The organism is Citrobacter sp. wls619 (assembly GCF_005281345.1).
Taxonomy (GTDB): domain Bacteria; phylum Pseudomonadota; class Gammaproteobacteria; order Enterobacterales; family Enterobacteriaceae; genus Citrobacter.
Genome location: NZ_SZXJ01000103.1, coordinates 57,474 through 115,144 on the forward strand (window position 1 = coordinate 57,474; position 57,671 = coordinate 115,144).

General features: G+C 52.6%; 49 protein-coding genes (1 of these 49 only partly in view). 16 read left to right on the forward strand and 33 right to left on the reverse strand.

All coding sequences use genetic code 11. The features are described 5' to 3' along the window. Window positions 1-30: 30 nt before the first annotated feature. The 3 genes from FDX19_RS24555 to aegA form a co-directional block, all read right to left on the reverse strand. A complete protein-coding gene (locus tag FDX19_RS24555; RefSeq protein ID WP_137384757.1) occupies window positions 31-1,074 on the reverse strand; it encodes a DUF1176 domain-containing protein in 1,044 nt (347 codons plus the stop codon). Window positions 1,075-1,198: 124 nt separating this feature from the next. Continuing rightward, a complete protein-coding gene (gene nudK / locus FDX19_RS24560; protein ID WP_137384758.1) occupies window positions 1,199-1,774 on the reverse strand; it encodes a GDP-mannose pyrophosphatase NudK in 576 nt (191 codons plus the stop codon). A gap of 67 nt (window positions 1,775-1,841) precedes the next feature. After that, window positions 1,842-3,821 carry a formate-dependent uric acid utilization protein AegA gene (aegA, locus tag FDX19_RS24565; RefSeq protein WP_137384759.1) on the reverse strand — a complete coding sequence of 660 codons (1,980 nt, stop codon included), beginning with the start codon at window positions 3,819-3,821 and terminating at the stop codon, window positions 1,842-1,844. A 264-nt stretch (window positions 3,822-4,085) separates the two neighbouring features. On the opposite strand from aegA, the gene narQ reads away from it, so the two are divergent. Next, entirely contained in the window at window positions 4,086-5,783 is a 1,698-nt protein-coding gene (gene narQ / locus FDX19_RS24570) for a nitrate/nitrite two-component system sensor histidine kinase NarQ (protein ID WP_137384760.1), read from the forward strand. 183 nt (window positions 5,784-5,966) lie between these two features. After that, window positions 5,967-9,080, forward strand: coding sequence for a multidrug efflux RND transporter permease AcrD (gene acrD / locus FDX19_RS24575; RefSeq protein WP_137384761.1), 3,114 nt, complete (start codon window positions 5,967-5,969; stop codon window positions 9,078-9,080). Window positions 9,081-9,154: 74 nt separating this feature from the next. Here the strand turns inward: acrD and ypfM are convergent, their stop codons facing one another. Then, window positions 9,155-9,214: a protein YpfM gene (ypfM, locus tag FDX19_RS24580; protein ID WP_001386977.1), complete on the reverse strand. Its 60-nt coding sequence runs from the start codon at window positions 9,212-9,214 to the stop codon at window positions 9,155-9,157. A gap of 388 nt (window positions 9,215-9,602) precedes the next feature. Here ypfM and FDX19_RS24585 point away from each other — a divergent pair, with 388 nt between their 5' ends. The 3 genes from FDX19_RS24585 to FDX19_RS24595 all read left to right on the forward strand — a co-directional run bounded on the left by FDX19_RS24585 (window position 9,603) and on the right by FDX19_RS24595 (window position 11,440). After that, on the forward strand, window positions 9,603-9,977 hold the full coding sequence (locus tag FDX19_RS24585; RefSeq protein WP_137384762.1) for an ArsC family reductase: 375 nt from the start codon (window positions 9,603-9,605) through the stop codon (window positions 9,975-9,977). A 107-nt stretch (window positions 9,978-10,084) separates the two neighbouring features. After that, window positions 10,085-11,212: a succinyl-diaminopimelate desuccinylase gene (gene dapE, locus FDX19_RS24590; protein ID WP_137384763.1), complete on the forward strand. Its 1,128-nt coding sequence runs from the start codon at window positions 10,085-10,087 to the stop codon at window positions 11,210-11,212. A 27-nt stretch (window positions 11,213-11,239) separates the two neighbouring features. Next, entirely contained in the window at window positions 11,240-11,440 is a 201-nt protein-coding gene (locus FDX19_RS24595) for a YpfN family protein (RefSeq protein WP_003835080.1), read from the forward strand. Between the two features lie 92 nt (window positions 11,441-11,532). Here the strand turns inward: FDX19_RS24595 and ypfH are convergent, their stop codons facing one another. From ypfH to dapA, 6 genes are all read right to left on the reverse strand, one after another. After that, window positions 11,533-12,231, reverse strand: a complete 699-nt coding sequence (gene ypfH / locus FDX19_RS24600) for an esterase (protein WP_137384764.1) — start codon at window positions 12,229-12,231, stop codon at window positions 11,533-11,535. Window positions 12,232-12,304: 73 nt separating this feature from the next. Beyond that, window positions 12,305-14,320 (reverse strand): tRNA(Met) cytidine acetyltransferase TmcA, encoded by a 2,016-nt coding sequence (locus tag FDX19_RS24605; protein ID WP_137384765.1) that lies wholly within the window; start codon window positions 14,318-14,320, stop codon window positions 12,305-12,307. A gap of 15 nt (window positions 14,321-14,335) precedes the next feature. After that, window positions 14,336-15,202, reverse strand: a complete 867-nt coding sequence (locus FDX19_RS24610; protein ID WP_137384766.1) for a neutral zinc metallopeptidase — start codon at window positions 15,200-15,202, stop codon at window positions 14,336-14,338. Window positions 15,203-15,332: 130 nt separating this feature from the next. Further along, a complete protein-coding gene (gene purC / locus FDX19_RS24615) occupies window positions 15,333-16,046 on the reverse strand; it encodes a phosphoribosylaminoimidazolesuccinocarboxamide synthase (RefSeq protein WP_003835086.1) in 714 nt (237 codons plus the stop codon). 111 nt (window positions 16,047-16,157) lie between these two features. Further along, entirely contained in the window at window positions 16,158-17,192 is a 1,035-nt protein-coding gene (bamC, locus tag FDX19_RS24620) for an outer membrane protein assembly factor BamC (RefSeq protein WP_048210947.1), read from the reverse strand. Between the two features lie 16 nt (window positions 17,193-17,208). Continuing rightward, window positions 17,209-18,087, reverse strand: a complete 879-nt coding sequence (dapA, locus tag FDX19_RS24625) for a 4-hydroxy-tetrahydrodipicolinate synthase (RefSeq protein ID WP_137384767.1) — start codon at window positions 18,085-18,087, stop codon at window positions 17,209-17,211. 145 nt (window positions 18,088-18,232) lie between these two features. Between dapA and FDX19_RS24630 the strand changes: the two genes are divergently transcribed. Further along, complete coding sequence (locus tag FDX19_RS24630; protein ID WP_005121884.1) at window positions 18,233-18,805, forward strand: glycine cleavage system transcriptional repressor; 573 nt, start codon at window positions 18,233-18,235, stop codon at window positions 18,803-18,805. Then, complete coding sequence (bcp, locus tag FDX19_RS24635; protein ID WP_137384768.1) at window positions 18,805-19,275, forward strand: thioredoxin-dependent thiol peroxidase; 471 nt, start codon at window positions 18,805-18,807, stop codon at window positions 19,273-19,275. The genes FDX19_RS24630 and bcp overlap by 1 nt, the downstream gene beginning before the upstream one ends. Before the next feature lie 107 nt (window positions 19,276-19,382). Here the strand turns inward: bcp and iadA are convergent, their stop codons facing one another. The 4 genes from iadA to FDX19_RS24655 form a co-directional block, all read right to left on the reverse strand. Further along, complete coding sequence (gene iadA / locus FDX19_RS24640) at window positions 19,383-20,546, reverse strand: beta-aspartyl-peptidase (protein ID WP_137384769.1); 1,164 nt, start codon at window positions 20,544-20,546, stop codon at window positions 19,383-19,385. Window positions 20,547-20,557: 11 nt separating this feature from the next. After that, window positions 20,558-21,019: a YjiG family protein gene (locus FDX19_RS24645; protein WP_137384770.1), complete on the reverse strand. Its 462-nt coding sequence runs from the start codon at window positions 21,017-21,019 to the stop codon at window positions 20,558-20,560. Window position 21,020: 1 nt separating this feature from the next. Beyond that, window positions 21,021-21,680: a nucleoside recognition domain-containing protein gene (locus tag FDX19_RS24650; protein ID WP_137384771.1), complete on the reverse strand. Its 660-nt coding sequence runs from the start codon at window positions 21,678-21,680 to the stop codon at window positions 21,021-21,023. A 167-nt stretch (window positions 21,681-21,847) separates the two neighbouring features. Next, window positions 21,848-22,912 carry an AI-2E family transporter gene (locus tag FDX19_RS24655; RefSeq protein ID WP_005121878.1) on the reverse strand — a complete coding sequence of 355 codons (1,065 nt, stop codon included), beginning with the start codon at window positions 22,910-22,912 and terminating at the stop codon, window positions 21,848-21,850. Between the two features lie 226 nt (window positions 22,913-23,138). On the opposite strand from FDX19_RS24655, the gene bepA reads away from it, so the two are divergent. Together bepA and arsC are read left to right on the forward strand one after the other, a co-directional pair. Beyond that, window positions 23,139-24,602: a beta-barrel assembly-enhancing protease gene (bepA, locus tag FDX19_RS24660; RefSeq protein WP_137384772.1), complete on the forward strand. Its 1,464-nt coding sequence runs from the start codon at window positions 23,139-23,141 to the stop codon at window positions 24,600-24,602. Between the two features lie 11 nt (window positions 24,603-24,613). Next, the gene (arsC, locus tag FDX19_RS24665) at window positions 24,614-24,973 is read left to right on the forward strand and encodes an arsenate reductase (glutaredoxin) (RefSeq protein ID WP_137384773.1); all 360 of its coding nucleotides are present in this window, start codon (window positions 24,614-24,616) and stop codon (window positions 24,971-24,973) included. Window positions 24,974-25,007: 34 nt separating this feature from the next. Here arsC and FDX19_RS24670 read toward each other — a convergent pair whose 3' ends face one another. The 4 genes from FDX19_RS24670 to FDX19_RS24685 all read right to left on the reverse strand — a co-directional run bounded on the left by FDX19_RS24670 (window position 25,008) and on the right by FDX19_RS24685 (window position 29,431). Beyond that, window positions 25,008-25,709, reverse strand: coding sequence for a DnaA inactivator Hda (locus FDX19_RS24670; RefSeq protein WP_211924219.1), 702 nt, complete (start codon window positions 25,707-25,709; stop codon window positions 25,008-25,010). A 95-nt stretch (window positions 25,710-25,804) separates the two neighbouring features. Further along, a complete protein-coding gene (uraA, locus tag FDX19_RS24675; RefSeq protein WP_016157119.1) occupies window positions 25,805-27,094 on the reverse strand; it encodes a uracil permease in 1,290 nt (429 codons plus the stop codon). A gap of 96 nt (window positions 27,095-27,190) precedes the next feature. Further along, a complete protein-coding gene (gene upp, locus FDX19_RS24680) occupies window positions 27,191-27,817 on the reverse strand; it encodes a uracil phosphoribosyltransferase (RefSeq protein WP_137384774.1) in 627 nt (208 codons plus the stop codon). Window positions 27,818-28,000: 183 nt separating this feature from the next. Continuing rightward, the gene (locus FDX19_RS24685; protein WP_137384775.1) at window positions 28,001-29,431 is read right to left on the reverse strand and encodes a 6-phospho-beta-glucosidase; all 1,431 of its coding nucleotides are present in this window, start codon (window positions 29,429-29,431) and stop codon (window positions 28,001-28,003) included. A gap of 294 nt (window positions 29,432-29,725) precedes the next feature. Between FDX19_RS24685 and purM the strand changes: the two genes are divergently transcribed. The 4 genes from purM (at window position 29,726) to ppx (ending at window position 35,229) form a co-directional block, all read left to right on the forward strand. Next, window positions 29,726-30,763: a phosphoribosylformylglycinamidine cyclo-ligase gene (gene purM / locus FDX19_RS24690; protein ID WP_137384776.1), complete on the forward strand. Its 1,038-nt coding sequence runs from the start codon at window positions 29,726-29,728 to the stop codon at window positions 30,761-30,763. Continuing rightward, complete coding sequence (purN, locus tag FDX19_RS24695) at window positions 30,760-31,401, forward strand: phosphoribosylglycinamide formyltransferase (protein ID WP_137384777.1); 642 nt, start codon at window positions 30,760-30,762, stop codon at window positions 31,399-31,401. The genes purM and purN overlap by 4 nt, the downstream gene beginning before the upstream one ends. A 215-nt stretch (window positions 31,402-31,616) precedes the next feature. Continuing rightward, window positions 31,617-33,683 carry a polyphosphate kinase 1 gene (gene ppk1 / locus FDX19_RS24700; RefSeq protein ID WP_137384778.1) on the forward strand — a complete coding sequence of 689 codons (2,067 nt, stop codon included), beginning with the start codon at window positions 31,617-31,619 and terminating at the stop codon, window positions 33,681-33,683. A gap of 4 nt (window positions 33,684-33,687) precedes the next feature. Further along, window positions 33,688-35,229 carry an exopolyphosphatase gene (ppx, locus tag FDX19_RS24705; protein WP_137384779.1) on the forward strand — a complete coding sequence of 514 codons (1,542 nt, stop codon included), beginning with the start codon at window positions 33,688-33,690 and terminating at the stop codon, window positions 35,227-35,229. On the opposite strand, the gene FDX19_RS24710 is transcribed toward ppx, so the two are convergent. Next, complete coding sequence (locus FDX19_RS24710) at window positions 35,209-37,479, reverse strand: sensor domain-containing phosphodiesterase (RefSeq protein ID WP_137384780.1); 2,271 nt, start codon at window positions 37,477-37,479, stop codon at window positions 35,209-35,211. The two genes, ppx and FDX19_RS24710, sit on opposite strands and share 21 nt — an antisense overlap. Window positions 37,480-37,829: 350 nt before the next feature. Here FDX19_RS24710 and FDX19_RS24715 point away from each other — a divergent pair, with 350 nt between their 5' ends. Next, window positions 37,830-38,033, forward strand: coding sequence for a YfgG family protein (locus tag FDX19_RS24715; protein ID WP_137384781.1), 204 nt, complete (start codon window positions 37,830-37,832; stop codon window positions 38,031-38,033). 366 nt (window positions 38,034-38,399) lie between these two features. Further along, complete coding sequence (mscS, locus tag FDX19_RS24720; protein WP_137384782.1) at window positions 38,400-39,278, forward strand: small-conductance mechanosensitive channel MscS; 879 nt, start codon at window positions 38,400-38,402, stop codon at window positions 39,276-39,278. Between the two features lie 116 nt (window positions 39,279-39,394). Here mscS and guaA read toward each other — a convergent pair whose 3' ends face one another. Then, complete coding sequence (guaA, locus tag FDX19_RS24725; RefSeq protein ID WP_137384783.1) at window positions 39,395-40,972, reverse strand: glutamine-hydrolyzing GMP synthase; 1,578 nt, start codon at window positions 40,970-40,972, stop codon at window positions 39,395-39,397. A gap of 63 nt (window positions 40,973-41,035) precedes the next feature. Continuing rightward, the gene (guaB, locus tag FDX19_RS24730) at window positions 41,036-42,502 is read right to left on the reverse strand and encodes an IMP dehydrogenase (RefSeq protein WP_137384784.1); all 1,467 of its coding nucleotides are present in this window, start codon (window positions 42,500-42,502) and stop codon (window positions 41,036-41,038) included. A gap of 160 nt (window positions 42,503-42,662) precedes the next feature. Between guaB and xseA the strand changes: the two genes are divergently transcribed. Then, window positions 42,663-44,036, forward strand: coding sequence for an exodeoxyribonuclease VII large subunit (gene xseA, locus FDX19_RS24735; protein WP_137384785.1), 1,374 nt, complete (start codon window positions 42,663-42,665; stop codon window positions 44,034-44,036). Here the strand turns inward: xseA and FDX19_RS24740 are convergent. The 12 genes from FDX19_RS24740 to pbpC form a co-directional block, all read right to left on the reverse strand. Continuing rightward, window positions 44,033-44,248: a zinc ribbon domain-containing protein gene (locus FDX19_RS24740; protein ID WP_137384786.1), complete on the reverse strand. Its 216-nt coding sequence runs from the start codon at window positions 44,246-44,248 to the stop codon at window positions 44,033-44,035. The two genes, xseA and FDX19_RS24740, sit on opposite strands and share 4 nt — an antisense overlap. Before the next feature lie 52 nt (window positions 44,249-44,300). After that, the gene (locus FDX19_RS24745) at window positions 44,301-45,383 is read right to left on the reverse strand and encodes a Gfo/Idh/MocA family oxidoreductase (protein WP_137384787.1); all 1,083 of its coding nucleotides are present in this window, start codon (window positions 45,381-45,383) and stop codon (window positions 44,301-44,303) included. Between the two features lie 63 nt (window positions 45,384-45,446). Beyond that, on the reverse strand, window positions 45,447-46,988 hold the full coding sequence (locus FDX19_RS24750; RefSeq protein ID WP_137384788.1) for a peptide MFS transporter: 1,542 nt from the start codon (window positions 46,986-46,988) through the stop codon (window positions 45,447-45,449). 300 nt (window positions 46,989-47,288) lie between these two features. Continuing rightward, on the reverse strand, window positions 47,289-48,761 hold the full coding sequence (gene der / locus FDX19_RS24755; protein WP_137384789.1) for a ribosome biogenesis GTPase Der: 1,473 nt from the start codon (window positions 48,759-48,761) through the stop codon (window positions 47,289-47,291). Window positions 48,762-48,878: 117 nt separating this feature from the next. Further along, window positions 48,879-50,057, reverse strand: a complete 1,179-nt coding sequence (gene bamB / locus FDX19_RS24760) for an outer membrane protein assembly factor BamB (protein WP_137384790.1) — start codon at window positions 50,055-50,057, stop codon at window positions 48,879-48,881. 10 nt (window positions 50,058-50,067) lie between these two features. Next, a complete protein-coding gene (locus FDX19_RS24765) occupies window positions 50,068-50,688 on the reverse strand; it encodes a YfgM family protein (protein ID WP_137384791.1) in 621 nt (206 codons plus the stop codon). A gap of 13 nt (window positions 50,689-50,701) precedes the next feature. Next, entirely contained in the window at window positions 50,702-51,976 is a 1,275-nt protein-coding gene (hisS, locus tag FDX19_RS24770; protein ID WP_137384792.1) for a histidine--tRNA ligase, read from the reverse strand. Window positions 51,977-52,086: 110 nt separating this feature from the next. Beyond that, the gene (gene ispG / locus FDX19_RS24775) at window positions 52,087-53,205 is read right to left on the reverse strand and encodes a flavodoxin-dependent (E)-4-hydroxy-3-methylbut-2-enyl-diphosphate synthase (protein ID WP_137384793.1); all 1,119 of its coding nucleotides are present in this window, start codon (window positions 53,203-53,205) and stop codon (window positions 52,087-52,089) included. A gap of 26 nt (window positions 53,206-53,231) precedes the next feature. Then, on the reverse strand, window positions 53,232-54,224 hold the full coding sequence (rodZ, locus tag FDX19_RS24780; protein ID WP_137384794.1) for a cytoskeleton protein RodZ: 993 nt from the start codon (window positions 54,222-54,224) through the stop codon (window positions 53,232-53,234). Between the two features lie 284 nt (window positions 54,225-54,508). Beyond that, window positions 54,509-55,675 (reverse strand): bifunctional tRNA (adenosine(37)-C2)-methyltransferase TrmG/ribosomal RNA large subunit methyltransferase RlmN, encoded by a 1,167-nt coding sequence (locus FDX19_RS24785; protein WP_137384795.1) that lies wholly within the window; start codon window positions 55,673-55,675, stop codon window positions 54,509-54,511. A gap of 290 nt (window positions 55,676-55,965) precedes the next feature. Then, window positions 55,966-56,397: a nucleoside-diphosphate kinase gene (gene ndk / locus FDX19_RS24790; protein WP_003037710.1), complete on the reverse strand. Its 432-nt coding sequence runs from the start codon at window positions 56,395-56,397 to the stop codon at window positions 55,966-55,968. 138 nt (window positions 56,398-56,535) lie between these two features. Then, window positions 56,536-57,671, reverse strand: partial view of a peptidoglycan glycosyltransferase PbpC gene (gene pbpC, locus FDX19_RS24795; protein ID WP_137384796.1) — the end only. 1,177 nt of this gene lie beyond the right edge of the window; only the last 1,136 of its 2,313 coding nucleotides appear in the window; the start codon falls outside the window, past its right edge; the stop codon is at window positions 56,536-56,538.

Consider the following 57,671-nt stretch of genomic DNA (forward strand, 5'->3'; position numbering starts at 1 on the left):
GTATAAGGCGCTGTCGCATCCGGCATTAAATTAACGCGTGATCCACAGCGTGGGCCAGGCATCTGGTCCATGCCAGTTATCACAGCTTGGCTCTTGTGCGTAACGCACCAAACGAAAGCGCTGGCCGTCAAACCGCCAGCGTGTCTGGATCCCGCAGTCCGATAAACCTCGCCCTTTGGCGAGAGTGACCAACTCACGAGATTTCTCGTCAAACGTGGCATTGGTCAGCTCCATGTCGGTACTGTCTGCATCGGTTTTAAATGGCAGGCTCAGACGTACAGCGCGAGAGGTAAACGGCGTGGTTCGAGAAACGGTCCATGCCAGATCGATGGTGTTGTATGCCCCTGCTTCGCAGCCGATCATCAGCAGAGCTTTGTCGTCCGTTAAGGCGAAAACCCGCATCTCACGACGCATAGGATCGAGTGAACAGCGGATGCCATTGATCCGCCAGTTGCCATAATCCAACAGCTCGCTACGCTCCTGTTGAGTGAGTGGCGTTGGCGTGGAATTAACCACCGCCACACCTTTCAGCGCAGGAGCCGGTGGAACGCTGAGCGGCGGCTCGTCTCCTTTCTCAATCCAGGCGGTTTCGCTACCGACGCGCTTTTGTTGCGCATCAATAAACAACAATGCTGCTTTCAGCCCAGACAGAGACAGCGTTTGCGTACCTTTCTGCAGGGTAATGGCTTTCGCATCCTGCACAGTTTGTAAAAATGTCCCGATGGTAGCCGGATCATCCGTCATCAAATGCCAGGGCGTAACACGCCAGTGTTCACCGGCCAATAGGAGTGGCGCGCCGTCCAGCAGCAAGCGCGGCGCAATATCGGCCTCTTTGACATCAGGAGAATCCATACCGCCCAGTTCAATACGCAACACGGCATCGGTATGCGCCCCGGCACTGCGGCTCAGGGTCATCACCAGGCCGTGATGATCTCCCGTATTTCGCGCCACGCAGAAGTTTTGATTGTTGCAGGTCACCTGCCAATCAGAAAATGCCTGCTGCGCAGGCGCCGCCCACAGCAAGCGGGCCGGTAGCAGGCCGAGCAGGAACACGAAAATAATGCGATAGCGCATGGACGGTACAACCCCAAAATCAAAACACACAGCCCAGGCGGTATCTTCCTTGCGCGACTGATGAGGCTCAATAAGAATCGTCGGATTGGCCTGTATCTTTGTAAAGAAATATAAACCCTGACCGCTAATCCATAAGATGCGACGATTGCAGGTAGTTAAGTAACAGCACCGTTTTCCCGTCGCGAATCTCACCCGTTTTGATCATCGATAGTGCCTGTTCAAAAGGCAATTCCAGTACTTCAATATCCTCATCTTCAATACCGCCACCCGCATTTGCCCGTTGGCTGTCACTGTATTGCGCGATAAAAAAGTGAATGATCTCCGTCACGCCGCCCGGGGACATATATAACTCAAAAATTTTCCGTGCTTCGCCCACTTCAAAGCCGGTCTCTTCAATGGCTTCTTTACGAATGCAAACTTCCGGCTCATCGTTGTCCAGCAACCCGGCGCAGGCTTCAATCAGTTGTCCACTTTCATTGCCGTTGACCCAGGTCGCAATACGAAACTGACGAGTCAGCACGACGGTTTTTTTCTCTGGGTTATACAGTAAAACTGTGGCGCCGTTACCGCGATCGTAAACCTCACGTTTGTGGCGAATGACCTCGCCATTGCTGCGGGTCAGGTCATAGGTGATATTGCGCAGGATGAAGTAGTTATCAGAAAGGACTTTATCTTTGATGAGGGTAATTTTTTGCGACATACCGGCTCCACAGCAAGAAGTGAGAAATAATACTACGCCGTGAAACCGGGTTTGTCTTGACCTTAGGCTAGTGAGATTTGACTGATTTTACACCCAGCCAGTCAATGATGCCCTGTGCGGCATGTCGCCCTTCCGCCATCGCAGTAACGACCAGATCCGCACCGCGAACTGCATCACCACCCGCAAAGATTTTCGGATTGCTGGTTTGATAACGGTATGCGCTTTCAACATCAGCGGCAATGCGCCCCCAGTTATCAACCTTAACGCCATGCGACTCCAGCCACGGCATGCCGTGTGGGTGAAAACCAAACGCCATGATCACCGCATCAGCGGGCATGACAAACTCACTCCCGGCGATGGGAACCGGGCGACGACGGCCCTGCGCATCCGGTTCGCCAAGCTGAGTACGTAAAAAACGTACACCGCTGACGCGTCCATCGGCATGCAACACCAGCTCAACCGGCTGGACGTTAAATTCGAAATTAGCCCCCTCTTCACGCGCGTTCTTCACCTCTTTTTTCGAGCCCGGCATGTTGGCCTCATCACGGCGATAAGCGCAGGTCACCTGACTCGCTCCGTGACGTAACGCGGTTCGGACGCAGTCCATCGCCGTATCGCCGCCGCCCAGCACAACCACGTTCAATCCTGCGGTATCGATAAACGGCTCTTCAGGCAGTTCCTCCAGCCCCATCACCTGCTTGGTGTTGGCAATCAGGAACGGCAGCGCATCATAAACGCCCGGCGCATCTTCATTTGGCAGATCGGCTTTCATCGAACGATAGGTACCAACTCCCACAAATACGGCGTCGTAATCGTCCAGCAGCGAGGAGAGCGCCACGTCTTTACCCACTTCGCAGTTAAGTTCGAAATGAATACCCATGGCGCTAAAGATTTCACGGCGGCGCGCCAGCAACGATTTGTCCAACTTGAAAGCCGGAATGCCAAACGTCAGCAAGCCGCCAATTTCTGGATGACGATCGAACACGGTAGCGCTGATGCCGTTTCGCGCTAACACATCCGCGCAGGCCAGACCGGCCGGACCTGCGCCAATAATAGCGACACGTTTATCGACTTTCTGCACATGGCTAAGGTCGGGTCGCCATCCTTTGCTCAGCGCACGGTCAGAAATATAACGTTCAATATTGCCGATAGTCACCGCACCATGTTCGTTCCGCACCGTGCAGGCCCCTTCGCACAGTCGGTCCTGTGGACAGACGCGCCCGGTCACCTCCGGCAGGCAGTTAGTCTGGTGAGAAAGTTCTACCGCCGCATCAATGTTCCCGGCTTTGACCAGTTCAATCCACTGCGGGATGTGGTTATGCAGCGGGCAGGTCCATTCACAAATACTGTGCTCGCCGCATTTCAGGCAACGAGACGCTTCCCGCTCCGCCTGCGCCGTACGAAATGGCAGGTATATTTCATCAAAGCTGGTTTTGCGGGCTTCTATCGCCAATTTATCCGGTTCACCGCGCGGCGGCGTCGCCTGCATCTGCTCACGCCTGGTGAGCTGATGGGGCGTAAAATCGGTCGCGCTGGCATGCCAGGGCTGACTTTCTAGGCTCGCCGTACGCAGCCGACGTGCTTTTGATAATCCGGTAAGCGAGCTTTCCGTCACCAGTTGTAACGCCTGCGCCGGACAGTTCTCCACACAAGCCGGGCCCTCTTCACGCCCCTGACACAGGTCGCATTTGTGCGCCGTTGCTTTTACCTTTCCTTTAGCGACAGGAGTAAGTACGATCTGCATCGTACCAAAAGGACAGGCAACGACGCACGATTTGCAGCCAATACACTTTTGCGCATTCACCTGAACGCTGTCGTGCTCATGACTAATGGCCCCATTCGGGCAACTTCTGGCGCAAGGGGCATCTTCGCAGTGGTGGCAGGTGACTGCACTGCGCTGTTGCTGATGCTTGATGACGGTAATTCGGGGCTGAAAATGCCGTTGGCTCAGGACATGTTGCTCGTCATTGTGGGCCATGACACAGGCGACCTCACAGGCGTGGCATCCCAGGCACTGTTGGCTATTGACCATAATAAAACGATTCATGGCTTCCTTCTTTTTTGGTTGCGAAAACCTTATTCTTTATATGACTGTTGTTATTAACCGACCCTGAAGAGGGCGGCAATGTTCATTTGCCCAGGAAGCACAACTATTTATCCAGAACCTGTGGCAGATCAATTTATTTCATCGAATATGAAATTGTGTTTCATTTAACGTTCAGTTTCATGATTACTTTTTTAACATTTATCAAATACGCTGAATCGTTCAGGTTGAGTCGGAGCGTGGCGTGAATTGTGTGAGGGTGCGCAAGTGACGGTAAAGCGTCCGGTCTCGGCCAGCCTGGCTAAGGCTTTTTTCTATATAGTGTTGCTGTCGATTCTCTCAACGGGTATTGCACTGCTTACGCTGACCAGCAGCTTGCGCGATGCCGAAGCCATCAACGTTGCTGGCTCATTGCGCATGCAAAGCTATCGTCTGGGTTACGATCTACAAAGCCAAAGCCCACAGCTCAACGCCCACCGCCAGCTTTTCCAGCAGGCGCTAAACTCACCGGCACTTCAGAATCTGAATGCGTGGTATGTGCCGCAAGCGGTAAAAATCCGCTATGGACGTCTGCATGCTAACTGGCTGGAAATGAACGCCCGTCTGATCGATGGCGACTTGCAGTGGTATCAGTCCAATATCAACAACTACGTCGATCAAATTGATCTCTTCGTGCTGGCGTTGCAGCATTATGCCGAGCGCAAGGTGATGCTGGTTTTTGGCATATCGCTGGCGGGAGGGATCGGCATCTTCACCCTCGTCTTCTTTACGCTACGGCGTATTCGCCAGCAGGTCGTGCGCCCGCTGAATAAGCTGGTGATGGCCAGCCAGCATATTGAACACGGTCGGTTTGATATCTCACCGCTGGATACACAACTCCCCAACGAACTGGGATTACTGGCGAAGACGTTTAGCCAGATGTCGAGTGAGTTGCATAAGCTGTACCGCTCGCTGGAAGCCTCCGTCGCCGAGAAAACCCACGATCTCCACGAAGCCAATCGCCGCCTGGAAGTGTTATATCAATGTTCCCAGGCACTGAATACCAGCCAGATTGACGTGTATTGCTTCCGCCATATTTTACAGATTGTCCGCGAACATGACGCCGCGTATTTCCTGGAGCTCACCGTCGGTGATAACTGGCGAATCAGCGAAGGAACGGCAAGCCCTGAACTGCCGATGCAGATCCTGCCCGTCACAATGCAAGATACGGTTTACGGTGAACTGCACTGGCAAAGCCCGAATGTGAATGCTTCCACGCCACTGCTCAACAGCGTATCAACGATGCTCGGGCGCGGGCTGTACTTCAACCAGGCGCAAAAGCACTTTCAGCAGTTGCTGCTAATGGAAGAGCGAGCAACCATCGCCCGCGAGCTGCACGACTCGCTGGCGCAGGTACTTTCTTATTTACGTATTCAGCTTACGCTACTAAAACGCGCTATTCCGCAGGATAACGTTCCGGCGCAAAGCATCATGGCGGACTTCTCCCAGGCGCTGAATGATGCTTACCGCCAACTGCGTGAGCTGCTTACCACCTTCCGCCTGACCTTACAGCAGGCCGATTTGCCTTCCGCCCTGCATGAAATGCTGGAAACGTTGCAAAATCAAACATCTGCTAAACTGACTCTCGATTGTCGGCTGCCAACACTGGCACTGGACGCGCAAATGCAGGTGCATCTGTTACAGATCGTCCGTGAAGCGGTGCTGAATGCCATTAAGCATGCCAATGCCAGCGAAATTGCGGTCAGTTGCGTGACCGCGCCGGATGGTAATCATACCGTTTATATCCGTGATAACGGTGTCGGCATCGGTGAGCCTCATGAGCCTACGGGGCACTACGGTCTGAATATCATGCGTGAGCGCGCAGAGAGGCTCAGCGGTACGTTGACCTTCTCGCAACCTTCCGGAGGAGGCACGCTGGTGAGCATCAGCTTTCGGTCGGCAGAGACCGACAGTCAGCTAACCTAAAGAACAGCAAAGCGTCGGAAAGCCTGAATTCAGGCCTGACGGCGTTGGCACAAAAGGTACGCTGTAAACGGGCATGATAATTTACATTATCTTCTTTTTTTCTCCACGTTTGCCCCGTACCTTGCCGCTACAGTAAGCAAGTCATACGCATAAATATACGCAGAAACACGAGGTCCCCTTTTAATGGCGAATTTTTTCATCGATCGCCCCATTTTTGCCTGGGTGTTAGCTATCCTGTTGTGCCTGACGGGAGCCCTGGCTATTTTTTCGCTGCCCGTTGAGCAATATCCCGACCTGGCACCGCCAAACGTGCGGGTTACCGCAAACTATCCAGGCGCATCTGCACAAACCCTGGAAAACACGGTGACCCAGGTTATCGAGCAGAACATGACGGGTCTCGACAATCTGATGTATATGTCATCCCAAAGCAGCGGAACTGGTCAGGCGACGGTGACGCTTAGCTTCGTTGCCGGGACCGATCCTGATGAAGCTGTACAGCAGGTGCAAAACCAGCTGCAATCGGCGATGCGTAAACTGCCACAGGCGGTACAGGATCAGGGTGTTACGGTGCGAAAAACCGGGGATACCAATATTCTGACCATCGCTTTTGTGTCTACCGATGGCTCAATGGATAAGCAAGATATTGCCGACTACGTGGCAAGTAATATTCAGGACCCGCTTAGCCGTATTAACGGTGTGGGGGATATTGATGCTTACGGTTCACAGTATTCCATGCGTATCTGGCTCGATCCGGCCAAACTTAACAGCTTCCAGATGACCGCCAAAGATGTGACTGACGCTATTGAGTCACAGAATGCGCAAATTGCGGTTGGGCAGCTTGGCGGTACGCCTTCGGTGGACAAACAGGCGCTGAACGCGACGATCAACGCGCAGTCGCTACTACAAACGCCGGAACAGTTCCGCGATATTACACTACGCGTTAACCAGGACGGCTCGGAGGTCAGATTAGGCGATGTGGCAACGGTCGAAATGGGGGCCGAGAAGTACGACTACCTTAGCCGCTTTAATGGCAACCCGGCTTCCGGTCTGGGGGTAAAACTGGCCTCTGGCGCCAATGAAATGGCAACAGCGGAACTGGTCATCAACCGCCTCGATGAGCTGTCGCAGTATTTTCCGCACGGGCTGGAATACAAGGTGGCCTATGAAACCACCTCCTTCGTCAAAGCGTCGATTATCGATGTGGTGAAAACGCTGCTCGAAGCGATCGCGCTGGTTTTCCTTGTGATGTACCTGTTCCTGCAAAATTTCCGTGCCACGCTGATTCCCACCATCGCCGTTCCTATCGTTTTGATGGGTACCTTCTCCGTGCTTTACGCCTTTGGCTACAGCGTTAACACCTTAACAATGTTTGCGATGGTGCTGGCGATCGGCCTGCTGGTTGATGACGCTATCGTGGTGGTGGAAAACGTCGAGCGTATTATGAGTGAGGAAGGTCTCTCACCACGTGAAGCGACGCGAAAATCGATGGGGCAAATCCAGGGCGCGCTGGTCGGTATCGCCATGGTGCTGTCGGCGGTCTTTATTCCAATGGCCTTCTTTGGCGGCACTACCGGGGCCATTTATCGCCAGTTCTCGATTACTATCGTCTCCGCGATGGTGCTGTCCGTTCTGGTGGCGATGATCCTCACCCCTGCCCTGTGCGCTACGCTACTTAAACCGCTGCATAAAGGTGAGCATCATGGTCAAACAGGCTTCTTCGGCTGGTTTAACCGCATGTTTAACCGCAACGCTGAGCGTTACGAAAAAGGCGTTGCTCGGATCCTGCATCGCAGCCTGCGCTGGATACTGATCTACGGACTGCTGCTTGGCGGGATGGTGTTCCTGTTCCTGCGCCTGCCAACGTCCTTCTTGCCGTTAGAAGACCGCGGGATGTTTACCACCTCGGTACAGTTGCCGAGCGGCTCCACGCAGCAGCAAACATTAAAAGTCGTTGAGGAAGTCGAGAAGTACTACTTCACCCACGAAAAAGACAACATTATGTCGGTCTTTTCCACGGTCGGTTCCGGCCCTGGCGGGAACGGTCAAAACGTGGCGCGTATGTTTGTCCGCTTAAAAGACTGGGATCAGCGCGACACCACTACCGGGACGTCTTTCGCCATTATCGAACGCGCGACCAAAGCCTTCAATAAGATTAAAGAAGCCCGCGTCTTCGCCAGTAGCCCTCCGGCCATCAGCGGTCTTGGTAGTTCCGCCGGTTTCGATATGGAATTACAGGACCACGCTGGTGCAGGCCATGACGCGTTAATGGCCGCACGCGACAAACTCATTGAGCTGGCCGGGAAAGACGCTTCACTGACCCGTGTTCGCCATAACGGTCTGGATGACAGTCCGCAACTGCAAATTGATATTGATCAGCGTAAAGCTCAGGCGCTGGGCGTTTCCATTGACGACATCAACGACACATTACAGACGGCGTGGGGCTCCAGTTACGTAAACGACTTTATGGACAGGGGACGTGTGAAGAAGGTTTACGTCCAGGCTGCGGCAAAATACCGCATGCTCCCGGACGATATTAACCTGTGGTATGTGCGCAATAGCAGCGGCGGCATGGTGCCGTTCTCCGCATTTGCCACTTCGCGCTGGGAAACCGGTTCACCGCGTCTGGAGCGATATAACGGTTATTCTGCTGTTGAAATTGTCGGCGAAGCCGCACCCGGAGTCAGTACTGGTACGGCAATGGACGTGATGGAGTCGCTGGTTCGCCAGTTACCAACCGGATTTGGCCTTGAATGGACGGCGATGTCGTATCAGGAACGGTTATCGGGATCTCAGGCTCCTGCCCTGTACGCCATTTCGCTGTTGGTCGTGTTCCTGTGTCTGGCTGCGCTGTATGAGAGCTGGTCGGTACCGTTCTCCGTTATGCTAGTCGTACCGTTGGGGGTCATTGGCGCGCTGCTGGCGACCTGGATGCGCGGTCTGGAAAACGACGTTTATTTCCAGGTTGGCTTATTAACAGTAATCGGGCTATCGGCGAAGAACGCGATACTGATTGTTGAATTCGCCAACGAGATGAACGAAAAAGGACACGACCTGCTCGACGCTACGCTGCATGCGTGTCGCCAACGTTTACGTCCGATTCTCATGACATCGTTGGCGTTTATCTTCGGGGTACTGCCGATGACAATCAGCAGCGGTGCTGGCTCCGGCGGTCAGCATGCGGTTGGGACCGGCGTAATGGGGGGGATGATTTCAGCCACCATTCTGGCGATTTTCTTCGTCCCGCTGTTCTTTGTGCTGGTGCGCAGACGCTTCCCGTTGAAGCCACGCCCAGAATAATCGGGAACAAAAAAGGCGACTTACGATGAGTCGCCTTTTTCATCCTTTTCAGGATATGAATTTCTTCCAGAAAATTATTTACGAAGCATCACTTCGATAAAGTCTTTCCAGTTCCCCAGTTCACGTTCAATCATAACGACCTCTCTTATTATTATGGGCATTCTACGAAATCATCCTCATTAAAAGAAGATAATTTAACCGATGGTTGTGATTACATCCTCCAGTGCCTGGGGTCATGTCATCACTATGCGCTATACCCATAAATTTTATGTGACTCACTGCAATATTTTGAAATATTCACACATAATCTACGACTTTGACAATTTTGATGGAAAAACAGACTGATGCAAACAGGCTAATTCTGAAATACCGATCGACGTGAAATTTTGGAACTTTCAGGAATCATTATTCACCGTTGTTCAACAATGTTATATTTTTCTATAACGAATGAATGACAATATGTATTATCAGAAACGCGAGAATACAAGAATAAGTATTCAAAATACGTTAATAAGGATTCACATGATCACCCTCTACGGCATTAAGAATTGCGATACAATTAAAAAGGCCCGACGCTGGCTGGAAACGCAGGGTATTGACTACCGCTTCCATGATTATCGTGTCGACGGTCTGGACAACGCGCTGTTACAGTCCTTTATCAGCGAGTTAGGCTGGGAGGCGCTGCTCAATATGCGGGGAACCACCTGGCGCAAACTGGATGAAGCAACGCGTAATCAAATCACGGATGCCACTGCTGCCGCCTCATTGATGATTGAAATGCCTGCAATTATCAAACGCCCATTGCTCTGCGCGCCGGGTAAGCCTATGCTGCTTGGTTTCAGTGAATCCAGTTATACTCAATGGATTTCGGGCAGCGGGAAGGCAACCAGCGAATGAGTAACAGGAGCTTACTAAAGTAAGTGACTGGAGTGAGTGAATGCCATCGCCGCACATGCAGCTTGAAAGATGACGAGTATTTGCAGTTTTTTAATGAGGTATAGTCTATGTCGTGCCCGGTTATTGAGCTGACACAGCAGCTTATTCGCCGCCCTTCCCTGAGCCCGGATGATGCCGGGTGCCAGGCGTTAATGATTGAACGTCTGCGTGCGGTAGGTTTTACCGTTGAGCGAATGGATTTTGGTGACACACAGAATTTTTGGGCATGGCGCGGAAAAGGTGAGACCCTGGCATTTGCCGGTCACACCGACGTAGTGCCCGCAGGCGATGTTGATCGGTGGATCAATCCGCCGTTTGAACCGACCATTCGCGACGGCATGCTGTTCGGGCGCGGTGCGGCCGATATGAAAGGTTCGCTGGCGGCAATGGTCGTAGCGGCAGAGCGATTTGTCGCCCAACATCCGAACCATCAAGGGCGTCTGGCATTTTTGATAACGTCTGACGAAGAAGCCAGCGCTAAAAACGGCACCGTGAAGGTCGTTGAAACGCTGATGGCGCGCAATGAGCGGCTGGATTATTGCCTGGTCGGTGAGCCGTCCAGCACCGAAATCGTCGGTGACGTAGTGAAAAATGGACGTCGTGGTTCCCTCACCTGCAACCTGACTATTCATGGCGTACAGGGGCATGTGGCCTATCCGCATCTGGCTGATAACCCGGTGCACCGGGCCGCGCCAATGCTCAATGAGCTGGTGGCGATTGAGTGGGATCAGGGCAATGAGTTCTTCCCGGCAACCAGCATGCAGATTGCCAATATTCAGGCAGGCACGGGCAGCAACAACGTCATCCCCGGCGAACTGTTTATTCAGTTCAACTTCCGTTTCAGCACCGAATTAAATGACGAAATGATTAAGTCGCGGGTACTGGAACTGTTGGACAAGCACCAACTGCGTTACACAGTAGACTGGTGGCTTTCCGGCCAACCGTTCCTGACTGAACGCGGTAAACTGGTGGATGCAGTGGTGAACGCCATTGAGCACTATAATGAGATTAAACCGCAGTTACTGACGACAGGCGGGACATCCGACGGGCGCTTTATTGCCCGCATGGGGGCACAGGTGGTGGAACTTGGGCCGGTCAATGCCACCATTCATAAAATAAATGAATGCGTCAATGCCGCCGACCTGCAGCTGCTTGCCCGTATGTATCAACGTATCATGGAACAACTCGTCGCCTGATGAGTGTTCCTGCAAGAGGAAATGAGCATGGACTGGCTGGCAAAATATTGGTGGATTTTAGTGCTGGTGTTTCTGGTGGGGGTACTGCTGAATGTGATCAAAGATCTTAAGCGTGTCGACCACAAGAAGTTTCTCGCCAATAAGCCGGAGCTTCCCCCGCATCGTGATTTTAACGATAAATGGGACGATGACGACGATTGGCCGAACAAGGATCAGCCGAAGAAATAATTTGTAGGCCGGATACCACATCTTACGTTGCTATCCGGCACTATCACTGACTGTCATGCCGGATGGCGGCTTCGCCTTATCCGGCCTACAGGTTAAATCATCTCAATCACATCATCATCGTGAGGCTTACCACCGCTCAGCGCTTCATCAAAGTAGTGCTTCGGCACGGTAAAACGCAGATGGTCGAGCGCAAACTGCATGCTGTGTTCATCAATGGCGTGCCCCAGATTTTCGACGATATCCAGCGTCACATCCCCACCTGCACGAATTAACGCTTCCTGCGCAGCAACGGCATGAGATAACTCAATCACCCGATCTTCACCGCCGTGAATCAAATGCACCGTGGTGGAGGTGGTAGCCGCTTCCGGCAAGGTGGCGTAACGACCATTAAAGGCGATGACCCGCGATGCCAGCCCCGGCTCCGCTTTGATACTCTCGAGTGACATAATCGCCCCCTGAGAAAAACCAATCAACGCGGTAGCCTGAGGTGACACACCACTCTGTTTCTGCCAATAGCGAACGGTTTCGATAAACACCGGCATGATGGCATCAATACGCGCCTGACGGTTCTCTTCCGTTACACCCTGAACAGAAAACCACTGACGCCCTCCGGCAGCGCCATAAGGCTCAGCGCCACCAATGCTGACAATCAGCGCGTCCGGAAACAGTGGTGCAAACCAGGAACCAATTTCGCCCATGGCTACCGGATTATCGCCGACGCCATGAAACAGCAACAGCAACTGTTGAGCGGGTTTATCGGGGCTTTGAACAACAAAATGGTCATGTTTCATGGCGATCTCCTTAACTGATGAGAATTATTCTACGCCGCTTAACCGCAATGACCATGCCAGGAAATTGAAGAAGTTAGTGAAAAAATTGCCATTGCATAATGCGATTACGTAACCGTTGCTGACGTTCGGTATCCAACTGCGCTAACGCCTGTGCCGCCTCTTCACGCTGAACCAGCAACAACGCTTTGCGCCCCGGGACCTTCAGCCGCTTGCACAATTCCGCGTCACTGCATTTTTCCTGTAAACGCCCACGCAGCGCCGGGAGAGGCTGTTCGCTGTGCTCAAGCAGACGGCTCAGGCAACCGAGTGATGTGAGTAACGGCCGATGCGCGAAGGCAAACCCTGCCAGCTCATCCCAGTCATCATCATTAAGCGTAGACGCTTTCAGTGGAACGACCGGGATACACTCATCATTCCATTGTGCGAGGATCGCCGCATCGCGACACAATCGCTGATGCTCCCGCTCAGCCAGACGCTGCCCGGCATCACTGATAGGAAGTAACGCCATTGCCGTATAGCACCCGCTGCTGGCTTCACGATGATTCCCCATCCGCACCAGGACAAAACCGCAGCGTTGCCAGAAACGCCATAGCTCAGCCGTATAACCAAAGCTGACGGACAAATAGTCACACTGCGAGGAATACTGATGGGCCTGCATAATCAGCTGTTGTCCAATACCTTCTCTTTGCCGCGCTGGATGAACCGCAATTCGGCTCACCCGCCGGCCAACCAGCGTTGCGGCCAGCGGATCGCTGCCATGCGCCGCCAGTGACTGCGCAACCAGATTGCCTCTTGGGCGACGATATCCCGCCCATACAGCCTGACTTAATTCTGCGGATAGTCCCCCCTCATCCACCAGCCAGACAGCGCCTGCAACAGCGTCCACGCCCGATGCCTGAAGAAAATGCTGCCCCGGCGCATCCATCATCCGGCGCAGATCCAGTGGTGAAGTGCGATAATGCGCGCCGGAAAGCAGTTGATATACCGCTAACGGCAGCGCCGGTTTTGTATGCCATGAGTGTTGCTCAAACACCGAGAAGTGCAGCTCCCCCAATGGGGCATGCGTAAACGTTTCGTCGTCAAACACCAGCGCATCGCTGACGATTTTTTCCAGCGGACATCCCTGCGCCCAGCGAATGGGTTGTTGCAACTCATAGCGTTGAAGATTGGGAAAGCGAGCGCAGAATTTCAACAAAAACCCTCTGCCGGTTCCCTCATAGCCCTGAACGGTTGTCGTTAACAGCGTGCGGGGAAAACGTGAAACCAGCTGGTGCAGAAGCGGCGCAGGAATAGCAGCAGCTTCATCAACAACGAGCCAGTCAGCCGTTTCAGCACTGGCTAACAGCGCGTCCGGCGCCATAAAGCAGTAGCGTTCCCCGGCAAATTGCGCCAGTATATCTGTTGCCGCTTTCGCCGGTGCGGTAACGATTGCCGTCCCCTTCATACGCGAAATCAACTGCCCGGCCAGCGCGGATTTGCCCCGACCACGCGCGGCGGTCACCGCAACCACACCCGGAGGCATATCCAGTAAATGATGTAAAATCTTCGCCTGTTCCGGCTGAGGATCGCCGTTTGCCGCCTGCCAGTCTGCTCGTACAGGAAAATGCGGATAGGATTTCGCCTGATGCTGTTGCCAGTGTAGCGTTTCCCCTTCACGAGCCACTGCTCGCCTGAAGTGTTCAACAAAGTGCGGTGTTGGGATAGGTTCAGCGCAGTCGCTCCAGCGCAGGGAATCCGCGTCCGGATGCGTGTGCCAGTCCTGCCAGGGTGGGGTCAGCAACACCAGCCAACTCCCGGCGCGGAGCGTGCCGCTGAGTGCGGCAAATGCCGCCGCGTCGAATCCCTGCCCGGCATCAAAAACGGCATGGCGAAATTCACGCCCTAACAGCGTCTGTAGCGCCTGGGGTGTGCAGTTCGGCTCAGCAGGGGCTGTTGCCCCCACCCACAGCCAGTCGCCCGGCAATGTATTGCGTAGCGCTAACGCTTGGGCCTGGCACCAGTTTTCTTCGCCGCTGATTATCAGCAGACGACGAATCCCTTCGCGGCTCATCTGTTCTGTGAGCGCACTCAGTGCTGCATTGTCAGACATCCCTGCCTCAATATCTTAAATGCCTTTGCCAAAGGTATTACATTGTCCCGGATCGCCACTGTCAAAGCCGCGTTTAAACCAGGTGTAACGTTGCTGCGAGGTGCCGTGAGTAAAGCTATCGGGCACAACGCGCCCTTGCCCTTGCTGTTGCAAACGATCATCACCAATGGCCTGAGCAGCGTTTAGCGCCTCTTGCAGATCGCCGGATTCAAGTACACCCTGCTGCTGCATACTGTGTCCCCAGACACCCGCAAAGCAATCCGCCTGCAGCTCCATACGAACGGAAAGGCGATTCACTTCGGCCTGAGAGGCATTCTGCTGCATCTGGCGAACTTTCGGTTCAATACCCAGCAGTTTCTGCACATGGTGGCCCACTTCGTGCGCGATGACATATCCCTGAGCAAAATCGCCATCAGCGCCCAGCTTATTTTTCATGTCATCATAGAAGGAAAGATCGATATATACCGTGCCGTCCGCCGGGCAATAAAACGGGCCCATCACGGACTGGCCCGCACCGCAGCCGGTACGCGTCGCGCCACGATACATCACCAGCTTCGGCTGTTGATAGGTGCGCCCCATTTTTTCAAACTGCTGACCCCAGGTATCTTCGGTCGTTGCCAGTATCACTGAGGTAAATTTTGCGGCTTCATCATCATTTGGGCTGATGGAGCGCGTGGTTTGCTGTTGCGAAACAGGCTGGCCGGTCATCAGTCCGGTGAGATCCACGCCATAATAGCCCGCGACAAGCACCACAATCAGCAGAATGATACCGCCTTTACCACTCGGCAAACGAAAACCAGGGCCGCCCATAGAAGGACCACCGCCTGCGCTATTTCGTCTGTCTTCCACATTGTCACTTTCACGACGCCCTTGCCAGCGCATAGTCACCTCAACTTTTTATTCATTATGTTGATGATCGTAGGCGGTTCGGAACAGGATTACCATAAGAAACAGTAATCAAAATCGGGGGGGATTGATGAGCCGGAGAGCGATCGCCGGCTCAGGGGGAGGATTAGTCTAACTTCACACCCAGACGATGCGCGACAGCTTCATAGGCTTCGATCAGGCCGCCCAGACTCTGACGGAAGCGATCTTTGTCCATTTTATCCAGCGTTTCTTTGTCCCACAGACGGCTACCGTCCGGTGAGAATTCGTCGCCCAGCACCACTTCGCCTTTGTACAAGCCAAACTCAAGTTTGAAGTCGACCAGAATCAGGCCTGCGTCATCGAACATCTTTTTCAGCACGTCGTTGGCTTTGTAGGTCAGCTCTTTCATACGTGCCAGATTCTCTTTGCTCACCCAACCAAAAGTTTCGCAATAGGAATCGTTAATCATTGGATCGTGCATAGCATCATTTTTCAGGAACAGATCAAACAGCGGCGGATTCAGTTCAATACCTTCCTCAACGCCTAAACGCTTAACCAGTGAGCCTGCCGCGCGGTTACGTACCACACATTCAACCGGTACCATCTCCAGTTTTTTCACCAGACATTCGGTATCGGAAAGCAGTCGCTCCATCTGGGTAGGAATGCCCGCTTCTTGCAGTTTAGTCATAATGAAATGGTTGAACTTGTTGTTCACCATGCCTTTACGGTCAAACTGTTCAATGCGTGCGCCATCCCCTGCTGACGTATCATTGCGGAATTCGAGCACCAACAGGTCCGGGTTTTCCGTGCTGTATACGGTCTTCGCTTTACCACGATACAACTCAGCTTGCTTTTGCATCTTTATTACTCCTGGGTGTGAATTAACGATAAATATTGCGTTTTTCTGCCGACGCACACGTTTGCGTATCATATCAGAAAAAAAGGGCTGGAGTTATCCAGCCCTTTATTTTTACTTACTGAACGCTGCCTGGAAGACGGCGACCAGCGCGTCGTTCTGGCTTTGCGTCAGGGTATGCCCTTTCGGATCGATAAACTGCAAACTACTGCGGTTGTCTAAATCACCGACCTGCAGTTTGTAGTCGCCGGATACCAGACCCGGATCGCTTGCGCCCAGCTCCTGCCAGTTACTGTCTGACAGTGGTTTGTAAGTCACAGCGATGCTGCCCTGAGAACGGGTGCTGTCGGTCACTTTCATGCCCACTTTTTCCAGCGCTGCCGGCAGACGCTGCCACACCACGTTGAACGGTCCACGTACCACCAGCATCGGTAAACCGGTGTCATCTGCAGCACTCTGAACGTCCATCGTCGCGGCAGAACGGTTCTGCGCGGCATTCGCGGCGTCAGTGGCGTTCTTATCCAGACCCGCAGAGATAACGTTCATCATCTCAGCGCTATAGCGCTGCATTGATGCCGCATCGGCTACCGGTTTACCCGCCTGCTCGAGGTTAATCAGTTTCACCGTCACCGCCTGCTGATAGCCCTGCGGTTTAACCGAGATTTGATAACGTCCACGGTACTGTTCGTCTTCATCCAGACGGTTCCAGTCAACCCAATCAGTGGTTAGTGTCTGGCTGGCATCATCACGTTTCGCGATGGTATAGTTTTTAGACTGAACAACGCTCACGACCTGCGGCCACAGCGTATTGCCACGACCATTTTCCACCAACAATGTCGCTGTATCGCCCGCGATCTGAGTACGGGCACCAGTAACTAATGCTAACGGCTGAGCCGGTGGGCGAATATCCAGCGCTTTACCCACGGCACCGCTGCCGTTGGTTACCGGGATGTTATAGTCGCCGGTCATCACCGGCAGAATCATCCCAGCTGGCGCGTGAAGCTCAGCAAGCGGTGCGGCCTCCAGATAGGATTCATCACCGCTCACCTGGCGCTTATAGCGCGAGTCAGAACTACAGGCCGCGAGCAACATAACAAGCGAAACACCCGCAACCTTGGCCAGGCGCGACTTTTGTACTGAGTAAGCCATCAAATCTCCCTAAACTTTACAGCAAACCGGCATGCTTAAGCGCCGCTTTGACGATATCACGAGCATTGTCCGTAATTGGCGTCATCGGCAAACGTAGCGTATCGGTCGCCACAAGTCCCAACTCCTTACATGCCCATTTCACTGGGATAGGATTGGGTTCGACAAATAGTTTGTTGTGTAACGGCATCAGACGTTGGTTGATCACCCACGCCTCGGCAAAATGCCCTTCTGCCGCCAGTTTGCACATTTCGGCCATATCGCGTGCCGCAACGTTAGCCGTTACGGAAATCACGCCATGACCACCAAGCTGCATGAAGTCCAGTCCGGTCGCATCATCACCGCTAAGCAGAATAAAATCGTCTGAAACCAGCTCTTTGATCTGGTGAACACGACTTAAGTTCCCTGTGGCCTCTTTGATAGCGACAATATTTTTTACCTTCGCCAGGCGACCAACGGTTTCCGGCAGCATATCGCAGCCAGTACGGGACGGCACATTATACAGAATTTGCGGCAGGTCAGTATGTTCCGCGATGGCTTTGAAATGCTGGAACAAACCTTCCTGAGTTGGGCGGTTGTAATAAGGCGTCACCGTCAGGCAGCCGACAACACCGCTGTCGTTAAAACGCTGCGTCAGACTAATGCCTTCTGCGGTCGCATTGGCGCCGGTTCCGGCAATAACCGGAATACGCCCATCGGCCAGCTCCAGCGTCATCATTACCACATCGCCATGTTCATCATGACTCAGGGTAGCGGACTCACCGGTGGTGCCAACCGAAACGATCGCCGAGGTGCCGCTGGCGACATGATAATCAATCAGTTTTTTCAGGCTCGACCGGCAGACTTTACCTTTCTCATCCATCGGCGTAATAAGCGCGACAATACTTCCCGTGAACATGGGCCATCCTCTGTGCAAACAAGTGTCTCAATGGTACGTTTGGTACGACAATAAAAGCAAGCGACCATAGCCCTTCTGATTGTTGTATGCATGTTTTTTTTATGCTTTCCTTATGATTACCTCACCGCTCAAAGGAAGAACAGGTTTGACATCGCCATCGCAACACTATCTGGTCATTACTGCGCTGGGTGCTGACCGCCCAGGAATTGTGAACACCATCACGCGTCATGTCAGCAGTTGCGGCTGTAATATCGAAGACAGCCGACTGGCCATGCTGGGTGATGAGTTCACGTTTATCATGTTGCTGTCGGGCACCTGGAATGCCATCACCCTGATTGAATCAACCTTGCCATTGAAGGGTGCAGAGCTGGATTTACTGATCGTGATGAAGCGTACGACCGCGCGTCCCCGCCCGGCGATGCCCGCCACGGTATGGGTACAGGTCGATGTCCCCGACTCGCCTCATTTGATTGAACGCTTTACCGCCCTTTTTGACAGCCACCAAATGAATATTGCGGAACTGGTTTCGCGCACACAGCCGGCAGAAAACGGCAAGGCTGCACAGTTGTTTATTCAAATTACCGCACATAGTCCTGCGTCACATGATTCGGCAAATATTGAGGATGCGTTTAAAGCACTCTGTACAGAACTCAATGCGCAAGGCAGTATTAACGTCGTCAATTACTCACAGCATGATGAACAGGATGGAGTTAAGTAATGAACCCACTGAAAGCCGGTGATATCGCACCGAAATTTAGCTTGCCGGATCAAGACGGAGAACAAGTAAATTTAACCGACTTCCAGGGACAGCGTGTTCTGGTTTATTTCTACCCGAAAGCCATGACGCCCGGCTGTACCGTTCAGGCCTGTGGCTTGCGCGATAACATGGATCAGTTAAAAAAAGCCGGTGTTGAGGTGCTGGGGATAAGCACCGATAAACCAGAAAAGCTTTCCCGATTTGCGGAGAAAGAAGTGCTTAACTTCACGCTCCTGTCTGATGAAGATCATCAGGTTTGCGAGCAGTTTGGCGTCTGGGGTGAAAAGTCATTTATGGGTAAGACCTACGATGGCATCCACCGCATCAGCTTCCTGATTGATGCCGAAGGCAAAATTGAACATGTGTTTGATGATTTCAAAACCAGCAATCACCACGACATCGTGCTGAACTGGGTTCTGGAAAACGCCTGATCGTGAAATGCCGGATGGCGGCGTGAACGCCTTATCCGGCCTACAAATGCACGCACGTAGGCCGGATAAGACGCTTTAGCGTCGCCATCCGGCAGATAACCGCCCGGTTACTCAAACGTCCCTTTAACGCACGCCTTTTTCTCTTTCACCACGGCTTTCCCCTTCGCCCACAGGTCATTCACTTCCAGCGCGTCGTTCAGCACCAGAATGTCCGCATCGCATCCCACCGCCAGACGCCCTTTATGCGCAAACCCAAGAAACTCCGCGACTGTGCGTGTAAGCGGGCATAGCGCCTGCTCCAGCGGTATCGCATGAATATGCACCAGTTGACGCAGCGTTTCCGCAAGTGATTCAAATCCTGCGACGCCAATCCCTGTCAGATTACCGGACGCATCAAATTCCGGTTGGCTACCGTTGCCATCTGAGCTCAGGGTAATACGCGATAGCGGCACTTCGTGGCGCAACGCTGTAGCAATCGCCGTTGCCGGATCAACAGGCTCATCAATACTGCTGGTGATATCGATATAACCGCCTTTGCGGGCATACTCCAGCGCTGCCTGAAACAACGGTTCCGCACGATTAACATGCGTTGGCAACAGTTTGGTCATCGGCACATCGCAACACGCCAGAATTTTATACAGCGGTTCCAGCATGCGTGGACTGTCCCCCATATGAAATACGCTAATCCCGGGTTTTTGCCCTAATAACCCACCAACACGCGACTGCGCCGCCATGTTCGCCAGCGCCGTTGTATTCGGAGCGGAGGATCGATGATCCGAAACTGCGCATTTCACGCCAATCACTTTGTCAATCAGCGCGACATCGCGGTCAATACTGCCGGTTATCGTAGGTGAAGGTAGAGAATATGCCCCGGTGAGCATCCAGGCGCTGATCCCCTCACATTCCAGCGCACGAGTTTTCGCCAGCAACGACTCAGGATGACGGGTAATCCCGTCCGTTCCCAACAATCCCACAACGGAAGTGATACCGGCTTCAACCAGTCGCGACAAGCGCACTTCCGGCGTGCGGGTATGTGGCCCTGCCTCTCCGCCGCCGCCAATCAGATGGACGTGTTGGTCGATAAAGCCAGGACAAACAATTGCCCCGTCAAGATTGATGCACTCACAGCCGGGAAAATCTTCTGCCGCGATAGACGGGACGATGGCGACAATTTTACCGCCAGAAACCAGAATATCCTGTTGGCCTAAATCTTCAGGTGCGTATACGTGTCCATGCTGGAACAACGTCAAATTAAGAATGGAACAGTTCATAACCTTCCTTGTCAGGCAATAACCTGCATAACCCAAATAGAGAGCAGCGCATTAATCACACAGACTGCAATAATCAGCGGGTAGTAGCGAGGATGGACTCCCGCCGTTCCCAGACAACGTCCCACATTTTGTACCGGATTCCCCATCAGGTAGATAGCCGGTAGCAATACCGTAGCATCATGTCCTGAAAGCGTACCGGCGACAACCAGGCTTGCACAAACGCCGACGCCGCCTCCCATACTCATCACCGCCGCCAGCAGCACGGTGGCAGACTCCCCCGGCAGCCCCCACAACGCCATGACCGGTTCACATACCCTGCCTACGATGTCGAGTAACCCCGTCACCTTCAGCGCCTGAATAATCACAAACGCCATCACCACGTTAGGTAACAAGCTGGTCGTGGCAATAGTAAACCCGCGTCGTGCGCCGTCGATAAACATATCCATGACATTTTTACGTACGTGTGTTGTCATCTCAGTCCTCCTGCTGCATACGGCGATGTTCAAGCTGTGCGATCCACAACCGCAGCAGGTTCGCCCCTACAAACTTGAAGACAAGGATCACCGCCAGCGGCGTGATTACCGGTACGGTGACCATCGTAAACAGGGCTGCGCCTGACGAAAAATAGTTAGTGATGCACGCGCTACCGCTGGTTTGCCAACAGGCAAAGATGGCGCGTTCTTGCTCGGTAATGATCCCCTCTTCGGCCATTTCCTTGGTCATCCCGGCCGCCGCATCGGTATTTTGTAAATTCGCGATCAGCGCCAACGAGCACACACCCGGGATACCGAGTAAAGGTCGCAGAACAGGCGTCATCAGCTGTTGTGCCGCACGCAGCCCTCCAAGCCCTTCGGTTACAGAAATAATCCCGAGAGAAAGAATGACGGAAGGTGCCAATTCAAGCGCGAATAAAAAGCCATCTTTTGCCCCCATACCGCCCGTACCGCGAAAAGAGACCGCCGTGTCGCCCGCCGCATTAATCTGCCCAAATGCGCCGTTGAGGACGGTAAAGTCAAATACCCGCCACCATTCGGTACTTTTCGCAAACATGCCGGAAAAAAGGACAATTGTGATAAAAAAAGCGAGATAGCCGCCCCATCCCACTTTTTGTTGCGCGTGTATGTTGTGACCCATTGAATTCTCCTGTTGGTCTTATTCCTTGCGTGACGAAAAAAGCATCACGAGGGCCAAGTTAAAGACAAACGTGGAGAAAAACGATACCGGAGGACATTATTCAGAAAGTGTGGATAGAGGTCAGACAAGTTCAGTTCCGACAGCATGGTGCCGTCGGAACTGATGGATTAGCGATCGTCAACCGTCTGACCATCCGGCCAGGCATGGACCACTGCTTTGATTAACGTCGCCAGCGGAATGGCAAAGAAAACGCCCCAGAATCCCCACAGGCCGCCGAAAATAACTACCGACAGAATAATCACCAATGGATGCAGGTTTACGGCTTCGGAGAAGAGTACGGGAACCAGCAGATTGCCGTCCAGCGCCTGGATTATCAGGTACACGGCGAAACAGCTCCAGAACTCCGTGCCGAGTCCGAACTGAAACAACGCCACACCAACGACCGGAATAGTCACCACAAACGCGCCGATGTACGGGATGAGCACAGAGAACCCCACCAGCACCGCCAGCAGCAGAGAGTAGTTAAGGCCAAACATCAGGAAGCCCAGCCAGGTTGCCACACCGACCACCACCATCTCCAGTACTTTACCGCGGATATAGTTGGTGATTTGCTGGTTCATTTCTTTCCAGACCTGTCCCGCCAGTCCACGATTTCGCGGTAGCACCCGGCGCACAGCATTCAACATCTGGCTTTTATCCTTCACCAAAAAAAACACCATCAGTGGGACAAGCACCAGATACACCGCCAGCGTCAACAACCCAACCAGAGAAGCCAGCGAATATTTCACCACTGAATCGCCCATGGTGAGCATCCGGGAACGCATATTCTCAGCCATCGCATCAATGATGCCCGCATCCATCAGCGCCGGATAACGTCGCGGTAAGGTGGCGGCAAAGTCAGACAACTTGTTGAGCATGCCAGGCATATCGCGGATCAAATAGATGCCTTGCTGCCATGCGACAGGCATTACCACAAACGCCATCAGCAGCAAAATTCCGACAAACACCACCAGCACAATTGACGTCGCCCAGCGCCGCGAGCAACCGATATTTTCCAGCCGGGCGGTAGGCCACTCCAGCAAATAAGCCAGCACAATCGCGACCAGCAGCGGCGCTAGCAGACCGCTAAAGAAGAACAGGATGCCAAAACCGGCAACCAGAATAATCAGCAAAGCAATAGCCTCTGGGTCGCTAAAGCGGCGGCGATACCATTGCGTCAACATTTCGAGCATAAAACCTTCCCTGAACCTCAATAGCGGGATTGCGATCCCGAATTGTATCGAAATGTCACAAAAAAGACTTCGCTTTTTATGGCTGATTACGCAAAGTGAAAAGACATTTTTCCTGGGTGTTCATCGTCAGGTTTCGCAGTTACACTCGCTAAGCTTGCGGAGTGTGAACGATACTTCACGGCATTGGTCAAATGGCTATCTCAAAAAAGAATACAGGACAGAGGTTATGTTCAGGCAGTTGAAAAAAAACCTGGTTGCTACCCTCATTGCTGCACTGACCGTCGGTCAGGTCGCGCCCGCATTTGCTGACACTGCGGATACCCTACCTGATATGGGAACCTCGGCAGGGAGTACGCTTTCTATTGGACAAGAAATGCAGATGGGCGATTATTACGTTCGCCAGCTGCGCGGTAGTGCGCCGTTAATTAACGATCCGCTGCTAACCCAATATATTAATGCGCTGGGGATGCGCCTGGTTTCGCATGCAGATTCCGTAAAAACGCCCTTCACTTTCTTTTTAATTAACAACGATGAAATAAACGCCTTCGCTTTTTTTGGCGGCAACGTTGTATTGCACTCAGCGCTGTTCCGCTATTCCGATAACGAAAGCCAACTGGCATCGGTAATGGCGCACGAAATTTCTCACGTCACGCAGCGCCACCTGGCGCGAGCGATGGAAGATCAGAAACGTAGCGCACCGCTGACATGGGTTGGCGCGTTAGGCTCGATTTTATTAGCGATGGCCAGCCCGCAGGCAGGGATGGCGGCGCTAACCGGTACGCTGGCGGGTACTCGCCAGGGGATGATTAGCTTTACTCAGCAGAACGAACAGGAAGCAGACCGCATCGGTATTCAGGTGTTGCAACGTTCAGGATTCGATCCCCAGGCCATGCCAACATTCCTGGAGAAACTGCTCGATCAGGCCCGTTACTCTACACGTCCCCCGGAAATTCTTCTGACTCACCCCCTGCCAGAAAGCCGTCTGGCGGATGCGCGTAACCGCGCCAACCAGATGCGCCCGGTCGTCGTGCAATCTTCAGAAGATTTCTATTTGGCCAAAGCGCGCACCCTGGGCATGTACAATTCAGGCCGCAACCAGTTAACCAGCGATCTACTGGATAACTGGTCGAAAGGCAACGTGCGCGAACAGCGCGCTGCGCAGTACGGTCGGGCGCTGCAAGCGATGGAAACCAGTAAATACGACGAAGCACGTAAAGCGCTACAGCCGCTGCTGGCGGCAGATCCGAATAATGCCTGGTATCTCGACCTGGCAACAGACATCGATCTCGGCCAGAAGAAAACCAGCGATGCCATTAATCACCTGAAAAATGCTCGTGACCTGCGCGTGAATCCAGTATTGCAGCTCAACCTGGCAAATGCGTATTTGCAAGGTGGACAAGCGAAAGAGGCGGCCACCATCCTGAATCGCTATACGTTTAACCATAAAGATGACACTAACGGCTGGGATCTGTTGGCGCAAACGGAAGCGAACCTGAATAACCGCGATCAGGAGCTGGCCGCGCGTGCTGAAGGGTATGCGCTGGCGGGCCGTCTTGATCAGGCGATCTCGATGCTCAGCAGCGCAAGCTCCCAGGTGAAACTGGGTAGCCAGCAGCAGGCCAGATACGATGCCCGTATCGACCAGCTACGCCAGTTGCAAGAGCGCTTTAAACCGTATACGAAAATGTAACAGGAAGAAAAATGTCAGACGCGATTAAAATTTACCATAACCCACGCTGCTCAAAGAGCCGTGAAACGCTGGAATTACTAAAGTCTAACGGTGTAGAGCCAGAAGTCGTGCTCTATCTGGAAACCCCGGCTGATGCAGCGACACTGCGTGAATTGCTGAAGATGCTGGGCATGTCCAGCGCTCGCGAACTGATGCGTCAGAAAGAAGATCTCTACAAATCGCTCAACCTGGCGGACAGCAGTTTGAGTGAAGATGCGCTGATTCAGGCGATGGTCGAAAACCCGAAGCTGATGGAGCGCCCGATTGTGGTAGCGAAAGGTCAGGCGCGGATTGGTCGCCCACCTGAGCAAGTGCTGGAAATCGTCGGTTAATATTAAGACTGCCGCAGTTTTTCGGCTGCGGCACTTACAGCTTCAAAATTTCTTTTACGAAGGGAATCGTCAGCTTGCGCTGTGCGGTGATCGAAGCATGGTCCAGTTGATCCAGCGTCATAAACAGCGTACGCATTTCGCGATCCAGACGCTTTAGCAGGAAGCGTCCCACATCTTCCGGCAGTTCGAACCCGCGTAATCTGGCACGCAATTGCAAAGCCTGTAGCTTGTCTTCATCGGAAAGCGGCTGAAGCTTGTAGATTTGCCCCCAGTCCAGACGAGAAGCCAGATCCGGCAGTCCCAGATTAAGCTGCCTTGGCGGACGATCACCGGTTATCAACAGGCGCGTTTTCCCTGATTCCAGGATGCGGTTGTAGAGATCAAAGATCGCCATTTCCCACAGCGAATCGCCGGCCACACATTCGATGTTATCGATGCAAACCAACGATAAATGCTCCATACCATCGAGCACCTCGGGGACGAACCAGGTTCGTTTATCGAGCGGCACATACCCTACTGCATCACCGCGTGCAGACAGTTCTGCACAGGCCGCATGCAGCAAATGACTACGGCCAGCGCCTTCACGCGACCAAAGATAAATGTACCCGCTATGTTCCTGACGCAGCACGTTTTGCAGTGCAGCCAGTAAAGAGGAGTTATCCCCCGGCCAGAAACTTGCGAAGGTTTCATCGTCAGGAAGATAAAGTGGCAGAGAGAGCTGTGCCGGTGTGTTCAGAGATACCTCAACCCAGGATTTCATAAAATCGAGATGAGTTTAACACAGAAATACGTCGTGATAGAACCGGGCAGCACTGCCGCCCGGTCAGAGATTTACTGTTGCGGACTGTCGGCATCTTCTGCGTCAAGCACAACTTCTTCCGGGCGCAGCAGACTGATGACCTTGAAAATCAGGCTCAGGCAGACACCAACAATGGTCGCCAGCGCCATGCCTTTCAGCTCTGCGGCACCAATGTGAACTTTCGCGCCACTTACGCCGATGATCAAAATAACCGAGGTCAGGATCAGATTTTGCGCTTTGTTGTAGTCAACTTTCGACTCGATCAATACGCGAATACCGGAAGCGCCGATGACGCCGTACAGCAGCAACGATACACCGCCCATGACAGGCAGTGGGATGATTTGGATCGCCGCCGCCAGTTTACCCACGCAGGAGAGCAGAATGGCAAAAATCGCCGCGCCGCCGATAACCCAGGTACTGTAAACGCGGGTAATCGCCATTACGCCAATATTTTCGCCGTACGTGGTGTTCGGCGTTGAGCCGAAGAAACCGGAGATCACCGTCGACAGACCGTTGGCAAACATCGAGCGGTGCAGGCCAGGGTCACGAATCAGATCTTTTTTCACAATGTTGGCCGTGACGACCAGGTGGCCTACGTGTTCGGCGATAACGACTAATGCCGCAGGCAGGATGGTTAGAATGGCAACCCATTCAAAGCGCGGTGTGTAGAACGTCGGCAGAGCAAACCAGTGCGCTTGGGCAATGGGTGTGGTGTCCACAACGCCCATCACAAAGGAAAGCGCGTAGCCGGCCAGTACACCAATCAGAATCGGGATAATCGCCATAAAACCGCGGAACAGCACAGAGCCAAATACCGTTACGGCCAGCGTCACCATTGAGATGATGATGGTTTTCGAGTCGGGTAATTGCCCTTCAGCAGGCAACAATCCCGCCATGCCCGCAGCAACGCCCGCCAGCTCCAGACCGATAACGGCAACGATTGCGCCCATCGCGGCAGGCGGGAACATCACATCCAGCCAGCCGGTGCCGGCTTTCTTCACGATGAAAGAAACCAGGCAGAACAGTACGCCGCACATAATAAAACCGCCCAGCGCCACTTCATACCCTAACGGCAGCAGCAACAGTACCGGGGAGATAAACGCAAAGCTGGAACCCAGATAGGCTGGAATTTTACCTTTGCAAATGAAGAGATACAGCAACGTACCAATGCCGTTAAACAGCAGGACGGTAGCCGGGTTGATATGAAACAGGACTGGCACCAGTACCGTTGCACCAAACATGGCGAACAGGTGCTGCAAACTAAGCGGGATTGTCTGTAAAAGCGGCGGTCTTTCACTCACCCCGATAGCACGGCGCGTCATAGTGTTTTCCTCTGAGTATTGTGTGTTAGTAGCGATTGGGTTGTTTTATTCAAAAAAAAGCCGACTCTTAAAGTCGGCTTCTTTTTATTTATTCATTTACTTGGTACCAAAAATCTTATCGCCGGCATCGCCGAGTCCCGGAATAATGTATCCCTGCTCGTTCAGCCCCTGGTCGATAGATGCGGTGTACAGCTCAACATCCGGGTGTGCTTTTTCCAGTGCCGCAATACCTTCTGGCGCTGCAACCAGGACCAGTACTTTAATGCTGGTGCAGCCTGCATTCTTCAGCAGGTCGATGGTCGCGATAACGGAACCACCGGTTGCCAGCATCGGGTCAACGATCAGCGCCATGCGCTCATCGATGTTAGAAACCAGTTTCTGGAAATACGGAACCGGCTCCAGCGTCTCTTCGTTACGGTACATCCCCACCACGCTGATACGCGCGCTCGGAACGTTCTCCAGTACGCCTTCCATCATACCCAGGCCCGCACGCAGGATGGGGACAACGGTGATTTTTTTACCTTTGATTTGGTCTACTTCAACCGGGCCGTTCCAGCCTTCAATGGTCACCTTTTCGGTTTCCAGACCTGCAGTTGCTTCATAAGTCAGCAGGCTGCCAACTTCCGAGGCGAGTTCACGAAAGCGTTTAGTGCTGATGTCGTTTTCACGCATCAGTCCCAGCTTGTGTTTGACGAGTGGGTGTTTGACTTCCACGATCTTCATACTCTTCTCCTTTCCTCAGACGAGTGGCAACCACAAAAAAAATCGCCGGATTATACCGCTTTTCGTCTCTGGCGCAACACTGGATACGCTTGATATGGATCAACCAAAGTCATTTACGTCTGGAAGATGAGTATAAAACAAGCCCCGCAACATGGGCGGGGCTTAATATCAATGCACTGAATTTTATAGAGATTCAGCGTTACTCCGAATGACATTTTGATACCATGAAAAAGATATCTTAGGAGAACGTGCTAATGTCCCGCTACCGTCATTATTTTTATCGACATAAATAAATCCGTAGCGTTTTTTCATTTCTCCGGTTCCCGCTGACACTAAATCAATACAGCCCCATGGCGTGTAGCCCATAAGATCCACGCCATCTTCCACCACCGCTTTTTTCATCTCACGGATGTGAGCTGCCAGGTAGTCGATGCGGTACCGATCGTTCACCGTGCCGTCACTTTCCTGTACGTCAATCGCGCCAAACCCGTTTTCAACAATAAACAGCGGCAGTTGATAATGATCCCAGAACCAGTTCAGCGAATAGCGCAGACCAACGGGATCAATCTGCCAGCCCCAGTCTGATTTCTGCACGTACGGGTTGGAAACCAGGCTTTTCGATTCGTCGTAATCCAACTGCGGGTTATCTGCCGTAGCCTGCGTCGCGAAGGACATATAGTAGCTAAAGCCGATATAGTCGACGCAGCCCTGAGCCAGTATTTGTCGGTCTTCTTCGGTAATATCGAGTTCGAAGCCGCGGCGCGCAAAGTAGTTCAACAGATGCTGCGGATACTTGCCCCGTACGTGAACGTCGGTAAACCAATATCGACGGTGCATCGCGTTCATTGCCATCATCATATCGTCTGGCGCACAGGTCAGTGGATAAACAGGACACATAGCAATCATGCACCCAACCTGCAATGCCGGGTTGATTTCATGTGCAACCTTTACTGCCAGCGCGCTCGCCACCAGTTCATAGTGCGCCGCCTGGTACATGACCGGTTCGCGGTCTTCACCCGGCTGATACTTAAGGCCGGAGTTGGTAAACGGAGCAAAATCTTCGTGGAAGTTAGCCTGGTTGTTGATTTCATTAAACGTCATCCAGTACTTCACTTTATGCTGGTAGCGAGTGAAAACCACTCTGGCAAAACGGACAAAGAAATCGATCAGCTTACGATTACGCCAGCCACCGTATTCCGTCACCAGGTGATACGGCATCTCGAAATGCGACAGTGTAATCACCGGTTCAATGCCATACTTCAGACATTCATCAAAGAGATCGTCGTAGAATTGCAATCCGGCTTCATTGGGCTGTGCTTCATCGCCCTGCGGGAAAATACGCGTCCACGCAATGGAGGTACGAAAGCACTTAAAGCCCATTTCGGCAAACAGCTTAATATCATCTTGATAGCGATGATAAAAATCGATGGCCTCGTGGTTAGGGTAATTTTTACCTGCCACCACGCCATCGGTAATTTCACGCGCAACCCCATGGGCCCCAGCCGTCATCACATCGGCAACGCTAATCCCCTTTCCGCCCGCCTGCCAGCCGCCTTCCAGTTGATGAGCGGCCACAGCACCGCCCCACATAAAATCTGCTTTAAACCCAGACATACGTTTCCCCTATCGTGATTGCACTGTTCAAACGCACCCGATGTGGCACGCAACAGAAAACAGAAACCGGTTTCAGTACGATACTGTGCATTCAGCAGGCAGGTTTCAAGCACAAGGCTGAACCCGGTTTCATTTTCGTGGCGCAGTTCAAACAAATAGATAAACGACTGTAAAATGCTGAAATACTCAACAGATAAAAGTCAATGCATAGCAGGCTCGCAAACGTTTGCTTTCCCTGTTAGAATTGCGCCGAATTTAATTGCTACCGCAAGTTAACGCGTGGGGACCCAAGCAGTGACCGATAAAACCTCTCTTAGCTACAAAGATGCCGGTGTTGATATTGACGCGGGTAATGCTCTGGTTGATCGAATCAAAGGCGTAGTAAAGAAAACTCGTCGCCCGGAAGTGATGGGTGGTCTGGGTGGCTTCGGTGCGCTGTGCGCATTGCCGCAAAAATATCGTGAACCGGTACTGGTTTCCGGCACTGATGGCGTAGGGACAAAACTGCGTCTGGCGATGGATCTGAAACGCCACGATACCATCGGCATTGACCTCGTGGCGATGTGTGTGAACGACCTCGTGGTTCAGGGCGCTGAACCGCTGTTTTTCCTCGACTACTATGCAACGGGTAAACTGGATGTGGACACCGCAGCCAGCGTAATCAACGGCATTGCCGAAGGTTGCCTGCAGTCTGGCTGTGCGTTGGTTGGTGGCGAAACTGCTGAAATGCCTGGGATGTATCACGGCGAAGATTACGACGTGGCAGGTTTCTGCGTTGGCGTCGTCGAAAAATCAGAGATTATCGACGGTTCAAAAGTGGCTGACGGTGACGTACTGATTGCACTCGGTTCCAGTGGCCCGCACTCCAACGGCTACTCCCTGGTACGTAAAATTGTTGAAGTCAGCGGTTGCGACCCAGAAACCACCGAGCTTGAAGGTAAGCCGCTGGCGGACCATTTACTGGCGCCGACACGCATTTATGTGAAATCCATTCTGGAACTGATCGAGAAGGTTGATGTGCATGCTATCGCGCACCTGACCGGCGGCGGTTTCTGGGAAAATATTCCGCGCGTTCTGCCAGACAACACGCAGGCCGTGATCGACGAATCCTCATGGCAGTGGCCGGCCGTCTTCAACTGGCTGCAAACAGCGGGTAACGTCAGTCAGCACGAGATGTACCGCACCTTCAACTGTGGGGTCGGCATGGTCATTGCCCTGCCGGAATCCGAAGTAGAAAGTGCACTCGCGCTGCTGAATGCAAAAGGGGAAAACGCCTGGAAAATCGGTATCATCAAAGCGTCTGATTCCGAACAGCGTGTGGTCATTGAATGAAAAACATTGTGGTGCTCATTTCCGGCAACGGAAGCAATTTGCAGGCAATAATCGATGCCTGCAAACAGAAAAAAATCAGTGGCACCCTACGTGCAGTATTCAGCAACAAGGCCGATGCGTTCGGCCTTGTTCGCGCGCGAGAGGAAAATATTCCGGCACATTCCCTGGAAGCAAGCCACTTTGCCAGCCGCGAAGCATTCGACCGCCAGCTGATTCAGGAAATTGATGCCTATGCGCCAGATGTCGTCGTGCTGGCTGGCTATATGCGCATCCTCAGCCCGGCATTTGTCGCTCACTATTCTGAACGACTGCTGAATATCCATCCCTCTTTATTACCCAAGTATCCTGGCTTGCATACCCATCGTCAGGTGCTGGAAAACGGGGATGAAGAACACGGCACCTCCGTCCATTTCGTCACCGATGAACTGGACGGTGGACCGGTTATTCTCCAGGCCAAAGTGCCGGTATTTGCAGGCGATAGCGAAGATGATATTACTGCCCGGGTTCAGGCGCAGGAACATGCGATTTACCCGCTGGTCGTCAGTTGGTTTACCGACGGCCGCCTGAAAATGCGCGATAACGCAGCATGGCTGGACGGCGTTCGTCTGCCGCCACAAGGCTACGCCGCCGACGAATAATAAAAAACCAACCTGTAAACCGGATTTCAGCATCCGGTTTACAGGCATCAATACCTTTTCCGGCAAACATCGCCGGTATTCATCTACGCTCCCCCTTTCTCTTTGCTATCAGACGGTTTATTGTCATATTTTTCTGGCACAGTTGGACATCTGAGAGCAATGCTCGCCATAATAAATCGGTAGTGTCCCGTGAATGAAACGGAGTAAAAGTGGTAATGGGTCAGGAAAAGCTATATATCGAGAAAGAACTCAGCTGGTTAGCGTTCAACGAACGTGTGCTCCAGGAGGCAGCTGATAAATCAAACCCGTTGATCGAACGGATGCGTTTCTTAGGCATCTATTCCAATAATCTTGACGAGTTTTACAAGGTACGTTTTGCCGAACTGAAGCGCCGTATCATTATTAGCGAAGAACAGGGTTCAAACTCTCACTCCCGCCATCTGTTAGGCAAAATCCAGGCCCGCGTATTAAAAGCCGATCAGGAATTTGACGGCCTGTACAACGAATTACTGCTGGAGATGGCACGCAACCAGATCTTCTTGATCAACGAACGCCAGTTGTCAGTCAATCAGCAGAGCTGGTTACGCCACTACTTCAAGCAATATCTGCGTCAGCACATTACGCCGATCCTGATTAACCGCGAGACGGATTTAGTCCAGTTTTTAAAAGACGATTACACTTATCTGGCCGTGGAAATTATCCGCGGAGATACGATCCGTTACGCTTTGCTGGAAATTCCATCCGATAAGGTTCCTCGCTTTGTGAATTTGCCGCCGGAAACCCCGCGCCGTCGCAAACCGATGATCCTGCTGGACAACATTTTGCGTTATTGCCTTGATGACATTTTCAAAGGGTTCTTTGATTACGATGCGCTGAATGCCTATTCGATGAAAATGACCCGCGACGCCGAGTACGATTTGGTGCATGAGATGGAATCGAGCCTGATGGAGCTCATGTCTTCCAGCCTGAAACAACGTCTGACCGCAGAGCCTGTACGTTTTGTTTATCAGCGCGATATGCCCAATGCGCTGGTTGAAGTACTGCGTGAAAAGCTGACTATTTCTCGCTACGACTCCATTGTCCCCGGCGGGCGTTATCATAACTTCAAAGACTTTATTAACTTTCCCAACGTTGGCAAAGCTAACCTGGTGAACAAACCCCTGCCGCGTCTGCGCCATATCTGGTTCGATAACGAGAAGTTTCGCAACGGCTTTGATGCCGTACGTGAACGCGATGTGTTGCTTTATTATCCGTATCACACCTTTGAACACGTTCTTGAACTGCTGCGTCAGGCCTCATTCGACCCGAGCGTGCTGGCGATAAAAATCAACATCTACCGTGTGGCAAAAGATTCGCGCATCATCGACTCGATGATCCATGCCGCGCATAACGGCAAAAAAGTGACCGTGGTGGTGGAACTGCAGGCACGCTTCGATGAAGAGGCCAATATTCATTGGGCTAAGCGCCTTACCGAAGCGGGGGTTCACGTCATCTTCTCCGCGCCAGGGCTGAAAATTCACGCCAAGCTGTTCCTGATTTCACGTAAAGAAGGCGATGAAGTCGTGCGCTATGCACATATCGGCACCGGGAACTTCAACGAAAAAACAGCGCGCCTGTATACCGACTACTCGTTGCTGACTGCCGATTCACGCATTACCAACGAAGTCCGTCGGGTGTTTAACTTCATCGAAAACCCGTATCGCCCGGTAACGTTCGATTATCTTCTGGTTTCTCCGCAGAACTCACGGCGTCTGCTGTACAGCATGATCGACAAAGAGATCGCTAATGCGCAGCAAGGGCTGCCCTCTGGCATTACCCTGAAGCTGAATAATCTGGTCGATAAAGGGCTGGTTGACCGCCTGTATGCGGCTTCATGTTCAGGTGTCCCCGTTAATTTATTGATCCGCGGTATGTGCTCACTGATCCCGAATCTGGAAGGCATCAGCGACAATATTCGCGTCATCAGCATTGTTGACCGCTATCTCGAACATGACCGGGTCTATATCTTCGAGAACGGGGGCGATAAGCAGGTGTATCTCTCCTCTGCTGACTGGATGACCAGAAACATCGATTATCGTATTGAAGTTGCCACTCCGCTTCTTGACCCACGCCTTAAGCAGCGCGTGCTGGATATTATCGATATCCTGTTCAGCGACACGGTGAAAGCCCGCTTTATTGATAAAGAACTGAGTAATCGCTACGTACCGCGCGGAAACCGCCGTAAGGTTCAGTCACAATTAGCGATTTACGACTACATCAAATCACTCGAGCAACCTGACTAACTCTATGCCAATACACGACAAGTCTCCACGACCGCAGGAATTTGCTGCGGTCGACCTTGGTTCAAACAGTTTCCATATGGTCATTGCCCGCGTGGTTGATGGCGCAATGCAAATTATCGGGCGACTGAAACAACGCGTACATCTGGCGGACGGCCTTGGCGCGGACAACAAGCTAAGCGAAGAAGCGATGGAACGCGGCTTAAGCTGTTTGTCACTTTTCGCTGAACGTCTGCAGGGGTTTCCTCCCTCCAGCGTCTGCATCGTGGGAACCCATACTTTGCGCCAGGCGCTAAATGCGACCGATTTTCTTAAGCGAGCAGAAAAGGTCATCCCCTACCCGATCGAAATAATTTCCGGTAACGAAGAAGCCCGACTGATTTTTATGGGCGTGGAGCATACCCAGCCAGAAAAAGGCCGTAAGCTGGTTATCGACATTGGTGGTGGTTCGACTGAACTGGTGATCGGTGAAGATTTCGAGCCTAAACTGGTCGAAAGTCGCCGTATGGGTTGCGTCAGTTTTGCCCAGATGTACTTTCCGGGTGGTGCGATCAGCCGGGAAAACTTTCAGCGCGCCCGTATGGCGGCGGCGCAAAAGCTGGAAACGCTCACCTGGCAATTTCGAATTCAGGGCTGGAACGTTGCTCTGGGAGCTTCAGGCACCATCAAAGCCGCCCATGAAGTGCTGCTGGAAATGGGTGAGAAAGATGGTTTTATCACCCCTGAACGTCTCGACAAGCTAACAACTGAAGTCCTGAAGCATGCTTCCTTTGAGGCACTCAGCATGCCGGGGCTGTCAGAAGAACGAAAGGCTGTTTTTGTTCCCGGTCTGGCAATACTGTGCGGTGTTTTTGATGCCCTCGCTATCCGCGAACTTCGACTTTCCGATGGCGCGCTGCGTGAAGGCGTACTGTATGAGATGGAAGGCCGTTTTCGCCACCAGGATGTTCGGAGCCGTACCGCCAGCAGTCTGGCAAACCAGTACAATATCGACAGCGAACAGGCCCGACGCGTACTGGAAACGACCATGCAGATGTACGATCAATGGCATACGCAGCAACCTAAACTGGCAAACCCGCAGTTGGAAGCGTTGCTCCGGTGGGCGGCGATGCTGCATGAAGTCGGGCTGAACATCAACCACAGCGGACTGCATCGCCACTCGGCTTATATTCTGCAAAACAGTGACCTGCCAGGTTTCAACCAGGAGCAACAGCTGATGATGGCGACCCTGGTTCGCTACCATCGTAAAGCGGTTAAACTGGATGATTTACCCCGCTTTACGCTGTTCAAGAAAAAGCAGTTCCTGCCGCTAATTCAGCTACTGCGACTTGGGGTATTGCTCAACAACCAGCGCCAGGCAACCACTACGCCGCCGACGCTCACGTTGATTACCGACGATAACCACTGGACGCTACGCTTCCCGCACGACTGGTTTAGCCAGAACGCGCTGGTGCTGCTCGATCTGGAAAAAGAGCAGCAATACTGGGAAGCCGTAACCGGCTGGCGACTCAAAATTGAAGAAGAAAGCTCACCCGATATCGCCGCATAAGCTCTCAGCAGGTGCCAGCTCATCTGGCACCTGCTCATCCAGCGCTTCATTCAGCGGCTGCGGTTTACCAATCAGATAGCCTTGCAAATAATCAATCCCCAGCGAAATCACCGCACTGCGTATTTCTTCGCTTTCAACATACTCCGCGACCACCAACATTTTTTTCATCCGCGCCAGGTGACAAATCGAGGCCACAATTTGATAGTCGAGACTATTTGAGACAACATTACGGATAAAGCTTCCGTCAATCTTCAGGATGTCGGCACTCACATTTTTCAACCGTGCATAGCTGGCATAGCCGGTACCAAAATCATCGATCGCAATCTGACAGCCCAATGATTGTAGCTGCAGTAACGTTGCCTGAGCCTGCTCCGCATTGGTTAACGCATTGCTTTCCGTGACCTCAAAAATCAGCTGCCATGCTTCAACCTTGTACTTAGCCAGTAACTGGTTGATGTCATGCGGAAGTCGGGCACGGCATACCGACGTAGGTGATAAGTTAATCGCAAACCGACGAGCGGGCATTTTTTCCCGATTCAGCGCCATAAATTTCAGCGTATTTTCAATGACCCACAGATCAATGCTGGATGACAATCCAAACTCATGGGCTACCGGTAAGAAATTATCAGGCGCAATCGTTTCACCTTCATCGCCCTGAAGACGCAGCAGGATTTCATGATAAACATCGCCCCGCACGCCAAAAATCGGCTGCGCCATCAGGAAAAAATGATCGTGCTCCAGCGCCTGCTGCAAACGGTTCATCATCGCCACTTTATCTTTCAGGTCACGCTGCAGGTGCATCACGCCCCGGCGCTGCAAATTCTCTGGCGCATTGGTCGCCAGAGAAAGCTCGGCAATGGTGCTTAGCTCTCCCAGTAACAAATAGATGTGGTTAACAGGAGAACGGACATAGCAAAAACTGATCCCCACCTGCGGCTGTAAAGCCATGCCATCCCAACTAAAACGGAACTGCTTAATATGCCTGTCCAGCGCTTCAATGCGCTCCTGATGCGACTCAGTGTTAAAACGCAGGACTAAATCATTACCCGATAGCTGATAGACATGCTCATCCTGTTCCAGCAGCGGCGTAATCCACTGGGCAAGTTTTTGCTTGTACTGGATGCGCAGCATAATGCCGTAATTTTTTACCAACAGTTCCATGCCAGGCACACGCAAAAAGCAGAGCACTGACCATGGCGCATTTTTTAAATCCCGGTTCAACGCGCGCAAATTTGGAATATTCACCATGGGGTCAAAGAAGGCCAAACGATGATTGCGCCGGGTAACAAACCGTTGACGCGTTGCCAGTACGGCAATGAAATTCACAATGAAGGAGAAAACCAGGTAACTTGATGAAGTAATGGCAAGTTGAGTATCGTAGCCCGAATACCAGGGCATATAGCGCTGATAATAATGTATTGCGGTAATAAGTACGACAGACCATATCAGCGAAATAAATCTATACCCGTAACGCATTGCTCCCCAAAGCATAACGGGTAGCAACAGTGACAGAGTATAATTTGTGCTAAATATTGAGCTTTGTTCATTTAACGGCATACACAGCATTGCCATAAGTGCGGCCAATATAACCAGCCAGATCGCAAATTCTGTTTTGGTGACTTTGGTATCAAACTGCTGCTTTAACTGAGAAAAATAGCCTCTCACATGCAAAGGGTTGCGGATCGTTCGAATAATAAAATAGCACAGTGGAACCCCAACCAGATTCCCGACCAGCATGGTCTGATAGTTGATCAATGTGCCTGTATTGAAGGGCATAACCCCCACCATACCTGATTTGCTCTCGTATACGCCAACAAACGCGGCAAACTGGAAGAGTAGCAGAAACAGCGTCGCCGGACAGAACACTTGCCAAAACATGCGCTGGAACATCAGATGGGAATCGCCGTGGGAAACATTGTTTCGTCGAGGAGAAAATACCTTATACCCTCCCCAACTAAGCACGATGGTAACTATAAAGTGCGAAATTATTGAGAGTGTTTCAAATAGTCCAACCTGCGGATATTTGTACCAAACAATGGAAATGATAATTCCGGGTAATGCCGCCCAGCCAAAAAACAGCATCAGGCTAATCATCAGCGCTAAAGGCAGGTAGAAAAGAACTACGGTCCCGGTACTAATATGGGCATAGGTGTTGGCAGTGCTCAATATAGGCAACAGTAAAGAAGGCAAGATGAGGGGTAACGCCCACCATCTATCTCTCATACCAATATAATTTTTATTGAGTTTCATAGATGCTCAGTAGAATCCCACACATCCTGTAGGGGGTATTCAGACAGGCATCCCACCTGACGTTAAAACGATAAAGTAAAATACATCACAATGATTCATCAATTTTAGTTGTCAGCAAAGAGGGACGATTGATACATATCAAAAAAAAAGTCACTCATTAATCAATTATTACTCTTTTCATTATTTTTTATCGTTATCTCATTATTCATGCAAATAATAATATTAATTTCCATAACATAAATGGATAAAACAACTGAAGCAATTTTACATAACGAGGAATTGACCATTCCCTCACAGTATGCCTTAATGTGAGTATCGCCCTCTGTTGGGTACACTACAAGGAACCTTTTGTGAGCCAGGTTACCAGCCTACGCAAACGACACCGATTTAACAGTCGCATGATCCGGATCGTACTGCTTATCAGCTTTCTCTTCTTCTTCGGACGCTTCGTCTACTCCGCCATAGGTGCGTGGCACCACCACCAGAACAAAAAAGAATCCCAGCAGATAACCCAGCCACAACAGGCATCTTCTGCTCAAACCGACGTGCGCTGATCGCTCGCATCCGTGATATCCCCAGCATTAAGATTCCTTACCGGATGGCTAATCGCCTGACATTTAACCATCCGGTAAGGGATTTGCGTGATGAAACTTCACACACTCTCCCCGCCACTCTCGCTAAATTATCGTATAATCGACCGTCTTTTTCGCACAAATACACAATCTTTTCATCCCACTTCACCGCACCATTCGCGCTGATTTTTACGTTCTAGTTTACTGGACATAAAGAAGACACACAGTGCTCAAATAGATGCTAATTAATATCGTCAGAAAATATCACGGGCGAAAACATTAATATTTCGCATGAAATTAAATGCTTATTTGAATTACGACCATTATTAAATTGTACAGGGTAATACCATGAGTGGTTTTTCACTATTTCCGAAAATAAGAAGCGGTCTTGAATGGATTGCCGGACACAGCGACGCGGTTATTCAATTCGGCTGGAATATCGTTGCTGCCATAATTTTACTGTTTGTCGGTAAATTTATCGCTCGCCTGCTCTCCCGTGGACTGGAAAAGTTACTGTTAAAACGTAAAGTTGACCGGACCATTATCCAGTTCTTCACCGCGCTGGTGCGTTATATAACCCTCGCTTTTTTCGTCGTCGCCGCGTTGGGTCGTGTCGGCATTGAAACATCGTCCATTATTGCCGTCATTGGCGCCGCTGGGCTGGCTATTGGTCTCGCGCTACAAGGATCGCTGTCCAACTTTGCCGCCGGCGTACTGTTGGTCTCCTTGCGTCCTTTCCGCGCTGGAGAAGTTGTGCAGATTGGCGCCGTCACCGGAACGGTAGAAAAGGTGCACATTTTCTCCACCACTCTGCTCACTGCTGACAGCAAAGAGGTAGTGATTCCAAACGGAAAGATCATTGCTGACAACATCATTAACTATTCCCGCCACCCGTTTCGTCGCATCGATCTGGTTATTGGCGTGGGCTATCAGAGCCGGATCGCAGACGTTAAGCGCGTGATCAACCATATCATCGAGCAGGACAGCCGCATCGATAAGCAACGTGGGGTAACCGTTCGTCTGGGCGAACTGGGCGCTTCAGCGTTGAATTTTTACGTCCGCGTATGGGTACCCAACATCGAATACTGGAATACCTATTACGATCTGCTGGAAAACATTAAAGAGGCCCTGGACGACAACCACATTGCCCTACCTTATCCGCAGATGGATATACGTGTGGAGAACGTAGCACCCCAATATCAGCCCCAGCTACAGCTGGCCGATTAGTATCCCCCGCTATAACATTCGCCAGACGTGCTTGCTGGTATGCGGGCAATAAAAAACCCTCTGTAAACAGAGGGTTTTGCATACTACCGGTCAGAAACCGCTAACAGAGAGGAGCATTATTCCCACTCAATCGTTGCTGGCGGCTTACCGCTGATGTCATACACCACGCGGGAGATACCGTTAACTTCGTTGATGATGCGGTTGGAAACGCGGCCCAGGAAGTCATACGGCAGGTGCGCCCAATGTGCGGTCATAAAGTCGATGGTTTCTACAGCACGCAGGGAGACAACCCAGTCATACTTACGGCCATCGCCCATTACGCCAACGGAACGAACCGGCAGGAATACGGTGAACGCCTGACTGACTTTGTTGTACAGGTCAGCTTTGTGCAGTTCTTCGATGAAGATAGCATCCGCACGACGCAGCAAATCGCAGTACTCTTTCTTCACTTCGCCCAGCACGCGAACGCCGAGACCAGGACCCGGGAATGGATGGCGGTACAGCATGTCATACGGGAGACCCAGTTCCAGACCAATTTTGCGCACTTCGTCTTTGAACAGCTCACGCAACGGTTCAACCAGGCCCATCTTCATCTCTTTCGGCAGGCCACCCACGTTGTGGTGAGATTTGATAACGTGTGCTTTACCGGTTGCCGAAGCAGCAGATTCGATAACGTCAGGGTAGATAGTTCCCTGCGCCAGCCATTTAACGTCTTCCAGTTTCAGTGCTTCTTCGTCGAATACTTCCACGAACACGCGACCGATGATTTTACGTTTGGCTTCCGGATCGCTCTCGCCTTTCAGCGCGTCGAGGAAACGCTGCTCGCCTTCAACGTGAACGATGTTCAGGCCGAAGTGGTCGCCGAACATATCCATCACCTGCTGCGCTTCGTTCAGACGCAACAGACCGTTATCGACGAAGACACAGGTCAGGTTTTTGCCAATTGCGCGGTGCAGCAACATTGCAGTAACGGAGGAGTCAACGCCGCCGGACAGGCCGAGGATCACTTTATCATTGCCAACCTGCTCGCGGATGCGGGCAACGGCGTCATCGATAATTTTTGCCGGCGTCCACAGCGCTTCACACTGGCAGATGTCGCGCACAAAACGCTCCAGCATGCGCATACCCTGACGGGTATGGGTCACTTCCGGGTGGAACTGCACACCGTAGAAGCGTTTTTCTTCATGCGCCATGATGGCAAACGGGCAGCTGTCGGTGCTGGCAACGGTCACGAAACCTTCCGGAATGGCGGTCACTTTGTCGCCGTGGCTCATCCACACGTCCAGCAGCGGTTTGCCGTCTGCAGTCAGGGAGTCTTCGATACCGCGGACAAGCGCGCTATCGGTCTGGACTTCAACCTGTGCATAACCGAACTCACGCTCGTTAGAACCTTCAACATGGCCACCCAGTTGCATTGCCATGGTCTGCATGCCGTAGCACACGCCAAAGACCGGCACGCCAGCATTGAACACGTACTCTGGTGCACGTGGGCTGTTTGCTTCGGTGGTACTTTCCGGACCACCGGAAAGAATAATACCGCTTGGGTTGAATTCGCGAATTTGTGCTTCCGTAACATCCCATGCCCACAGTTCACAGTAGACGCCCAGTTCACGAACGCGACGTGCAACCAGCTGAGTGTACTGCGATCCGAAATCGAGGATGAGAATGCGATGTTTATGAATATTGTCTGTCATTGACGCTAATTCCGAGGCAAGTGAAACAAATTCGCCCGGCATAGAGCCGGGCGCGGAAACTTATCAGGAGCCCATGCGGTAGTTAGGGGACTCTTTGGTGATGGTCACATCGTGAACGTGACTTTCCTGGATACCCGCACCGCTGATACGGACAAATTCAGCCTGAGTACGCAGCGCGTCGATAGTACCACAGCCGGTCAGGCCCATACAGGAGCGCAGGCCGCCCATCTGCTGGTGAATGATCTCTTTCAGGCGACCTTTATACGCCACGCGACCTTCGATACCTTCCGGAACCAGTTTGTCAGCCGCGTTATCGCTCTGGAAGTAACGGTCAGAAGACCCTTTTGACATCGCGCCCAGGGAACCCATTCCACGGTAAGACTTATAAGAACGCCCCTGGTACAGTTCGATTTCCCCCGGAGACTCTTCAGTACCTGCCAGCATAGAACCCACCATGACAGCAGCAGCACCTGCAGCAATCGCTTTAGCAATATCGCCAGAGAAACGAATACCGCCGTCGGCAATAACCGGAATGCCTGTCCCTTCCAGTGCAGCAACCGCATCAGAAACGGCGGTAATCTGCGGAACGCCCACACCGGTAACGATACGAGTCGTACAGATGGAGCCAGGACCGATACCGACTTTAACTGCGCTACAGCCTGCTTCGGCCAGCGCGCGCGCGCCTGCACCCGTAGCAACGTTACCGCCGATGATCTGCAGATCCGGGTATTTAGCACGGGTTTCGCGGATACGCTGCAGAACGCCTTCAGAGTGGCCATGAGAGGAGTCGATCAGCAGAACATCAACACCGGCGGCAACCAGCGCATCAACACGCTCTTCATTACCTGCGCCTGCACCAACCGCAGCACCCACGCGCAGACGACCATGCTCATCTTTACAGGCGTTAGGTTTACGTTCTGCTTTCTGGAAATCTTTTACGGTGATCATGCCGAGAAGATGGAAGCTGTCATCAACGACCAGCGCTTTCTCAACGCGTTTTTCGTGCATTTTTGCAAACACAACATCACGCGCTTCACCTTCGCGAACGGTCACCAGACGCTCTTTCGGCGTCATGTAAACGCTAACCGGTTGGCTGAGGTCGGTCACAAAGCGTACGTCACGACCGGTGATGATACCGACCAGTTCGTTGTCTTCCGTTACAACCGGGTAGCCTGCAAAACCGTTACGCTCGGTCAGTTCTTTCACTTCGCGCAGCGTGGTGGTTGGCAGTACGGTCTGTGGGTCAGTCACCACGCCAGATTCGTGTTTTTTCACACGTTTAACTTCTTCGGCCTGGCGCTCGATGGACATGTTTTTGTGGATAAAACCGATGCCGCCTTCCTGAGCCAGAGCAATTGCCAGGCGTGCTTCCGTCACGGTGTCCATAGCCGCAGAGAGCATAGGAATGTTCAGGCGAATGGTTTTCGTCAAATGCGTGCTGAGGTCAGCTGTATTCGGCAGAACGGTAGAATGAGCGGGAACGAGGAGGACGTCGTCAAACGTCAGGGCTTCTTTAGCGATACGTAGCATGGGCAATATCTCACCTGGGAGGTTATTAAATATTGCCGCGGCATTATACAGAGCGTAACCGATTGCATCCACACTTTTTTGCAAAAAAAACTTGCGCTCCTCGGTGAGCATGTTACTTTCGATTGAATAACCTGCTGATTTAGAATTTGATCCCGCTCACATGTTATCCTCTCAAACCACCTCAATTTTTACTGTAAGCCGCCTAAACCAGACGGTTCGTCTGCTGCTTGAGCAGGAAATGGGACACGTGTGGATCAGCGGAGAAATATCGAATTTCACCCAGCCCTCTTCAGGCCACTGGTATTTCACGCTTAAAGATGATACCGCCCAGGTACGCTGCGCGATGTTCCGCAACAGTAACCGCCGGGTGACCTTCCGCCCGCAGCATGGGCAGCAAGTGCTGGTACGCGCCAACATTACGCTGTACGAGCCGCGCGGCGACTACCAGATAATCGTCGAGAGCATGCAGCCGGCGGGCGAAGGTTTGTTGCAGCAAAAATATGAACAGCTGAAGGCCAAATTACAGGCAGAGGGGTTGTTCGATCAGCAATACAAACAACCGTTGCCCTCACCGGCCCATTGCGTCGGGGTGATCACCTCGAAAACCGGGGCGGCGCTGCACGATATCCTCCATGTTCTGAAACGTCGTGACCCTTCCCTGCCCGTGATAATTTACCCGACCGCGGTGCAGGGTGATGATGCGCCAGCTCAGATCGTGCGTGCCATTGAACTGGCTAACGCACGTCAGGAGTGCGATGTCTTAATCGTCGGCCGCGGCGGCGGATCGCTGGAAGATTTATGGAGCTTTAACGACGAACGCGTGGCGCGGGCAATATTTAACAGCGCCATTCCGGTCGTTAGCGCCGTCGGCCATGAAACCGATGTCACTATCGCTGACTTCGTCGGCGACTTGCGCGCGCCAACGCCGTCTGCGGCTGCCGAAATTGTCAGCCGCAATCAACTGGAACTGCTGCGTCAAATTCAGCATGGTCAGCAGCGTCTGGAGATGGCGATGGACTACTACATCGCGAACCGCAGTCGCCGTTTCACTCAGATGTTCCACCGTCTGCAACAGCAGCACCCACAATTGCGTCTGGCCCGTCAGCAGACCGTGCTGGAACGGCTGCGTCAGCGGATGAACGTCGCACTTGAGAATAAAATTAAGCAGGCCAATCAGCGCCAGCAGCGCGTAAGTCAACGCCTGAACCAACAAACCCCTCAGCCGCGCATCTATCGGGCGCAAACCCGTATTCAGCAACTGGAGTATCGCCTGGCGGAGAATATCCGTGCGCGTTTAAGCGAGCAGCGAGAACGCTTTGGTAATGTGGTGACGCATCTTGAAGCCGTAAGTCCGCTTTCTACGCTGGCACGCGGCTATAGCGTCACGACTGCGACGGACGGCAAAGTGCTGAAGCAGACCAAACAGGTGAAGGCCGGTGATGTGCTCACGACCCGACTGTCAGATGGTTGGGTAGAAAGTGAAGTGAAAGGCGTAACGGCGGCAAAGAAAACGCGTAAGAAAAAGCCGGATTAAACCGGCGAAAACTCCACGCGTTTCTTCGAAATCAGCCCATGGCCATTCTGACAGAAGTAATCCACCGCTCCGCAGGCTTTTAGTACCTGGAGCGGTTGATGGCACTCCGGACAGCGCGCTTCTAACGGAATATCTTTGTTGCAGTTGTCACAGTGCGCCACACCGTTTTGCGGTTCCAGTTCAGCGTGACAATCCGGGCAGTTCATTGACATGGTGACTCCTATAAAGGGCGTTCGGCTCTGCACTAATTTTACCACGATACGCTTAATGTGGGCCACGCAGCTGTTGCTGTAGGGTGAGTAATCGTCCAACCTCCTCCAGTCTGCGCTGCGTCGTGCACCTCACCTCCTGTGGGCTGCGTTCAAACAGGCTTTGCGCCCCCAGAATATGTTCCGCCAGACAATGGGCATAAATCGTACCGGGAAGCCTCCAGCGACGCACAGTATCACCATCAATCAATTCAAGCACCTCCTCGGCGCCGCGCCGGTCATGGCTGATGATACGGCCATCGCTCAGATACAGACGCAAACCTTTTTGCCCGCCAGTTGGCCCCGCGTATTTATTCAGCCAGATATCCAGCGGTATACCGCTAATCTGTCCCTGTAAATGCGCCTCTCCTTCCGCCGTGATCAGGTCCCCCTGAGCGATATCTCGTCCCAGACGGTCTTTCGCGGTTATCACCTGCAACGCCATCTCATCGTTTCCCCCGAGGTAGCGTACCGTTTCACGCAACATTGCCAGCACGTGCGTACCTATATCCAGAATCACGCCATCCGGATGGCGAAGCTCGCGCGTATCCGGCTCACCGGTGGCAAAGTTGAGCGCGATAGGTTCCCCGGCGGTGTTAAACCCGCTTGGCTCCTGCAAGAATCCTTCAAATTTAACAATGTCCGAAAAGAGGGAAACCAGTGCTGGTTGTGGGTTATCGCCCTGCCACTGCGCCCCGAGTTTCCCCAATGCCAGCTGCATTGCGCCATTACGCGCCATCCAGTGGTCTAGCGCCAGTACGCGATCAGCGACGCCGGGTTGAACCAGCAGCATTTTCAGTTTTTCAATTTGGGAAAGCGTGGCGACAATCGGTTTTTCGACCACGATACGTGCGATGGGAGCGGCCAGCGCCTGTTCCAGCACCTCAAGATGGTGCAGGGATGCGGTGGTGATAAACAGGGTATCAAGCGGTGTGGCAAGAAGTTCAGCGAGCGATGCGCAGCGTGCCACATCTGCAGGCTGTTTTGCGGGTTGCACATCAAATCCCACACAGCGGAGTGAATCACCGAACATGTGACGTAATGCGGGCAAGTATGCCGTTTCAACCACCGCGCCAAGCCCCACAAACCCTAACAGCATACGTTTACCTCGTTGATTGAATTGCCGGAGCAGAATGCCCGCCCCGGCAATGTCGAGGTGTTATCAGGCGCTGGTAACCGGTTTAGTCTGCGCATTCTCCAGCATACGGCGTATTGGAACAATGAGGACTACCAGTACCGCAGCACAGATTATCAACGCGATGGAACAACGCGCAAACAGATCCGGCAGCATATCCAACTGGTCGGCCTTCACATGACCGCCAATCAAACCTGCGGCCAGGTTACCCAGCGCACTGGCACAGAACCACAGCCCCATCATCTGACCGCGCATTCTTTCCGGTGCCAACAGCGTCATCGTCGCCAGACCGATCGGACTCAGACACAATTCACCAAGCGTCAGCATCAGGATGCTGCCCACCAGCCAGAAAGGCGAAACGCCTGCACCACCATTATTCAGCACGTTTTGCGCGGCCAGCATCATCAGGCCAAAACCCGCTGCGGCACACAGAATACCGATAACAAATTTAGTGATGCTGCTCGGGCGAATGTTCATGCTGGCAAGCTTCGGCCATGCCCAGCTAAAGACCGGGGCCAGCAGGATGATAAACAGCGCGTTAATCGACTGGAACCAGACTGCCGGGATTTCAAAATCGCCGATCATACGGTTAGTGTAGTCGTTAGCGAACAGGTTAAACGACGTTGGCTTTTGCTCAAATGCCGACCAGAAGAAGGCAGCGGAAACCAGCAGAATAAAGCAGACCAACAATCTGGCGCGCTCTTTACGGTTCAGCCCCGCAAATACAAACAGGTAGATGAAGTAGAGGGCTACGGATGCCGCAATCACATACACCAACACGCTGGCTACCGCGACCGGGTTAATCACAATCACACCTTGAGCTATCAGGGTAACAATGACTGCCACACCTACCGCCAGCGCCAACAACCACGTGCCTACGCCCTTTCTTTTGACTACCGGGCTGTTCCAGGTAGAGTCCAGCCCGACTTCGCTGTCGTAGCGTTTCATCGCCGGAACAGCAAACACGCGGAAGATAATCAACGCGACCAGCATCCCGATACCACCGATACCAAAACCCCAATGCCAGCCATGAGATTTAATCAGCCACCCGGAGATCAACGGAGCAATGAAGGAGCCCATATTGATACCCATGTAGAACAGCGAGAAACCGCCATCACGACGCGCATCGCCTTTTTTATACAGCGTCCCGACCATCACCGAGATACAGGTCTTGAACAGACCAGAGCCAAGCACGATAAACATCAGGCCGATAAAGAACAGGTTGTCACCCATGATGGCAGAGAGCGCAATCGACAGGTGGCCGAGGGCAATCAGGATAGAGCCATACCAGACAGCTCTTTGCTGACCGAGCCAGTTATCCGCCAGCCAACCGCCCGGCAGCGCGGCAAGATACATCGTACCGGCAAAGATACCGACAATCGCCGACGCATTTTCACGCGCCAGCCCCATACCGCCGTCATAAACGGTAGCAGCCATAAACAGGATCAGTAACGGACGAATGCCATAAAACGAAAAACGCTCCCACATCTCAGTGAAGAACAATGAGCCGAGCGGATAAGGATGACCGAAGAACGTTCGGCTTTCTTTTTGATTAACAGAGGATTGCATAATTCTCCCGAAAAGATATGTCGTGTGCTTGTAAACACCGTGATGTACGCCGGCCAGTTACGTAGCTGGTCGATTTTTTACATACGGCGAAGAGTTATTTAACCATTTGATAACCTGACAGTAGTTTTGTCTAGTACCAACCGGATGACTTTAAGATGAAAATTCGACAATTGTCTACTTTCTTAGATTTAAACTTGGTAAAAAGTGAATAGTCATTGACAGCAAACAGACAGGTACAGACTAAAAAAGGGCGAAAAAAAGCCCGCGATTTACGCGGGCCTCTATCGCCATCAGCAAGCGTTACTTGCTTTTTTTGATGTGCTTAATCAAACGCTTACGCTTACGCATCTGCGTTGGTGTCAGTGTATTACGTTTGTTCGCAAACGGGTTTTCCCCTTCTTTGAACTGAATACGGATTGGCGTCCCCATGACTTCCAGTGATTTGCGGAAGTAGTTCATCAGATAGCGCTTGTATGAATCCGGCAGGTCTTTCACCTGGTTACCGTGAATCACCACAATCGGCGGGTTATAACCACCGGCGTGTGCATACTTAAGCTTCACTCGGCGACCACGCACCAGCGGCGGCTGATGGTCTTCTGCCGCCATGGTCATGATGCGGGTCAGCATCGCGGTGCTAACGCGGCGGGTTGAGCTGTCATACGCTTCGCGCACGGATTCGAACAGGTTACCTACACCGCTGCCGTGCAGCGCGGAGATAAAGTGAACGCGGGCAAAGTCGATAAAGCCCAGACGGAAGTCCAGCGTCTCTTTTACCTGTTCTTTCACTTCCTGCGTCAGGCCGTCCCATTTGTTGACGACGATAACAAGTGAGCGCCCACTATTGAGGATAAAGCCCAGCAGCGAGAGGTCCTGATCGGAAATCCCCTCGCGAGCGTCAATCACCAGCATCACCACGTTGGCATCTTCAATTGCCTGCAACGTTTTGATTACGGAGAACTTTTCTACCGCTTCGGTAATTTTACCGCGTTTACGTACACCCGCAGTGTCAATCAGCACATATTCGCGCTCATCACGTTGCATCGGAATATAAATACTGTCGCGCGTGGTCCCCGGCATATCGTAAACCACAACGCGGTCTTCACCGAGAATACGGTTAGTCAGTGTGGACTTACCTACGTTCGGGCGCCCGACAATGGCCAGCTTGATGGGCAGATCCTGCGGATTGAAATCATCTTCAGGCTCTTCTTCACCGTTTTCTTCGGCTTCCAGTTTCGCCCAGTATTCCGCATCTTCATCTACTTCTTCCTGCGGCGCGACATCATCCATCCACGGCAGCAAAACGTGCTCCAGCAGGCTGAGGACACCACGACCATGGGACGCCGCGATGGGGTAAATTTCGCCCAGCCCCAGCGAATAGAAATCGACAACGGCCTGATCCGGATCGAGTCCATCGGTTTTGTTAGCGACCAGGAACGTCGGCTTCTGGCGCGCACGCAGATGCTTGGCAATGGCTTCATCTGCCGGCATCAGACCAGCACGCGCATCCACCATGAACAGCACAACGTCTGCTTCCTCGATAGCCAGCAACGACTGCTCAGCCATACGGGTTTCAACACCGTCTTCGGTGCCATCAATACCGCCAGTATCAATGCAGATAAACTCGCGGCCTTCAATTTCCGCACGACCGTACTTACGGTCACGAGTCAGACCCGGGAAATCCGCAACCAGCGCATCTCGGGTGCGAGTTAGACGGTTAAATAACGTGGATTTGCCAACGTTAGGGCGCCCGACAAGCGCGACCACAGGTACCATGTTTAAAGCCTCATTTAAAAAATCATCAGACAACGGACGCTATTTTTGCGCCATTGTTAAAAACAGTAAAACGGCCCCTGCACCAGGAGCCGTTTTTCAAAGCGAGCGGCAGGACGATTAACGCGTAATGGAGTACAGCGTACCGTCTTTCGCCTGGATCAGCAGTTTACCATCAGCAGAAACCGGCTCGGTCAGGAAACCGGAGCTGTCGACTTTCTGCTGAGCGACAAAGCGACCATCTTCAACGTTAATCCAGTGCAGGTAGCCTTCGCTATCGCCTACGACCAGGTTACCGTTATACAGAGCCGGAGACGTCAGCAGACGGTGCAGCAGATCGCTTTGCGTCCACAGCGTCACGCCGCCATCGGTCGTCAGCGCCAGCACACGGTCATTCTGATCAACCAGATAGATACGATTACCATCAACGATAAAATCATTCACCGAGCCGAGCTCACGTTTCCACATGATCTGGCCGCTGCGCAGATCCAGCGCCGTCAGGTTACCATTATAAGCCAGCGCGTAAACTACGCCATTGACGATAACCGGCGTGGTATCGACATCACTCAGACGATCGATTTCGGTTGGGCCAGTGGCCTGAGAGATACGCTGCTGCCAAATCATCTGGCCCTGCTGCATCAGTACGGCACTTACGCGACCATTGTCGCCACCCACAATCGCTGCGCCAAAGGCGGTCGCCGGAGCGGATTCACCACGTAAGGAAAGTGATGGCATGTCGAGATTTACGGTCCATTTGATGGCGCCGTCAGCTTCGTTCAATGCCTGCAACTGACCGTTACTGGTGTGGATCAATACCACGCCATCGCTCACCACCGGGCGCGACAACGCTTCACCGGCAACTTTCGTTTGCCATGCGGTTGTACCGTCACTGGTGTTAAGCGCATAAACCTGTGCTTTTTCGCTGCCAATATAAACATGGCCGCCCGACACGGTTACACCGCCAGAAAGCTGAGCAGATGCACGGGAGAACCAACCGTCTTTCTCACCCAGATTAACAGACCAGACTTCTTTGCCGTCGTCTGCGTTCAGCGCTTTCACCACACCTGCGCGATCAGCTGCATAGACCACGTTATCCGCCAGTGCAGGATGAAGGTTAGAATAGAAATCGCCAATACCGTTGCCTACAGAAGTGCTCCAGGCAGTAGACGGAGTAAACTGGTTTTCAACCACCGGTAACGGGGACATCTTAACGACATCTTCTTCGCCACTAAACAGTGAACAGCCGCTCAATAGGGTAACGGAAAGCAGCCCTGGCAGAAGTAATTTACGCAATTGCATCGGGTCCCTCTCAGATGGACAAATTATTGATTTTCATCTGCATCATTTCGCTCAGAGCAGGAGAGGCATCGCTTTTCACACCCGCTTCCCATGCGCTACGCGCACCTTGTTTGTCGCCTTTGCTCAGCAACGCTTCACCACGCAGATCGGCCACAATTGCCGCCCACCCTTCACCTTTAATGGTATCGAGTGTTTTCAGCGCGGTATCAGCCTGCTTAAGCTGAACCTGAACACGAGCAAGACGCAGATTAAGCACCGCTTTGAGATTCTCATCGCTGGTGGCGGCCAGGCCTTGTTGTAACTGGGCCGCGGCTTTCTCTAGTTCGTTTTGGTCAACAAACTGCTGTGCCAGTTCCATTGACGCTAACGCGCCATAGGTGTTTTTGTTTTCCGCTGCAAATTTCTCTGCGGCAGAAATGCTATCAGGCTTACCTGCGCTAACCGCAGTCACCGTATTTTGATATGCCAGAGAAGCAGAGCGTGCGGACTCCGTCTGATGACTGGTCCAGTAACGCCAGCCGACCAGCGCGCCAACCCCTAAAATGACCCCAACAACCAGCGCTTTGCCGTTTTCAGCAAAGAAGCGTTTTACCGCATCAACCTGGTCGTGTTCGTTCTCGTAAATTTCCACGCTGTCCTTCTCCTTAGCCCAGTAGAGTGCGCAAATGCGTGGCAACGCTATCCTGCGCTACTGCCGTTTGCTCACCAGAGCGCAAATCCTTCACTACAACGGTACCGTCAGCCACTTCGGACTCACCCAGTACCAGTGCAACGCGGGCGCCCCACTTATCGGCGCGAGCAAACTGTTTCTTAAAGTTGCCGCCACCGTGGTTAGTCATCAGTTTCACACCAGGAACGTCATCACGCAGACGTTCAGCAAGCCGCATAGCGGCTGACTGCGTATCCGCACCTGACGCCACCAGGTATATATCGACAACAGGATCTGCGTTAAATTCCGGATTAACTGCCTGAACTAGCAAAACAAGTCGTTCCAGACCCATAGCGAAACCTACCGCTGGCGTGGCACGACCGCCAAGTTGCTCAACCAGACCATCATAACGACCACCTGCACAGACGGTACCCTGTGAGCCCAGGCTGTTGGTTACCCACTCAAATACGGTGCGGTTGTAATAGTCGAGACCACGAACCAGACGCTGATTAACGGTGTAGGCAATACCTGCGGATTCCAGCAATTTGCACAGACCCGCGAAATGTTCGCGAGAATCGTCATCAAGATAATCACCCAGAGCAGGGGCATCGTTCAGCAGCGCCTGCACGTCCGGGTTTTTGGAGTCGAGAACGCGCAGCGGGTTGGTATACATGCGGCGCTTGCAATCTTCGTCCAGTTTTTCTTTGTGCTGTTCCAGATAGGCGACCAGCGCATCACGGTAGTTAGCACGCGCTTCAAGCGAACCAATAGAGTTCAGCTCAAGGCTAACATGCTGGGAAATACCCAGTGCACGCCACCAGCGGGCCGTCAGCATAATCAGCTCAGCATCAATGTCCGGGCCTTGCAGACCAAACACTTCGACACCCAACTGATGGAATTGGCGATAACGACCTTTTTGCGGACGTTCGTGGCGGAACATCGGCCCGATGTACCACAGACGCTGTTCCTGATTGTACAGGAGACCATGTTCGATGCCGGCGCGTACGCAGCCCGCAGTGCCTTCAGGACGCAGGGTCAGGCTGTCGCCATTGCGGTCCTCAAAGGTATACATCTCTTTTTCAACGACGTCGGTCACTTCACCGATCGCACGTTTGAATAACGGGGTCTGCTCTACAATCGGCAAGCGGATTTCACTGTAACCGTAGCTGCCGAGCACGTTTTTGAGAGTGCCTTCAATGCGCTGCCAGATGGCGGTTTCGCCAGGCAGATAATCGTTCATGCCGCGAATGGCTTGAATGTTTTTTGCCACGTTTATTCTCTTTATGGATATAAAAATGAACCCTCAGCGCTAACCCGAACAATGCGGGCGCCATGCGGGTTCAATCATACACGGGAAGCACGCCGCTTCCCATCACGTTGTTATTTTTCAAGCTGCTGCACGTCGATACGACGCGCTTCGTCCAGAATACTCGCTTTAGCGCGGATGCGGGCTTCAAGCTGCGTAATCATGTCGTCGTTATCGAGTCTGTCCTTACGCACGCCGTCTTCATACAGGCCGCTTTTCTTGTTGCCGCCCGTCACACCCAGCGTGGAAACCAGTGCTTCGCCAGGACCGTTTACCACGCAGCCGATGATCGAAACGTCCATTGGCGTAATGATATCTTCCAGGCGTTGCTCCAGCGCGTTAACCGTGCCGATAACGTCGAACTCCTGGCGTGAGCAGGTTGGACAAGCGATGAAGTTGATCCCGCGCGCGCGAATGCGCAGCGATTTCAGGATATCAAAACCCACTTTGATCTCTTCCACCGGATCCGCCGCCAAAGAAACGCGCAGCGTGTCGCCGATCCCTTCAGATAACAGCAGGCCAAGGCCGATCGCGGACTTCACCGAGCCGCTACGCAGGCCACCGGCTTCTGTGATCCCCAGGTGCAGCGGCTGATCCATCTGTTTTGCCAGCAGACGATACGATTCTACGGCGAGAAAAACATCAGATGCTTTCACGCTGACTTTGAACTGATCGAAGTTCAGGCGATCGAGATGATCCACATGACGCATCGCGGATTCCAGCAGCGCCTGCGGCGTCGGTTCACCGTATTTTTCCTGCAGGTCTTTTTCCAGCGATCCGGCGTTTACGCCGATACGGATAGGAATATTTTTATCACGAGCGCAATCCACCACCATGCGAATACGCTCTTCACTGCCGATATTACCTGGGTTAATACGCAGACAATCGACACCGTATTCCGCCACTTTCAGCGCAATACGGTAATCAAAGTGAATATCGGCAACCAGCGGGACATTAACCTGCTGTTTGATAAGCTTGAACGCTTCTGCAGCATCCATTGTCGGTACAGAGACGCGAACAATGTCTGCGCCTACACGTTCCAGCGCTTTGATCTGATTAACCGTCGCTTCCACATCCGTGGTCCGCGTATTGGTCATAGACTGTACGGCGATGGGCGCACCATCGCCGATCGGCACGTTCCCAACGTAAATGCGTGTCGATTTTCTACGTTGAATTGGAGCCTGATTATGCATTAAAAAATCTCCCGCATTGCCGTCTGTTACTGAGCCGGTGATTGTTCGGCATTAACGGTCAGACGCGCAACCTGGTTAGTTCTGATAAAACGACTCAGGTCGACAGGTTTACCCTGGAACTGAATCTGCACTGCCGCCGGAGCACCAATTTTCAGTTTGTACGGTGCCTGACCGGTCAGATTCAAATTGCCATCTTTACGCTGCATGCCGCTAAACAGTTTTTTACCGGTTGCGTCGGTCACTTCCAGCCAGCAGTCAGCGGTGAAATTCATCACCAGCGCGTTAGGATCGGCAGCCGGCGTTGTTACACCCGCCTGGTCAGTCGGCAATGGTGCCGCTGTCGCCGGTGCAGTCGGTGTGGTCGTTGCCGTATCAACATTGGCCTGAGACGGAGCCACAACGGCGTTTTGATCTGCGCCAGGCGCCGGGGTCGCTGCGGTATCCGGCGTTTGAGCGGCATCAGCCACTGCGCCATCATCCGGAGCCGGTGTACTGTCCTGGCTTGCAGCGGCGCTGGTATCCAGCGGCACGCTCTGCGCGTTATCTTTACCGGCATTCAGTTCAGCGGAAGATTGATCGGCCATCGTGGTGATCTCTTCCTGCTGTGCTTTATGGTTCTGCCACCACCAGGCACCGGTCAGTCCGACAACGACAAACAGCACAAGCCAGGTAAAGGTCATTAACCAGCCGTCACGTTTCTTACGACGCTTACCGAGCGAGAAGCTCTGCATCGGTGCGACTTTAGCTGGTCGAATCGGAGCCTGTTTTTCCAGCCCTGGCAACAGTTCTTCTTCAGGAATATGCACCAGACGCGCATAAGAACGGATATACCCACGCAGGAATGTCGAAGCGAGATCGGCTGGCGCCTTATCTTCTTCAATATCGCGTACCGTGGAGACCTTCAGGCAGAGTCGTTCCGCGACCACCTGTTGGCTGAATCCGAGTTGTTCACGGGCATTGCGCAGACGAACGCCGGTGGAGAGTGCTTCATTTTTGTCGTGCGTGGCTTCAGTATTCATTCGCTACAGCTGCGTAAATTTGGGTTCTGGCGCCGGCGAGCCACAATGCTCACCCACACCGCGAAACATCTGGTCAGTTAACCTTCGTCAGACAGTATAAAACGGTCAGACTATCTATGACAAAACAGCGTAAACCTAAGGGCTAAACGCTTGTTGCACCGCTACATACTGCCTTAAAGTCGACTAAAACGCACCGTTATTATTGATCCGACGACGACAACAAAGGACCTTATGTAACTTACATTGCACTACGGTACATTATTTATACCGTAGTGCATTCGGCATCAAACGGTTTTGATATCGATAGCATCGCCCTGCATACGCTTGCGCAGAGTACGCTTGGTACGGTCGATAACGTCTCCCGCCAGTTGACCACAGGCTGCATCGATGTCATCACCACGTGTTTTACGCACGATGGTCGTGAAACCATAGCTCATCAACACTTTAGAGAAACGATCGATACGACTGTTAGAGCTACGGCCATACGGCGCGCCCGGGAACGGGTTCCACGGAATCAGGTTGATCTTACACGGCGTATCTTTCAGCAGTTCTGCAAGCTGATGCGCATGCTCAGTGCCATCGTTGATATGGTCCAACATCACATACTCGATGGTCACGCGGCCCTGGTTCGCATTGGATTTCTCCAGATAGCGGCGCACTGCCCCGAGGAACGTTTCAATATTGTACTTTTTGTTGATAGGTACAATTTCGTCACGAATTTCATCATTTGGCGCATGCAGAGAAATCGCCAGTGCGACATCAATCATATCGCCCAACTTATCCAGCGCAGGGACGACGCCTGAGGTGGACAGCGTAACGCGACGCTTGGACAACCCGAAACCGAAGTCATCAAGCATAATTTCCATCGCCGGAACGACGTTAGTCAGGTTAAGCAGTGGCTCCCCCATCCCCATCATCACCACGTTGGTGATGGGACGTACGCCTGTGGCTTTCACCGCGCCGACGATTTTCGCCGCACGCCAGACCTGACCAATGATTTCCGACACCCGCAGGTTACGGTTAAAGCCCTGCTGCGCCGTAGAGCAGAATTTACACTCTAATGCACAACCAACCTGTGAAGAAACACACAGGGTCGCGCGATCGTCTTCCGGGATATACACCGTTTCAACGCGCTGATCGCCAACCGCGATGGCCCATTTGATAGTGCCATCAGAAGAACGCTGCTCTTCCACCACTTCCGGGGCGCGAATTTCAGCCACTTCTTTCAGTTTGTTACGCAGCACCTTATTGATGTCAGTCATGTCATCAAAATTGTCGCTGCAATAGTGGTACATCCATTTCATGACCTGATCGGCACGAAACGGCTTTTCGCCCATCTCTTTGAAGAATTCGCGCATCTGCTGACGGTTCAGATCCAGCAGGTTAATTTTTCCATTTTTATTTGGAACCGCAGCAATGACGACTTCAGAGGTGTTAACTAATTCAGACATAATTTTTTCCGGCCTCGTTGTTACACGTTATGGCCCGTGGAGGGTTAAAAAGAAACGCCCCGGTAAGCGGTCTGCTCTTCCGGGGCGTTGCATTGTACAAAGTCTGGCGCAGGGATGCCACGTTTGCACGAAGCATTAGCGAAAATAATATGTAAATCGCTAATTCATCTCCAAAGGATTTCGCGTCGCAGGAAGGCGGCAAGTTCGAGCATCCCCGGGAGCATAGAAAACTATGTGACCGGGGTAAACGGACGCAGCCAACGCATCTGCGACGTGAAAGACGCAGGAGATTAGCGCGTGCGCGGGCAAACCTCACCTTCACCAAAGAAATAGGCGATTTCACGGGCTGCGGATTCAACGGAATCGGAACCGTGGGTACCATTTTCGGTGAAGCTGTCCGCGTAGTCGGCACGCAGCGTACCGGCCAGCGCATTTGCCGGATTCGTTGCGCCCAGCAGATCGCGATGACGCTGTACGGCATTTTCGCTTTCCAGTACGGAAACGACGATTGGACCGGAGGTCATGAATTCAACCAGGCCATCAAAGAACGGTTTGCCGTCGTGCTCAGCATAGAAGCCACGCGCCTGCTCAACGGTCAGGTGCAGCATTTTAGTGCCGACAATTTTGAACCCTGCTGCTTCGAAGCGCGCAAAGATGCTCCCAATAACGTTTTTTGCCACCGCGTTTGGTTTGATGATGGAAAAAGTACGTTCAATAGCCATGATTACCTCTGAAAAAAGATGTTCTGTTATGGTTTACCTGGCGCGGATTATAAAGAGCATCCTGGCCGTTGACTATTGACGAAGGTAACATTTCTTTAAAATAAGATGATTTTTAGCAACAAACCATCTCAACCTGGTCTATTGCAAAGAAAATCTCACCGTCGCCACCTGTCCCGCGTCATCCATCACCAGCAGTTGGTAATCCCCTTTTACGGTGAGTCGCAGGGTAAGACGACGCCCACGATCATCCAGCCGTTCGCCGTTAAGGAACCACCAGCGCTCACCTGTCCCACCGCTGGTTTGCACCGGTAATGAAGCCTGCTGCATACCGGGTAAACGTTTCACAATCGCGCCATCGCGCACACCTGTCAACTGCAGCGGTAATGTAGCATCCTGCCCCAGCGGCGGACAGATTGCAGAAACCGGCGGTAACCTCGCCCCCCGACGCTCTGATTCCGGCAGCCAGGGTTCCAGCGGCAATGGCCAGACGACTAATGTTTGCTCACGCGCCTGCGAGCAATCCGCTGCAACGCGTTTTCCCTCATCGTCCAGCCAGACAGGAAAACGAATGCCACTCACGCCTTCTTGTTCGGGTAATAACAACGTTGGCGGTTGGCTACCGTCCAGTAGCCAGGTGGCTAAACGACGACGACAGTTACCATCACCCTCCGGCAGAGATTGCCCGCCAGGCCAGCACACCACACCGCGGCTAACTGAATCAGGACGAGGATCCTCCGGCTGAGCGCTTCCCCGCGCCAGCAGCATATTATTCACCTGATTTAAAAGAGGGACGGCGCTGGCAAAACCAAACTGCCCGACCACCGGCGTACCGTCGGGTCGACCGGTCCAGATACCTATCACATAACGTGAATTAACGCCGATTGCCCATGCGTCACGATAGCCATAACTGGTGCCCGTTTTCCACGCCAGCGGGACCACTCTGCTCATAGCGTTATCCGGTAGCGGTTGCGCTTCATCGGCCATAATGCGGCGAATAATCCACGCCGCGCCCGCCGACATCAACGGACGTTCAAGCAGTGGGTCGCCCGGCTGCAGACGCAGTTTTCCCGCTTTTCCCTGGCGAGCAAACGCGCTGTATGCCGCCGCCATATCTTCAAGTCTCGCCCCCGCGCCGCCCAGGATCAACGACAGATTCGGCGTGGCTCCTGCGGGTAAATACAACGGCAAACCCACATTACGCAATTTTGCGGCAAAACGCTTCGGGCCATAGGCTTCAAGCACCTGCACGGCGGGTAAATTGAGTGAACGCACCA

Excerpts from the sequence above, each read along its gene's own strand:
- FDX19_RS24555 (WP_137384757.1), bottom strand. The coding sequence starts at position 1,074 with ATGCGCTATCGCATTATTTTCGTGTTCCTGCTCGGCCTGCTACCGGCC.
- nudK (WP_137384758.1), bottom strand. The coding sequence starts at position 1,774 with ATGTCGCAAAAAATTACCCTCATCAAAGATAAAGTCCTTTCTGATAAC.
- aegA (WP_137384759.1), bottom strand. The coding sequence starts at position 3,821 with ATGAATCGTTTTATTATGGTCAATAGCCAACAGTGCCTGGGATGCCAC.
- acrD (WP_137384761.1), top strand. The coding sequence starts at position 5,967 with ATGGCGAATTTTTTCATCGATCGCCCCATTTTTGCCTGGGTGTTAGCT.
- FDX19_RS24585 (WP_137384762.1), top strand. The coding sequence starts at position 9,603 with ATGATCACCCTCTACGGCATTAAGAATTGCGATACAATTAAAAAGGCC.
- dapE (WP_137384763.1), top strand. The coding sequence starts at position 10,085 with ATGTCGTGCCCGGTTATTGAGCTGACACAGCAGCTTATTCGCCGCCCT.
- FDX19_RS24595 (WP_003835080.1), top strand. The coding sequence starts at position 11,240 with ATGGACTGGCTGGCAAAATATTGGTGGATTTTAGTGCTGGTGTTTCTG.
- ypfH (WP_137384764.1), bottom strand. The coding sequence starts at position 12,231 with ATGAAACATGACCATTTTGTTGTTCAAAGCCCCGATAAACCCGCTCAA.
- FDX19_RS24605 (WP_137384765.1), bottom strand. The coding sequence starts at position 14,320 with ATGTCTGACAATGCAGCACTGAGTGCGCTCACAGAACAGATGAGCCGC.
- FDX19_RS24610 (WP_137384766.1), bottom strand. The coding sequence starts at position 15,202 with ATGCGCTGGCAAGGGCGTCGTGAAAGTGACAATGTGGAAGACAGACGA.
- purC (WP_003835086.1), bottom strand. The coding sequence starts at position 16,046 with ATGCAAAAGCAAGCTGAGTTGTATCGTGGTAAAGCGAAGACCGTATAC.
- bamC (WP_048210947.1), bottom strand. The coding sequence starts at position 17,192 with ATGGCTTACTCAGTACAAAAGTCGCGCCTGGCCAAGGTTGCGGGTGTT.
- dapA (WP_137384767.1), bottom strand. The coding sequence starts at position 18,087 with ATGTTCACGGGAAGTATTGTCGCGCTTATTACGCCGATGGATGAGAAA.
- bcp (WP_137384768.1), top strand. The coding sequence starts at position 18,805 with ATGAACCCACTGAAAGCCGGTGATATCGCACCGAAATTTAGCTTGCCG.
- iadA (WP_137384769.1), bottom strand. The coding sequence starts at position 20,546 with ATGAACTGTTCCATTCTTAATTTGACGTTGTTCCAGCATGGACACGTA.
- FDX19_RS24645 (WP_137384770.1), bottom strand. The coding sequence starts at position 21,019 with ATGACAACACACGTACGTAAAAATGTCATGGATATGTTTATCGACGGC.
- FDX19_RS24650 (WP_137384771.1), bottom strand. The coding sequence starts at position 21,680 with ATGGGTCACAACATACACGCGCAACAAAAAGTGGGATGGGGCGGCTAT.
- FDX19_RS24655 (WP_005121878.1), bottom strand. The coding sequence starts at position 22,912 with ATGCTCGAAATGTTGACGCAATGGTATCGCCGCCGCTTTAGCGACCCA.
- bepA (WP_137384772.1), top strand. The coding sequence starts at position 23,139 with ATGTTCAGGCAGTTGAAAAAAAACCTGGTTGCTACCCTCATTGCTGCA.
- arsC (WP_137384773.1), top strand. The coding sequence starts at position 24,614 with ATGTCAGACGCGATTAAAATTTACCATAACCCACGCTGCTCAAAGAGC.
- uraA (WP_016157119.1), bottom strand. The coding sequence starts at position 27,094 with ATGACGCGCCGTGCTATCGGGGTGAGTGAAAGACCGCCGCTTTTACAG.
- upp (WP_137384774.1), bottom strand. The coding sequence starts at position 27,817 with ATGAAGATCGTGGAAGTCAAACACCCACTCGTCAAACACAAGCTGGGA.
- FDX19_RS24685 (WP_137384775.1), bottom strand. The coding sequence starts at position 29,431 with ATGTCTGGGTTTAAAGCAGATTTTATGTGGGGCGGTGCTGTGGCCGCT.
- purN (WP_137384777.1), top strand. The coding sequence starts at position 30,760 with ATGAAAAACATTGTGGTGCTCATTTCCGGCAACGGAAGCAATTTGCAG.
- ppk1 (WP_137384778.1), top strand. The coding sequence starts at position 31,617 with ATGGGTCAGGAAAAGCTATATATCGAGAAAGAACTCAGCTGGTTAGCG.
- ppx (WP_137384779.1), top strand. The coding sequence starts at position 33,688 with ATGCCAATACACGACAAGTCTCCACGACCGCAGGAATTTGCTGCGGTC.
- FDX19_RS24710 (WP_137384780.1), bottom strand. The coding sequence starts at position 37,479 with ATGAAACTCAATAAAAATTATATTGGTATGAGAGATAGATGGTGGGCG.
- mscS (WP_137384782.1), top strand. The coding sequence starts at position 38,400 with ATGAGTGGTTTTTCACTATTTCCGAAAATAAGAAGCGGTCTTGAATGG.
- guaA (WP_137384783.1), bottom strand. The coding sequence starts at position 40,972 with ATGACAGACAATATTCATAAACATCGCATTCTCATCCTCGATTTCGGA.
- guaB (WP_137384784.1), bottom strand. The coding sequence starts at position 42,502 with ATGCTACGTATCGCTAAAGAAGCCCTGACGTTTGACGACGTCCTCCTC.
- xseA (WP_137384785.1), top strand. The coding sequence starts at position 42,663 with ATGTTATCCTCTCAAACCACCTCAATTTTTACTGTAAGCCGCCTAAAC.
- FDX19_RS24740 (WP_137384786.1), bottom strand. The coding sequence starts at position 44,248 with ATGTCAATGAACTGCCCGGATTGTCACGCTGAACTGGAACCGCAAAAC.
- FDX19_RS24745 (WP_137384787.1), bottom strand. The coding sequence starts at position 45,383 with ATGCTGTTAGGGTTTGTGGGGCTTGGCGCGGTGGTTGAAACGGCATAC.
- FDX19_RS24750 (WP_137384788.1), bottom strand. The coding sequence starts at position 46,988 with ATGCAATCCTCTGTTAATCAAAAAGAAAGCCGAACGTTCTTCGGTCAT.
- der (WP_137384789.1), bottom strand. The coding sequence starts at position 48,761 with ATGGTACCTGTGGTCGCGCTTGTCGGGCGCCCTAACGTTGGCAAATCC.
- bamB (WP_137384790.1), bottom strand. The coding sequence starts at position 50,057 with ATGCAATTGCGTAAATTACTTCTGCCAGGGCTGCTTTCCGTTACCCTA.
- ispG (WP_137384793.1), bottom strand. The coding sequence starts at position 53,205 with ATGCATAATCAGGCTCCAATTCAACGTAGAAAATCGACACGCATTTAC.
- rodZ (WP_137384794.1), bottom strand. The coding sequence starts at position 54,224 with ATGAATACTGAAGCCACGCACGACAAAAATGAAGCACTCTCCACCGGC.
- FDX19_RS24785 (WP_137384795.1), bottom strand. The coding sequence starts at position 55,675 with ATGTCTGAATTAGTTAACACCTCTGAAGTCGTCATTGCTGCGGTTCCA.
- ndk (WP_003037710.1), bottom strand. The coding sequence starts at position 56,397 with ATGGCTATTGAACGTACTTTTTCCATCATCAAACCAAACGCGGTGGCA.